Consider the following 55,906-nt stretch of genomic DNA (forward strand, 5'->3'; position numbering starts at 1 on the left):
GGTGAAGATGATCGTCGGCCGCTTCAGCGGCTTGGACAGCAGATAGACGATCGAGCCGTCGTCGATCTCCGGTCCGATCGCGCCGGTCCCGGCGATCACACCGATCAGCGGCACCATCGTGGCGATGGCGAAGCCGCCCAGCACGTCCGACGCGACCTGGTCGTCCGCGCCGTTGAAGGCCCGGACGGCAGCCGCGATGACGATCAGCAGCGCGGGCAGCAGGAAGAGGATCGCGGCCCGCCGCCTGCCGAGCAGGGCCCGGTAGGTGAGCCGGGCGACTGTGGGGTTGTACATGACGTCACAGCTCCTTTCAGGCCGCTCAGGCCGCTACGAGATAGGAGAAGACCGACTCGAGGGACTCGTCCGAGGGCGAGACCGTGAGCAGCCGGATGGAGTGCTCGCGGGCGACCCGCGGCAGCAGTTCGGTGAAGCGGCCGAAGTCGACCGCCTGGATGCGCAGTGCGCCCTCGGCGAGGTCCACCTCGATGCCCGCCGTCGACGGGTCGGCGATCAGCGCGGCGGCGAGCGCGCGGTCGTCGCTGGACCGTACGAGGTAGCGGTGCGGCCGGTCGGTCATGAGCCGGCGGATCTTGCGGAAGTCCCCGGAGGCGGCATGCCGCCCGGCCACGATCACCTCGATGTGGGAGGCGAGTTGCTCGACTTCCTCCAAGATATGGGAGGAGAACAGAACGGTGCGGCCTGTGGCGCCCATACGCCGCAGCAGATCCATCAGCTGCATACGCTGGCGCGGGTCCATACCGTTGAAGGGCTCGTCGAGAAGCAGTACCGACGGGTCGTGGACCAGCGCGGACGCCATCTTCACCCGCTGCCGCATGCCCTTGCTGTACGTCGCGATCTTGCGGTCCTGCGCGTACTCCATCTCGACCGTGGCGAGCGCCGCGCGGGCCGCCTTGGCGCCCAGGCCGTGCAGTTCGGCGTTGGCGACGACGAAGTCGAGACCGGTGAGGAAGTCGTACATCGACTCCCGCTCCGGCACGATGCCGATCTGCCGGTACACCGATTCGTTGCGCCAGATCTGCTGTCCGTCGAGGGTGACGGTGCCGGTGGAGGGAGCCAGGAAGCCGGCCATCATGTTGATGAGGGTGGACTTGCCCGCGCCATTGGGGCCGAGCAGTCCGGTGACACCCGGGCCGATCGTCATGGTGACGTCGTTGACGGCCACGACGTTGCCGAACCAGCGCGAGGTGTGTTCGATGTCGATGGTGGTCACAGCCCGACCTTCCGGTAACGGCGCATGAGGACGGCGTACGAGCCGAAGACGAGCGCGAGGAGGACCAGCAGATAGGCCACGCCCACGCCGGCCGAGGGGCCCGCCTCGCCGGGGAAGGCGGAGGTGGCTCCCAGGAAGGCGGTCTGCACACCGTCGATGATCGTGACCGGCGAGAAGAGGCCGAGCCACTTGACGGCGCCGGTCGAACCCGTCTGCCAGGCGATGGCCTGGACCGTGGAGACAGCGCCGTACGAGATGGTCAGTGTGGCGATCACGGCGGCGACGCCGAAGCCGCGGCGCGGCGTGAGCGCGGCCATGACGAGGCCGATCCCGCCGAAGAGGATGGAGAGCAGCGCCACCGACACCAGCCCCTGGCCGAATCCCTTGGTCTGGTCGGCGAAGTCCATCTTGGCGAGCAGCGAGCCGACGTAGAGGATGACGAGCGGCGCCGCGGTCAGTACGAAGAGGGCCGAGGCCATCGCGCCGTACTTCGCGAGGACGTAGTCGATGCGCTCGATCGGGCGGGAGAAGTAGAGCGGCACGGACTTGAAGCGCAGATCGCGGGAGACCGACTGCGGGGCCTGTGCGGCGAGATAGAGACCGATGACGGCCTGGGTGACGATCGCGTAGCGCGTGTAGTCGAGCGGCAGGTCCTTGAGATTGGTCGCGACGGCGACCGCGACGATGATGGCCGCGGGCAGGCACATCACCGCGAAGAGGATCATCGGCAGGACCTTGGACTTGGCCGAGCGGCCGAGTCCGTACGCGCCGCGCAGGGACTGCGAGTAGAGGGAGCGGCGGGCGTAGGCACGGCCGAGCCGCGGTCCTTCGTAGTTGCGGTACCCGATGTTGTGGATCCGAGTGGTCTCGGTCCCGGTCTCAGTGCTCATCGCGCGCGCCTCCCTTCTGCAGTGCGTACGTGGCCCGGTCGGCGCCGGTGGCTGACCCGCTCGCTGCTTGAGCGGCGCCTTCGGCCGCTCCGGCCTCTTCGGCCGCCGTCGGGCGGAAGACCTCCGCGATGTGGTGGCGGCGCTGTTCCATCCGTACGAGCCCCAGGCCGAGCCCGGCGACGGTGTCGCGGACGACGTCGTACGTCTCCTCGCCGGTGGCCTCGATCAGGAGGATGTGGCCCGCGCCCGGGAGCCCTTCCTCCATGCCGGCGTGGAGCGTGACACCGGCCGCCGTGAGGGCCTCGCGCAGGGCGTGTGTGCCGTCGGGGTGCTTGTCGGAGTCGGTGACCTCGACCGCGAGGGTCGTGGTGGTCTGGGTGAAGTCGCTGGTGGAGCTGGACCGCAGCAGCTTCCCGCCGTCGATGACGACGACATGGTCGCAGGTGCGTTCGAGTTCACCCAGGAGGTGCGAGGTGACCAGGACGGAGATGCCGAAGTCCGTGTAGACGCGGCGGATCAGCCCGAGCATCTCGTCGCGGCCGACCGGGTCGAGTCCGTTGGTCGGCTCGTCGAGGAGGACGAGTTGAGGGTCGTGGACCAGCGCCTGCGCGAGTTTGACGCGCTGCTTCATGCCGGTCGAGTAGCCGCCGATGGGGCGGTACCGCTCTTCGTAGAGGCCGACATGGCGCAGAGTGTCGGCGGTACGCTCGCGGGCCGCGGTCGGCGGGAGTCCGGACATGCGCGCCATATGGACGACGAACTCGGTGGCCGAGACGTCCGGCGGCAGGCAGTCGTGCTCGGGCATGTACCCGACGCGCTCACGGATGGCGCCGCCACTGGTGGCGACGTCGAGCCCGAGCACCGCGGCCCGGCCTTCCGTGGCGGGGGACAGACCCAGCAGGATCTTGATCATGGTGGACTTGCCGGCTCCGTTGGCGCCCACCAGCCCGGTCACACCGGGTCCGATGTCCAAGGAGAGCCGGTCAAGCGCGGTCACCCGGGGGAACCGCTTGCTCAGGCTTTCGGTCGCGATCACAGTCACGGTACGACGGTAGTGGCGCGGGCCACAGTGGGCGTCAGACCAGGCGGCTGTATCCGTGTCCCCCTCCAGATGTACGGACCCGTAGGGGGCCACGGACTCGGCTGGACGCCTTCATGGGGGACCGCCGGCCTCCCCCCGGGCGCCCGACACGGGCCCCGTCGTCCGGTTATCCACAGGTATGGACCGGCCCTTGACGCAGACCGCCGGACATTGTCACATTCATCGGTGTCACGTTACTGACACGTACCGCACATGTGACGCCGGGCGGAGGCCGTATGAGTACGAGTGGAAGCGAAAGCAGCGGTACGAGCACCGGGCTGGAGGGCGCCCGGGAGCGCTGGGTGCGTACGGGCGGAATCGAGCTGTGCGTCGCCGAGCTGGGCGACACGGCGCGGCCGACGGTGCTGCTCGTGCACGGCTATCCGGACAGCAAGGAGGTCTGGTCGGAGGTCGCGGGGCGGCTCGCCGAGCGCTTCCATGTGGTGCTGTACGACGTGCGGGGACACGGCAGGTCGACGGCGCCGGTCCCGCTGCGCGGGGGCTTCACGCTGGAGAAGCTGACGGACGACTTCCTGGCGGTCGCCGACGCGGTGAGCCCGGACCGGCCGGTCCATCTGGTCGGCCACGACTGGGGTTCCGTGCAGTGCTGGGAGTTCGTGACCGTGGCGCGGACCGAGGGCCGCATCGCCTCGTTCACCTCGATGTCGGGACCGTCCCTGGACCACCTGGGGCACTGGATCAAGCGGCGGGCGGCGCGGCCCACCCCGCGCCGGGTCGGACAGCTTCTCGGGCAGGGCGCCAAGTCCTGGTACATCTATCTGCTGCACACGCCCGTGCTGCCGGAGCTGGCCTGGCGAGGCCCCCTCGGCAAGCAGTGGCCCAAGATCCTCCGGCGGGTCGAGAAGCTCCCCGTCGGGGCGTACCCGACGTCCTCCCTGCCACAGGACGCGGCGCACGGCGCCTGGCTCTACCGGGACAATCTCCGGGCCCGGCTGCGCAGGCCGCGCACCGACGCCTATGCGCACGTACCCGTGCAGCTGATCACTCCGACGGACGACGCCTTCCTGTCGGAGCGGCTCTACGACGATCTGGAGCACTGGGCTCCGCGGTTGGTACGGCGCTCACTGCCCGCCAAGCACTGGGTGCCACGTACCCGTCCCGACCAGCTGGCCTCCTGGATCAGGGACTTCGTCGACGCCCAGGAGGGCGGCAAACATCCGGGCATGAGTTCGGCGCCGAGCGGCCCGTACGCGGAGCGCTTCGGCGGACAGCTCGTCCTGGTCACCGGCGCGGCCAGTGGCATCGGCCGGGCCACCGCCCTCGCGTTCGCCGAGGCGGGCGCACGGATCGTGGCGGTCGACCGGGACGAGGAAGGGGCGGCCAGGACCGCGGAGCTGGCCCGGCTGATCGGCGCACCGGACGCGTGGGGCGAGCCGGCCGACGTCGGCGACGAACGGGCGATGGAGAAGCTCGCCGGGCGGGTCGCCACGGAGTACGGCATCGTCGATGTGCTGGTCAACAACGCCGGGATCGGGGTGTCCGGAGCGTTTCTCGACACCACCACGGAGGACTGGAAGAAGGTCCTGGACGTCAATCTGTGGGGCGTCATCCACGGCTGCAGGCTCTTCGGCAAGCAGATGGCGGAGCGTGGCCAGGGCGGCCATATCGTCAATATCGCCTCGGCCGCGGCCTATCAGCCCTCCAAGGCGCTGCCCGCGTACAGCACCTCCAAGGCGGCGGTGCTGATGCTCAGCGAATGCCTGCGGGCCGAACTGGCCGGGCGGGGCATCGGGGTTTCCGCGATCTGCCCCGGCTTCGTCAACACCAACATCACGTCCACGGCGCGCTTCACGGGCGTCTCCGCCGAGGAGGAGGAGCGGCGCAGGAAGAAGACCGCTCGGCTGTACGGGCTGCGCAACTACCCGCCCGAGAAGGTCGCCGCCGCCGTGCTGCGCGCCGTCGTGCGCAATCAGGCGGTCGTGCCGGTCACTCCGGAGGCCCGCGGTGCGCGGCTCCTGTCCCGGATCGCGCCCAGGGCACTGCGCGCGATTGCACGGGTGGAGCCACCGCTGTGAGCCCGGCGAGGATTCCGCATCACTGCGGCCGACGAACGAGGGCTGCGCGCAAGGGCCTTGGACGGACTGGTGCCCCAACACACAGACAAGGCAACCATATGGGCCAAATAGCCCAAATGGTAGGTTCGTTGTCCACAGGATTGCCAAATCCCCTGTGGATAACACGACTTGGCTGTGGATCAAACCTCTGAATCACCATTGCTTCGAAATGAGTAGCGCTGCGCCAGGACAGCCGGGCACCCTGTTCGGATGACCGGATCACCCGACGAACGACGCACCGTGAAGGTGTCGAAGTACCTCTCGAAGCATCTGCGCCACCAGCCCGAACGGATCGGTATCGCTCTCGACGCGAACGGCTGGGTGGCGGTGGACGAGCTGATCCGTGCTGCCGCCGAGCACGGCTTCCGCATCAGCCGTGCCGAACTCGACCATGTCGTCGCCGTCAACGACAAGCGGCGCTTCACGGTCCAGGGCGACCGGATCCGCGCCAACCAGGGCCACACCGTCGAGGTCGACCTGGGGCTGGCCCCCGCCGAACCGCCCGCGTACCTCTACCACGGCACCGTCGCCGGGAACCTGGACGCGATCCGCGCCCAGGGGCTGCGCCCCATGCTCCGCCACCATGTGCATCTCTCGCCCGACCGCGAGACCGCGACCCGGGTCGGCGCCCGCCGCGGCCGGCCCGTCGTGCTGTCGGTGGACGCGGGAGCGATGCACCGCGGCGGGCTGGTCTTCCATGTCAGCGCCAATGGCGTCTGGCTCACCGGCTCCGTACCGCCGGAGTTCCTGCGTTTCCCCGGCTGACCGCGGCCGCTCGCCGGCTGGCCGCGGCCGTTCCCCCGGCTGACCGCGGCGGGCCGTCCTACGGACGGAGCTGTGCGAGCGCTTCCGTGGCGATCTGCTCGAAGACCCGCTGATCCGCGGCGAAGTCCGAGTCCGGGATGGGGGCGTGGACCGCGATCTCGGTGATACCCAGCGCGAAGTGCCTGCCCGCGAAGTCCACGAACGCGTCGAGGGACTCCATCGGACCGCTGCGGTCCGGGGTGAAGCCGGTGAGCAGGATCTTCTCCACACCGGACACATCCCGGCCGATCTCGGCACAGGCCTTGCCGAGCCGTTCGATCTGTCCGCGGATGGCGTCGCGGGACTGCTCCGGCGTACCCGTCTCGAAGATCTTCGGATCGCCCGTCGTCACCCATGCCTGGCCGTGCCGGGCAGCGAGCTTCAGTCCGCGCGGGCCGGTGGCCGCGACCGCGAAGGGCAGCCGGGGCCGCTGCACACACCCCGGGATGCCGCGGGCCTCGACGGCGGAGTAGAAGGTCCCGTCGTACGTCACGGAGTCCTCGGTCAGCAGCCGGTCGAGCAGCGGCACGAACTCGGCGAACCGGTCCGCCCGCTCCCTCGGCGTCCACGCCTCCTGGCCGAGCGCCGTGGCGTCGAAGCCCGTGCCGCCCGCGCCTATGCCCAGGGTGATCCGGCCGCCCGAGACATCGTCCAGCGAGATCAGGTCCTTGGCGAGAGTCACCGGATGCCGGAAGTTCGGCGATGTGACGAGCGTCCCCAGGCGCAGGCGCTCGGTGACCGCCGCGGCTGCCGTGAGGGTCGGTACCGCCCCGAACCACGGACCGTCGCGGAAGGTACGCCACGAAAGGTGGTCGTAGGTGTAGGCGGTGTGGAAACCGAGCCGCTCGGCTCGCCGCCACTCGTCGCGGCCACCGTCGAGCCAGCGACGGACGGGAAGGATCACGGTACTCAGACGCATGACCCCGACCCTACGGGAGCAGCCATGGACGCATCCCCGCCCGACGGTCGCCCTGACGCCGCTCCGCGCATCGTCGGTGCGGCGGGGGCGTCGTCGCCCGCCACGGCCACTCGGCGGCGCGCGCCTTCTCAGATGTGCGCCCCTCCGCACGCCCGTGCACCCCTGTACGTGAGAATGGGGCCGTGACCTCGCCCAGCGATTCCCCGCTCCCCGCCCGGCCCCGGCTGATCGCCACCGACCTGGACGGCACCCTGCTGCACGACGACAAGTCCGTCTCCGACCGTACGATCGCCGCGCTCGCCGCCGCCGAGAAGGCCGGTATCGAGGTCTTCTTCGTCACCGGACGCCCGTCCCGCTGGATGGATGTCGTCAGTGAGCATGTGCACGGCCACGGACTGGCGATCTGTGCCAACGGCGCCGCGGTCGTCGATCTGCACGCGGGCGGAGAGCTGGTGGAGGTCCGTGCGCTGGACCGCGAGACCGCGCTGACTGTCGTACAAGCACTGCGCGACGCCGCTCCGGGAACGACCTACGCGGTCGAGCTGACCACCGGCATCCACTACGAGCCGACGTACCCGCCCTTCCACGAGGATCCGGGCGCGACCGTCGCCACCGCCGAGAAGCTGCTCGGTACGGCGGACCAGGGCCCCGCCGCCCCCGTGGTGAAGCTGCTCGCCCACCACCCCGATCTGACCCCCGACGGCTTCCTCACGCTGGCCCGTACGGCGGTGGGCGACCTCGCCACCATCACCCGCTCGAGCCCGACCGCGCTCCTGGAGGTCAGCGGCCTGGGTGTGAGCAAGGCGAGCACGCTCGCGCTCTGCTGCGCCGAGCGCGGCATCTCATCCGACGAGGTCGTCGCCTTCGGTGACATGCCGAACGATCTGGAGATGCTGACCTGGGCCGGGACGTCGTACGCGATGGGCAACGCCCATCCGGACGTGCTGGCCGCCGCCTCCGGACGTACGGCCACCAACAACGAGGACGGCGTCGCGGTCGTCATCGAAGAGATCCTGGCTCGGCTGTAGGAGCGGCCACGGTTCTCCTGGCCGCGGTCCCCCGGATCACAGCGGGGCCTCCCAGACCACCGTCGTACCGCCCTCGCCCTCCCCGAGTCCCGGCTCGCACGTGCTCGATCCGCCCAACGACTCGGCGCGCCGCCGGAGGTTGCGCAGCCCGCTGCGCCGTCCGCCGCTCGGAATCCCCACCCCGTCGTCGGCGACCGACAGCCGGACCGCGCCCCTGCCGTCGGACAGCCGGAGGGTGGCATCGACGACCACTTCGACACGGGTGGCGTGCGCGTGCCGGAAGACGTTGGAGAGGGCTTCGCGGAGGGCGGCGATCAGGTTCTTCCCGGTGAGTTCCCCGACGCCGGAGTCGACCGCGCCGACGAACCGGTGGGAGGGCTTGAAGCCCAGGGGCACGGCCGCCATGTTGATCTCCCGCAGGACACGGGTGCGCACCCCGGCCGGCGCCTCGGCCGGTCCCTGCTGCAGCGCGAAGATGGCGGTACGGATCTCCTGGATCGTCACATCCAGTTCGTCGACCGCCTTGGCGATGCCCTGATGCACGTCGGGCGCGACCGTTCCGCGCTGGGCGCTCTCCAGCATCATCCCGGTGGTGAACAGCCGCTGGATGACCAGGTCATGGAGGTCGCGGGCGATCCGGTCACGGTCCTCCAGGACGGCCAGCCGCTCCCGGTCGCGCTGCGCCTCGGCCATCATCAGCGCCAGCGCCGCCTGCGAGGCGAACTGGGCGGCCAGCGTGCGTTCCATCTCGCCGAAGCAGGGTGCGCCCTGCTCGCGAGGTGTGGCGAGTGCGCCGAGCACGCGGCCGTCCGTGCGCAGCGGCAGCAGCATGCACGGGCCGAAGCCGGTGCCCAGCTTGGTGATCAGGCGCGGGTCGGTGGCGGAGTCTTCCACGAAGACGGTTTCGCCGGCCAGCAGGGTCGCGGCGACGGGACTCTCGGCCGGGACGACCACGCCCCGCTTGATGATCGGGTGGTCGGCGGAGACGGCCACCACCTCCAGACCGCCGTCGCCCGTCCTCAGCAGCACCACGCCGACGGACGAATCCGCCAGTCTGCGGGCGTGTTCGGCGACGACCGACAGGGCGTCGCCCGCGTCGGCGCCGGAGAGCAGGGCGGTGGTGACGGCGACCGAGCCGTCGATCCACCGCTCGCGCTGCCGGGCCGCCTCGTACAGCCGCGCGTTGCCGATGACGATCCCGGCCTCGGTGGCGAGCACCCGCACCATGTGCAGGTCGTATTCGTTGAATGCGTCCCCGTCGGACTTCTCGGACAGATAGAGGTTGCCGAAGACCTCGCCCTTCACACGGATGGGGAGGCCGAGGAACGTCCGCATCGGCGGATGGCCCGGAGGAAATCCGGCGGCGCGCGGATCGGTGGTCAGATCGGTGAGCCGGAGCGTGCCCGGATGCCGGATCAGCGCGCCGAGCAGCCCGCTGCGTCCGTCGGGCCGGTGCCCGATGCGCCGTTCCACGTCCTCGCCGACTCCGTACGTCACAAAGTCGGAGAGGCCCTCGCCCGCCTCGTTGACGACACCGATCGCGGCATAGCGGGCGCCGGCGAGTTGGGCCGCCGTCTCGCAGATCCGCCTGAGTGTGGCGTGCGGCTCCAGGCCCGCGCCGACGGAACTCATCGCCTCCAGCAGTTGTGGCACCTGCGCCGTGGTTTCGGCGGACAGGCCCTGAAGGCTGCGGGCCGCGCGGGCTGCGGCTTCGAGCGGATCCGTGGGTTCGGGCGCTTTCATATTCTTGAGACTAGTAAGTCCTATTGAGCGGGGAAAGTCGGCTTCCGGCGTCGAGCAGATCGCCGGCACGCTCACGCTCCAGCATCCGCCGCAGTGGCCCTTCGACAGCGGCCAGCTCGTCATAGGGTCCGCGCTGTACGGAACGGCCCTCTTCCAGCACGATCAGCTCGTCCACCGTGTCGAGCCCCCGCAAGCGGTGGGTGATGAGCAGCGTCGTCCTTCCCTCGGTCGCCTCCAGCAGGTCGGCTGTCAGCGCGTCCGCCGTCGCCAGGTCCAGATGCTCGGCGGGCTCGTCCAGGACCAGCACGGGGAAATCGGCGAGGAGCGCACGGGCCAGCGCGAGGCGTTGCCGCTGACCGCCGGAGAGCTGGGCGCCGTGTTCCCCGACGAGGGTGTCCAGGCCGGCCGGCAGTGCGTCGACCCAGTCGAGCAGCCGGGCCCGGCGCAGGGCGTCGCGCAGTTGGTCCTCGGTCGCGTCCGTACGGGCGAGCCTGAGGTTCTCCCGTACGGAGCTGTCGAAGAGATGCGCGTCCTGGGCACACAGCCCGACGAAACGCCGGACGGTGTCCCCGTCGAGGGCGGCCGCGTCGGTCCCGCCGAGGTGGCAACTGCCCTCGCGCGCGTCCAGGAAGCGCAGCAGCACCTGGGCGAGCGTGGTCTTGCCCGATCCCGAGGGTCCGACGACGGCGACCCGTTTCCCGGCGGTCAGCGTCAGATCGAAGCCACTGAGCGCGTCCCGCCGCTGCCCCGCGTACCGCGCGGACACCCCCCGTATCTCCAGCGGGAACGGCGAGAGGGGCGCGGCGGCCGGCTGCTCCGGCTCCTGTACGGGGACGGGGGCGTCCAGCACCTCACACACCCGCTCCGCGCCGCGCCTGGCCCGCTGCCGGTACCGCACGGCGAGCGGCAGGCCGGTGACCGCTTCGAACGCGGCGAGCGGGGTGAGGACGACCACGGCCAGTTCGACACCCTCCAGCCGTCCGTCACGCAGGGCCTGTACGCCGACGACTGCGGCGGCTGCCACGGTCAGACCGCAGGCCAGGGCGGAGAGGCCGGCGCCGAGCGCGGTGGCACTCGCGCCGCGCGAGGCGATGGCCGTCAGCGTCTCGTCGGCCTCGCGCACCTGGCGCATCCGGCTCTTGAGCGCTCCCGCGACGGTCAGTTCCGCAGTGCCCCTGAGCAGATCGGCGATCCGGGTCGCCAGCAGTCCGCGTGCCGGGGCCAGCTGCCGCTCCGTACGGCGGGCGCACGCACCGCTCACCAGCGGTACGCCCACCCCGGCGACCAGCAGCCCGGCGGCCAGTACGGCACCCGCCTCCGGCAGCAGCCACGCGGTGAATCCGGCGGCGCCCAAGCCGACCAGCAGGGCGGTACCGACCGGCAGCAGCCACCGGAGCCAGTAGTCCTGAAGTTCGTCCACATCGGCGACCAGCCGGGACAGCAGGTCTCCGCGCCTCGTCTCGCGCAGCCCGGCGGGCGCGATGCGCTCCAGCCGCCGGTATACGTCGACCCTGAGGTCGGCGAGCATCCTGAGCACCGCGTCGTGCGACACGATCCGCTCGGCGTACCGGAAGACGGCCCGGCCGATACCGAAGGCGCGGGTCGCCGTCACCGCGACCATCAGATAGAGAACGGGCGGCTGCTCGGAGGCGCGTGAGATGAGCCATCCGGACACCGCCATGAGCCCGACGGCGGAGCCGAGGGCGCAGCTCCCGAGCACGAGCGCCAAGACGAACCGCCCTCGCAGCGTCCCGGCGACGGCCCTCATCCGTGCGAGGGGTTCGCGGGGCGACGCGGGCCGGTCGAGTGCCACCCCGTCCGGGCCGGTGCGCCGAGGCCCTGCGCGCTGAGGCCCGATGCGCTGGGACTCGATGCGCCGAGGCACTGCCAAGTCGTCACCGAGGCCAGGCTCCCCCGCGAACCCTGGCCGCTCCGGCTGCTCCCGCCGCTCCGCCAGTGCGATCACCCGGTCCGCCACCGCGAGCAGCGCCGGCCGGTGGACGACCAGCAGCACCGTACGGCCCGTCGCCAGCCGTCGTACGGCGTCGACGATCCCAGCCTCCGTCTCGCCGTCGAGCGCCGCCGTGGGCTCGTCCAGCAGCAACAGCGGCCGGTCGGCGAGGAAAGCCCGGGCCAGCGCGAGCCGTTGGCGCTGGCCGGCCGAGAGTCCCGACCCGTCCTCGCCGAGCATGGTGTCGACGCCCTGGGGGAGCGCCGCCACGAAGTCGTACGCCCCCGCCTCCCGCAGCGCCTCCCCTACCGCTGCGTCGTCCGCGTCCGGGCGGGCCAGGCGTACGTTCTCCGCGATCGTCCCCGCGAAGAGATACGGCTGCTGCGGAACCCACGCGATCCGTTCCCGCCAGCGGTCCAGGTCAAGGGTCGACAGATCCCGGCCGTCCACCCGCACCCGGCCCTCGTCGGGCACGGCAAATCCGAGCAGCACATTGAGCAGGGTGGATTTCCCGACGCCGCTGGGGCCGACCAGAGCGACCGTCTCCCCCGGTTCGACCGTCAGCGTGGCCGCGTTCAGCGACGGCTCCGTACGGCCCTCATGGCGGACCGTCACACCGTCCAGCTCCAGCCTCAGCGCGCCGGGCACCTTCCCCTTGCCGCCCGCCGCAGGCTCGGTCTCCAGGACCGTGAAGATCTCCTCCGCGGCAGAAAGCCCCTCGGCAGCCGCGTGATACTGCGCCCCCACCTGCCGGATCGGCAGATAGGCCTCGGGCGCGAGGACCAGCACCACCAGTCCGGTGTACAGATCGAGGTCCCCATGGACGAGCCGCATCCCGATGCCGACCGCGACCAGCGCCACCGAGAGCGTCGAGAGCAGTTCCAGGGCGAAGGACGACAGGAAGGCGATCCGCAGCGTGCGCAGCGTGGCCTGGCGGTACTCCGAGGTGATCTCGCGGATCGACTCGGCCTGCGCCTTGGCCCGGCCGAAGACCTTGAGCGTCGGCAGTCCGGCGACCACATCCAGGAAGTGACCCGACAGGCGGGACAGCAGCCGCCACTGACGGTCCATCCTGGCCTGCGTGGCCCAGCCGATGAGGACCATGAACAGCGGGATCAACGGCAGGGTCACCACGATGACAGCGGCCGAGACCCAGTCCTCGGTGACGATCCGCGCCAGGACCGCCACCGGCACCACCACCGCGAGCCCCAGCTGCGGCAGATAGCGCGCGAAGTAGTCGTCGAGGGCATCGACGCCGCGAGTGGCGAGCGCGACCAGCGAACCGGTGCGCTGGCCGCTCAGCCATCCAGGACCCAGTTCGGCCGCCCGCGCCAGCAGCCGCCCGCGCAGTTCGGACTTGACCGCCGCGCTCGCCCGGTGGGCCGCCAGCTCGGTCAGCCAGGAGACCAGTGCGCGCCCGAGGGCGACCGCACCCAGCAGAAGCAGGGGAGTGCTCAGCTCGGAGCCGTCGGACCCGCGCTGGAACGCACCCACCACCACGTCGGCGATCAGCATCGCCTGAGCGACGACCAACCCCGCGCCCGCCAGCCCGAGGACCACCACGGCCATCAGGAAGAAGCGGGTGGCGCGGGCGTACCGGAGCAGACGCGGGTCGATCGGTTTCACGTGAAACACCCATTCCTTGTGCTGCGCCCCGTGGGGCGCGTACCGCTCCGGCTACGCATCGGCGATGTGCTGCGTGCCGATCCGCTTGCGGAACACCCAGTACGTCCAGCCCTGGTAGAGCAGCACGACCGGTGTGGCGATACCCGCGCACCAGGTCATGATCTTCAGGGTGTACGGGGTGGACGAGGCGTTCGTCACCGTCAGGTTCCACCCCTCGTTCAGCGAGGAGGGCATGACGTTCGGAAAGAGCGTCAGGAAGAGCATCGCGACGGCGGCCACGATCGTCACCCCGCTGAGCGCGAACGACCAGCCCTCGCGCCCTGCGGCGATGGCCCCGATCGCGGCTGCCAGCGCCGCCACGGCGACGATCATCGCGACCAGACTCACGCCGTCCCCGTGGTCCGCCTGCGTCCAGATCAGGAAACCGAGCGCCAGCACGGCGGTGATCAGTCCCAGGGCGAGCGCCAGTTTCCGGGCCCGTACCCGGATGTCCCCCACCGTCTTGAGCGCGGCGAACACCGTGCCGTGGAAGGTGAAGAGGGCCAGGGTCACCAGCCCGCCCAGGAGCGCGTACGGATTGAGCAGATCCCAGAGGTTGCCGACGTACTCCTTGTGCGCGTCGATCTTCACGCCGCGCACGATGTTGCCGAAGGCGACGCCCCACAGCACTGCGGGCAGCAGTGACGTCCAGAAGATCGCGTGTTCCCAGTTGCGCTGCCAGTTCTCCTCAGGCCGCTTGGCCCGGTATTCGAAAGCGACCCCGCGCACGATCAGACAGACCAGGATCAGCAGCAGCGGCAGATAGAAGCCGGAGAACAGCGTGGCGTACCACTCGGGGAAGGCGGCGAAGGTCGCTCCGCCGGCGCTCAGCAGCCAGACCTCGTTGCCGTCCCAGACCGGTCCGATGGTGTTGATGAGGACCCGTCGTTCCTTGCGGTCGCGGGCCAGCAGCTTGGTCAGGATCCCGATGCCGAAGTCAAAGCCTTCGAGGAAGAAGTAGCCGGTCCAGAGGACGGCTATCAGGACGAACCAGACGTCGTGGAGTTCCATAGCTCCTCAAGTCCTCAGTACGAGAAGGCCATCGGCCGGTCGGCGTCCGTGGGGTCGCCGCCGATCTTTGTGGGCGGGTTGAGGTCGGCGTCCGTGAGTTCCGGCGGTCCGGCCTTGACGTACTTGACCAGCAGCTTGACCTCGATCACCGCGAGGACGGCGTACAGCGAGGTGAAGACGATCATCGAGGTGAGCACCTCGCCCTGGGAGACGCCGGGGGAGACCGCGTCGGCCGTGCGCAGCACTCCGTACACGACCCAGGGCTGGCGTCCCGTCTCGGTGAAGATCCACCCCCAGGCGTTGGCGATCAGCGGGAAGAGCAGGGTCCAGAGAGCGGTGATCCAATAGCAGGCGGCGAGCTTCGGGCTGAGTGGCTTGTTCCTGAAGAGCACCAGATTCGGCACTTCCTCCTCGCCCGTGCGCAGCCGCGCCGGCAGCATGAACTTCTTGCGGGTGAGCCAGAGCCCGGCCAGGCCGAGGGCGAAGGATGCCATGCCGAAGCCGATCATCCAGCGGAAGCTCCAGTAGGCGACGGGGATATTGGGCCGGTAGTCGCCGGGGCCGTACTTCTCCTGCTCGGCCTTGTTGATGTCGTTGATGCCGGGGACGTACGAGCTGAAGTCGTTGTTGGCGAGGAAGGAGAGCATCCCGGGGATCTCGATGGCGACGTCGTTGTGCCCCTTGTCGACGTCTCCGTAGGCGAATACGGAGAACGGCGCGGGCGCCTCGCCCTCCCAGAGAGCCTCAGCCGCGGCCATCTTCATCGGCTGCTGCTTGAACATGACCTTGCCGAGGGTGTCACCGCTGACGGCGGTCATCAGTCCCGCGATCACGACGGTGATCAGGCCGAGCCGCAGCGAGGTCCGCATCACCGGAATGTGCTTTTTGCGGGCCAGGTGGAAGGCCGCGATACCGACCATGAAGGCGCCGCCGACGAGGAAAGCGGCCGTGAGGGTGTGGAAGAACTGGGTAAGCGCGGTGTCCTGGGTGAGCACCGCCCAGAAGTCGGTGAGTTCGGCGCGGCCGGCTTCCTTGTTGATCCGGTAGCCGATCGGGTGCTGCATCCAGGAGTTGGCCGCCAGGATGAAGTACGCGGAGAGAATCGTGCCGATCGAGACCATCCATATACAGGCCAGATGGATCTTCTTCGGCAGCTTGTCCCAGCCGAAGATCCACAGTCCGATGAAGGTGGACTCGAAGAAGAAGGCGATCAGTGCCTCGAAGGCGAGCGGGGCGCCGAAGATGTCGCCGACGAACCGCGAATAGTCGGACCAGTTCATCCCGAACTGGAACTCCTGCACGATTCCGGTGACGACACCCATCGCGATATTGATCAGGAAGAGCTTGCCCCAGAACTTCGTGGCCTTGAGGTACTTGGGATTCTCCGTACGGACCCAGGCGGTCTGCAGCCCCGCGGTCAGCGCGGCGAGCGAGATCGTCAGGGGCACGAAGAGGAAGTGGTAGACGGTGGTGATGCCGAACTGCCATCGCGCCAGGGTCTCCGGCGCCAGAGCGAGGTCCACGTCGTCTCTCCTTACATCGCCGTGGTCGAGCGGCAGCTTGCCCCTTTCGCCCTGGACGTAACGACAGGAACTGGGGCGCGCTTGTGAAAGCGTTCACATTCACAAGCATTATGTCGCACAGCTTTCCGGATCTTCGCGTGGGGGGGTCCTCCAGACATACCGGCCGTACGACGCCAAAGGGCGGCCTCGAAGAGACCGCCCTTGACTGCCGCGTCCCAGCCACAACCCCGGCCGGACGTCTCTCGCCGGACCGCACCGGACGTCTCTCGCCGGACTACAGCTCCTTGCGGAACGTCTCGGCCGCCTGCAAGAAGATCTCGTTGGCCTCGTACTCGCCGATCGTCACCCGTACGCCCTCGCCCGCGAAGGGCCGTACGACCACGCCGGCCGTCTCACAGGCCGCCGCGAAATCGAGCGTGCGCTCCCCGAGCCGCAGCCACACGAAGTTGGCCTGCGTCTCGGCCACGGTCCAGCCCTGGCCGATCAGGCTCCTGTACACCCGTTCACGCTCCGCGACCAGCGTGCCGACCCGCCCCAGCAGCTCGTCCTCCGCCCGCAGCGAGGCAATCGCCGCCTCCTGAGCGATCTGGCTCACGCCGAAGGGGACCGCGGTCTTCCGCAGCGCGGCGGCCACCGGCTCATGGGCGATGGCGAAGCCGACCCGCAGACCGGCCAGTCCGTACGCCTTGGAGAAGGTGCGCAGCACGGCCACATTCGGACGGTCCCGGTAGATCGCGACCCCGTCCGGCACCTCGGCATCGCGGATGAACTCGCGGTACGCCTCGTCCAGCACCACCAGCACATCGCCCGGCACCCGGTCGAGGAACCGTTCCAGCTCGGCCCGGCGCACCACCGTGCCGGTCGGGTTGTTGGGGTTGCAGACGAAGATCAGCCGGGTCCGCTCGGTGATCGCCTCGGCCATCGCGTCCAGATCGTGCACCTCCCCCGAGGTCAGCGGCACCTTTATGGAGGTCGCGCCCGAGATCTGGGTGATGATCGGGTACGCCTCGAAGGAGCGCCAGGCGTAGATGACCTCGTCACCGGGGCCCGCCGTGGCCTGCAGCAACTGCTGGGCGACGCCCACGGAGCCGGTGCCGGTCGCCAGATGCGAGAGCGGCACTCCGAAGCGCTCGGCCAGTTCGTTCATCAGGCCGGTGCAGGCCATGTCGGGGTAGCGGTTGAAGACCCCCGCGGCCGAGATCGCCTGCTCCATCACCCCGGGCAGCGGCGGGTAGGGGTTCTCGTTGGAGGACAGCTTGTACGCGACGGGCCCGCCGGACGCCGCCGGCTTGCCCGGCTTGTACAGGGGAATGCCGTCCAGCTCGGCGCGCAGCTTGGGGCTCGTCTCGCTCACCGCGGGTCCTCCTCGGCCGTTCACGGGTCGGTACAACTTCAATACTGCTCACCATATGAGGATTCGCGGCCCCTGCGAATGGCGGGCGCCCGGAAAGGGGCGCGCTCGCCTCCGAGGCACGCGCCGGTGGCTCACTCCGTGGCGCGCGTCCCTCGTAGAGGTGAGATGAGACCTCTTCGAAACATGGACCCTTCGACAGGTCCATGCCGCTCCACGCATGGCAGAACATAGCTAGACCCACTAACTCCCTTTTCTTCCATGGCCGTTGCCCGTTCTTGATCATGCAGAAACGTGCCTGTCAATGGGTGCATATGCGACCCGCCCAACCGCCCGCCCGCGCCCTACTATCGGCTCGCCATGACAGCAGCAGGGAAACACCAGGTGAGCCGGACGGACACAACCCGGCGGGGAAGCCGGCAGGGTCGGGCGGGCATCCGGGACGTTGCCGCCGCCGCCGGTGTCTCCATCACGACTGTCTCGGACGCGCTCAACGGCAAGGGACGCTTACCCGACGCCACCCGGCGCCATGTCCGAGAAGTCGCAGAGCGCCTCGGCTACCGTCCGTCCGCCGCCGCCCGAACCCTCCGTACCGGCAAATCAGGCCTCATCGGCCTGACCGTGACGACGTACGGGGATGAACCGTTCACCTTCACCGAATTCGCCTATTTCGCCGAGATGGCGAGGGCCGCGACCTCCGCCGCCCTCGCCCGCGGCTACGCCCTCGTCATCCTCCCCGCCACCTCCCGCCATGACGTCTGGTCGAACGTCGCCCTCGACGGCACCGTCGTCATCGACCCCTCCGACCACGATCCGGTCGTCACCGAACTCGTCCGCCAGGGCCTTCCCGTCGTCTCCGACGGCCGGCCCGCGGGCACTCTCCCCGTCACCGCCTGGGTCGACAACGACCATGAGGCGGCCGTTCTCAATCTGCTCGACCATCTCGCCGCCGCCGGGGCACGCCGCATCGGCCTGCTCACCGGCACCACCACGGACACCTACACCCGGCTCTCCACCACCGCGTATCTGCAGTGGTGCGAGCGCGTCGGACAGGATCCGGTCTACGAGTCCTACCCCGCCCACGACCCGTGCGCCGGGGCCGTCGCCGCCGACCGGCTGCTCGCCCGCCCCGACCGCCCCGACGCCGTCTACGGGCTCTTCGACCCCAACGGCACCGATCTGCTCGCCGCCGCCAGGCGGTACGGGCTGCGCGTACCCGACGACCTGCTGCTGGTGTGCTGCAGCGAGTCCACCGTGTACGCCTCCACGGAACCGCCCATCACGACGCTCTCGCTCAAACCGCGCCGTATCGGCACCGCCGTCATCCAGCTCCTCATCGACGCCATCGAAGGGATCGACACCGGCCGGCCGGTGGAGCAGGTGATACCGACCGAACTGATCGTCCGGACGTCCTCCCAGCGGCGCCCGCCACGCACCACGGTCAGTCCGCCCCGGTCCCCCGCCCGCGACTGACCGGGGCCCTTTCGGGGAGTGACAGCGCAGTGGCTGTCCTCCCCCGAAGGCCCGGACCTTTCGCATTTCGGGCGATCAGCGTGAAAACATGCGGGGAACCGGAGGTGCAATCGGATTCATCGCCCCTGGTGCGTCACACAGGAGGACCGGCGTTCCTATGATGGGCGCACGACACCTCGGACCTTCCCCGACCTCCGGTGGGCTCACCCCCATCCGGCCAGGCAGGCCTGAGAGGTGTACGGCGGCGCGACGGTGGTGGAGGGGTCGATGACACAGGGGGCCGGCCAGGGATCCGTGGTGCGGACGGCGACGTTGCGCGACTTCCGCGTCCCGCCGTACGCACAGGTTCCCGTGCAGTCCGGACAGCCCGGCCCCGCGGCCGCCGGCTCGTCCGGGCATCCCGGCAACGCGGTCCCGGCCGACGAGCCGCCGGAGGGCTACACCCCCACCGAACGCGACCTCCCGGTGATCAACCGGGGGGACACCGTCCAGGTGCACGTATCGCCTGCCGAGGCGCCCGCCCCCGACGGCCGCGGCCCGCTCTTCGTGGTCGGCGACGTCCACGGCTATCTCGACGAACTCCTCGCCGCCCTGGCCGAGCAGGGCCTCATCGACGCCGAGGGCCACTGGGCGGCGGGCACGGCCCGCCTCTGGTTCCTCGGTGACTTCACCGACCGCGGCCCCGACGGCATCGGCGTCATCGATCTCGTCATGCGGCTCTCCGCCGAAGCGGCGGCCTCCGGCGGCTACTGCAAGGCCCTGATGGGCAATCACGAACTGCTGCTCATCGGCGCCAAGCGGTTCGGCGACACACCCGTCAACTCCGGCGCCGGCACCGCCACCTTCCAGGCCGCCTGGCTGCTCAACGGCGGCCAGCGGACCGACATGGAGCGCCTCCAGGACGTCCATCTGCAGTGGATGTCCCGGCTCGACGCGGTCGTCGAGGAAGACGCGCATCTGCTGATGCACTCCGACACGACCGCGTATCTCGACTACGGATCCACCATCGAGGACGTCAATGAGACCGTCCACCAAATTCTGACCCGCAATGACGCCGACGAATGCTGGGATTTGTTCCGCAAGCTCACCAAACGCTTCGCGTTCCGTGACGAAGGCGGTCCGCAGGCCGTTCAGGAACTGCTCTCCCAGTACGGCGGTCAGCGCGTCGTCCACGGCCACAGCCCGATTCCCTATCTGCTCGGCGAAGTGGGCACCGAAGACGCCTCTGACGACCAAGGCGCCAGGAGTCCGGTGGTGGAAGGGCCACACGTATATGCCGACGGACTTGCCATCGCCATGGACGGCGGCGTGACCATGGCAGGAAAACTGCTGGTGGTCCAGCTTCCCCTGCATAACTGAATCAACGCCGCGCCGGTGATTTACGTAAACCCCCTGTCACACCGCGCCGAAACAGCTCTACCATCGGCTTATCCGTAGCAGGCTCTCCTCCGTTTCTGCCAACTGCCCGTGCCACGCGGGCGACCCGGCCCTACGGAGCATCGGGGGATGCACATGAAAAGCGCTCCGCACCTGCTGAGCGAGGATCGCGCGGATTTCGAGCGGATCCTCGACGACGCACTGCGCAATGCGCCCGACCGCCCGGATCTCGCCGCGGTCGGCCGGCGGCTCAACGCCGAGCAGCTGCGCACCATGGCCCTGAACCGCACGGCGCTGATCACCACGGCGGCCGCCGCAGAGTACGAGCATTACGCGAAGATCCGCGAGGAGTTCCGGGCGCCGGCCCCTTCCGCCTCCGTCCACGATTCCGTCCTGGCCCCGGCCGAGGACGAAGCCGAGGACGCCGGCGCGGGTTTCACCGCGATCATCACCGTGCTGGTCCCGGTCCTTGGGGGCACCGCGGCCGCGATCTTCCTGCTCGTCGGCTACCTCCTCAAGGCGCTCAGCCCCCCACCCGCCTTCGCCGAAACCCTGCTCGCAGTCGGCTGGTTCTTCGGCGCCGTCACCGCGCTCGGCATACTGGCCGCCGCGATAGGCCTGCTGGTCACGGCCGTGCGCAACGGCGCGACCCAGCTGCCGGCCGAGGAGTCGCGCAACGAGCTGCCGGACGAGGTGGCCCGGGCCAGAGAAGCCTGGCGCCACGCCCTGCTGGAGCGCGGCATTCTGCCTTTCCTGCGGGCCGCCCTGGCCGATCCGAGCGCCGGCCCGGCCACGCCCGGCCCGCCTCGCCCGGTGAGCCAGCTGCCCAAGATCGGCTACAGCCGGCCGGACTTCTCCAGTCCGGGCGAAGGCTCCACCGCGGGCCAGCGCCCGACCTATACCAGCCCGGACTTCACCAGCCCCGACTTCGGTGGCCCCGAGCACCGGCCGGACTGATCTCCCGACCGGCGCCCAGGGCACGCTGGAGGGCGCTCAGTCCGCCAGCGGCAGGTAGACCCGGTTGCCGGCCGCGGCGAACTCCTTGGACTTCTCCGCCATACCGGCCTCGATCTCGGCGCTCTCCATATCTCCGCCGTGCCGGCGCCTGATGTCCTGCGAGATCTTCATCGAGCAGAACTTGGGGCCGCACATCGAGCAGAAGTGCGCGGTCTTCGCCGGTTCGGCCGGGAGGGTCTCATCATGGAACTCCCGGGCCGTGTCAGGGTCGAGGGCCAGATTGAACTGGTCCTCCCAGCGGAATTCGAACCGGGCGTCGGAGAGCGCGTCGTCCCAGTCCTGCGCCCCCGGGTGGCCCTTGGCGAGGTCCGCCGCGTGGGCCGCGATCTTGTAGGTGATGACCCCTGTCTTGACGTCGTCGCGGTCCGGTAGGCCGAGATGTTCCTTCGGGGTGACATAGCAGAGCATCGCCGTGCCCCACCACGCGATCATCGCCGCGCCGATGCCGGAGGTGATGTGGTCGTACGCCGGAGCCACGTCGGTCGTCAGCGGGCCGAGCGTGTAGAACGGCGCCTCCTCGCAGATCTCCTGCTGGAGGTCGATGTTCTCCTTGATCTTGTGCATCGGGACATGGCCCGGGCCTTCGATCATCGTCTGTACGCCCAGCCCCTTGGCGATCGAATTGAGCTCGCCCAGCGTGCGCAGCTCGGCGAACTGCGCCTCGTCGTTGGCATCCGCGATGGACCCGGGCCGCAGGCCGTCACCGAGGGAGTACGTCACGTCGTAGGACGCGAGGATCTCGCAGAGCTCCTCGAAGTTCTCGTACAGGAACGACTCCTTGTGGTGCGCGAGACACCACGCGGCCATGATCGAGCCGCCGCGCGAGACGATGCCGGTCTTCCGGCGGGCCGTGAGCGGCACGTACCGCAGCAGTACACCGGCGTGGACCGTCATGTAGTCGACGCCCTGCTCGGCCTGCTCGATGACCGTGTCCTTGTAGATGTCCCAGGTCAGCTCCTCGGCCTTGCCATCGACCTTTTCGAGCGCCTGATAGAGCGGCACCGTACCGATGGGGACAGGGGAGTTGCGCAGCACCCATTCGCGGGTGGTGTGGATATTGCGGCCGGTGGAGAGGTCCATGACCGTGTCCGCGCCCCAGCGGGTCGCCCAGGTCATCTTCTCGACCTCCTCCTCGATGGAGGAGGTGACCGCGGAGTTGCCGATGTTGGCGTTGACTTTCACCAGGAATCGCTTGCCGATGATCATCGGCTCGATCTCGGGGTGATTGACATTGGCGGGGAGGACGGCGCGACCGGCGGCGATCTCCTCGCGGACGACCTCCGGGGACACGTTCTCCCGGATGGCGACGTACTCCATCTCCGAGGTGATTTCCCCGCGGCGGGCGTAGGCGAGCTGTGTCACCGCCTGTCCGTCCCGGCTCCGCCGCGGCTGGCGCGGCCGGCCGGGGAAGACCGCGTCGAGGCCCCGTAGATCAGTGGTTCCGCTCCGGAGCAGTCCCCCGCGTGGCGAGGTGTGCTTGAGCCCGTCGTCCTCGGGGCGGGCCGGCCGGCCCGCGTACGCCTCGGTATCACCGCGCCCGATGATCCAGTTCTCCCGCAGGGGCGCGAGACCGCGGCGTACATCGGTCTCGACGGTGGGGTCGGTGTACGGCCCCGATGTGTCGTACAGCGTGACGTCCTTGCCGTTGGTGAGGTGCACCTGGCGCACCGGCACCTGAAGATCCGGGCGTGAACCCTGGACATATCCCTTGTGCCAGCCGATGGACCTTCCGGCCTCGCTCGGCTTTTCCGAATCGGAGGCAGGCGTGCGTGCGTCCTGATGGGTCATGAGACCTACTCCCTACGCCGGCATTACCCGGTAACAGGTTCAGCGGTCGGCGCAGCGCAGGTGTCCAGGGAGATCCCCGGGACTACACAGTCAGCGCCCTCTCAGCCCGGTGCTCCGAGCTCCCGCGTGTGCAAAGGTGACTCCACGCTAGCGTCCCGTCGAGCGTGCTGAACAGAGGGCCTCTTACTTCTTGCGATGATCTGGCGGTGACCTCACCCCAGCAGACTCACGAATCGCATGGCCACTCGCACAGTCACGGGCCGGCCGCACCGGTCTCCCGGCACCTTCGCAAGGTCATCGCGGCGGTCCTGATTCCGTTCGCGACCGCGGTGGTCGTCGGGCTGGCCGTGCTCTGGCCCGGCGGTGCACCGGCGGGCGAGCGCACCGGTGTCGGCTTCGACCGGCAGACCGAGCAGGGCCAGGTCGTGCAGATCGAGCGGGTGGACTGCAAGGACGTGAATGGCTCTCAGCTCCCGTCGACCGGTGACACCTCGACGCCTCAGGGTCGCGAGGCACAGCAGGCGGAGACCGGGGAGTGCAAGAAGGCGACGATCGAGGTCACCTCCGGCAAGGAGAAGGGGCGGACCTTCATCGAGGTCGTCCAGCCGGACGCACCGCGGCAGTTTCACGTGAAACAGGGCGTGGTGGTGGCCTACGCACCCGACGCGCCCCGTGATCTCCAGTACTCCGTGACCGATGTGAACCGTACGTTCCCGATGGCTCTGCTGGCCGGGATCTTCGCGCTCGCGGTGGTCGTGGTGGGTCGGATGCGCGGTGTCATGGCGCTGATCGCGCTCGCCGTCTCGTTCGCCGTCCTGACGCTGTTCATCCTGCCCGCGATTTTGCAGGGGTCGAATCCGCTGGTCGTGGCGGTGGTGGGGGCGAGCGCGATCATGCTCGTGGCGCTCTATATGTGCCATGGCCTGACGGCCCGTACCTCCGTGGCGGTCCTCGGCACATTGATATCTCTGCTGCTGATCGGGCTGCTGGGGTCGCTCTTCATCGGCTGGGCGAGCCTGACCGGCAACACGGACGACAACACCGGTCTGATTCACGGTCTCTATCCCGAGATCGATATGAGCGGTCTGCTGCTGGCGGGCGTCATCATCGGTTCGCTCGGTGTCCTCGACGATGTGACGGTGACGCAGACCTCGGCGGTCTGGGAGCTCCGTCAGGCGGATCCGTCGATGGGGCCGCGCGCCCTCTACCGGGCGGCCATACGGATCGGCCGGGACCACATCGCCTCGGTGGTCAATACGCTCGTCCTCGCCTACGCGGGTGCGGCGTTGCCTCTTCTGCTGCTGTTCTCGATCGCGCAGGCGAGCATGGGAACGGTCGCCAACAGTGAGCTGGTGGCGGAGGAGATCGTACGGACCCTGGTGGGCTCCATCGGCCTGGTCGCGTCGGTGCCGGTGACAACGGCGCTGGCGGCGCTGGTGGTCTCCGCCGACCGGCCGGGAGCCTCGGGGCCGGCGACGCCTCCGGGCCCGGCGACACCTCCGGGTCCGGGATCCGTAGGACCACAGACGGCTCCCGCGGTTCCTGGTCAGAGCGCACGGGTGCTCGGCCAGGGCGGTGGGGGACGGCGGCGTAAGAAGTAGGACCTACGGCAGGGACCGGCCGCCCGGAGGATCCGTATCGCTCGGAGGATCCGTACCGCCCGGGCGGCCCCCCGTTCAGCCGGCGTTCTCCTCGGCCAGGATGCGACCGAGCGCCTCCTCAAGATTGCCTTCGAAGTCACCGAGCGTGCGCTCCTGACCGAGCGGAACCAGTCGGTCCGTACGGTCGAGGAAAGCGACGAGCGGCGCGGCGCTCACCCGGAAGAGCGCGTGGTCATCACCGACCTGGAGCCGGATATGGACATCGGAGAGGTCCTCGGGCAGGGTCGGCGCGATATGCACATCGCCGTCCCCGCTGGGCGTATTGATGCCGTCGAGCAGCAGTTCGCGGCCGAAGGTCCAGGTGACAGGGGCGTCGCCGGGCAGATGGAACGTCATCCGGACCGCGTAGGGATCTCCCATCTCATAGTGGAGTTCCACCGGGATCCGGAACGAGAGCTCCTCGGAGACGAGGAAGCTCATCAGGACCTCGGCCTGGACCGACTCGCGCATCGTGTACTCCGGAGTAGATGAAGCAGTGGCTGGGAATGATCCCTGCGGACCCTCTTGACGCAATCGTCCTGTAAGCGCTAGCAGATCACAAGGAGTAATTTTTCAGATACTGATAGAGAAGGTTAGCGAGCTCAACAGCGATTCGATCCCGCTGTGTAACTGTTCGACTCCCGAGGGTAGCCACCCCTGCTGATCGAGTGGTACAGAAATGGCCAATACGGCCGCACTGGGACGGCGATCGAGTGATCGCGGCTCGATTTTTCGTCAAGCCGGCTCAGCGGGCACCGGCCTGTCGCGGGTGCGTGAGCCATGGCCGAGTGAATCGGCGATCTTGCTGCGACGATTCTGCACGGCTTCAGCGCGTGCCAGCCGCTGCACCGCGTCACCGAGCACGAAGACGCCGTTCTCACGGCGCAGATAGCCCTCATGCGTCAGTGTCCGCAGCAGGTGATAGGCGGTGGGGAGTGGTAGCCCGGCCTCGCGTGCGAGCTGTTTCGCGGGGGCTCCGTCCGGATGGGAGCCCGCGGACTCCAGCAGTCGCAGCGCTCGCTGCACCGATCCGATCAGGGTAGGGGCCGCGGTTTTTGTAGCTGTGGCCAAAGGTCACCCCCAGGCGTGCTGACGGGCGAGGGCCCGCGCGCGGGGGCCGCCCCCGCGCGCCCGCCGCACCCCTGGGGGACCGAGGGACCGAGGGACCCTGAGGCCAGGGGTGCGGCAGAGGATTGTCACTCTAGGGGCACGCCGGGGCCGGGGATGGTTTCCCGTTCACCTTTCCCTCGCGCGGGCTAACGACCGCACTGGCTGCCAGCTCTACCGGTCGCCCCTACCAGTCGCCTCGTGAGGACGACGAGGACAGGAACTTCCGTACGACATAGATCAGTCCGCCGACCAGGGCCACAAAGAGCAGCAGCTTGAAGAGCAGTCCGATCACCACCGCGACCACGCTGACGATCAGCCCGCCGAAGACAACAATGGCGATCACGGGCACCGCGATCCACTTCACCCACCAGGGCAGCCCCGTGAAAATCTCCCGAACCGCCATCGTCCTTACCTCGCTTCACCGAGTGCCACAGGTACCTGCCTTACCGCTTCGATGCTAAAGCCGAGGGGGCGCTCCCGGATGGACCGGAGCCCCCGATCTCCCCTGATCCGACCCTGAGGCGACCTGAGGGTCGCGGTCAGCCCTCGGGCGGCGAGAACACGACCATCACCCGCAGATCCTCCGTGATGTGGTGGAACTTGTGCGCGACTCCGGCCGGTACGTACACGACGCTGCCCCGGCCGACCTGTGTTGTCTCCATCCCGACGGTGATCGAGGCCCGGCCGCTCACGACGAAGTACACCTCGTCCTGCCGGTGGGGCTGTTGCGGATCGATCTCACCGGCGTCCAGCGCGTACAGCCCCACGGACATGTTGCGTTCGCGCACGAACTGCAGATACGCACCGTCGTTGGCGGCACGCTCCGCCTCCAGCTCATCCAGTCGGAATGCCTTCATGCCACGATCAGACCATGAAGAATTTTGTAGTCAAGACGATCGCCAACGCGGCAGCGCTCGCGGTGGCCATCTGGCTGATCCCCGATATCATCCTGACCGGTGACAGCACCGGCAAGCAGGCCCTGACACTGGTGCTCGTCGCCCTGCTCTTCGGTCTGGTCAACTTCCTCGTCAAGCCGGTGGTGAAGCTGCTGACGCTGCCGTTGTTCATACTCACGCTCGGGCTGATCACCCTGGTGGTCAACGCCCTGATGCTGCTCCTGACCTCGTGGCTCGCGGACAAGCTGGACCTGAGCTTCCATGTCGAGGGCTTCTGGACGGCCGTGCTCGGCGGACTGGTCATCTCGGTCGTGTCGTGGGCACTGAACGTCGCGCTCCCCGACGACAGGGACTGACCGCTCCATGAGTTCCGCTTATCGCGTCTGCTTCGTCTGCACCGGCAACATCTGCCGCTCGCCCATCGCCGAGTCCGTCTTCCGCGCCCGGCTGACAGAAGCCGGTCTTGACGGCCTGGTGGAGGTGGACAGTGCCGGGACCGGTGGCTGGCACGAAGGAGACGGCGCCGATCCACGCGCCGTCTCCGTACTGGACGCGCACGGCTACAAGAGCGATCACACCGCGCGGCAGTTCCACGCCTCCTGGTTCGCCGGCCTCGATCTGGTGATCGCGCTGGACGAGGGGCATCTGCGGGAGCTGCGGCAGCTGGCGCCGACGCCCGCGGCCGCCGCGAAGGTGCGGCTGCTGCGCGCGTACGACCCCGGCATAAGGTCATCAGATGGTCGGCCCGGCGATCTCGACGTCCCGGATCCGTACTACGGCGACCCGGCAGGCTTCGAGGAATGCCTGGAGATGGTGGAGCGCGCCAGCGCGGGGCTGCTCGCCACCGTACGACACACGATCGAGGAGACGGCTTGAACATCGGGGACGGCACGCGAGCGGTACGGGCCGGGCTTCCCGACCCGGTGAAGTACGAACCGACCCTGCCCGGGCCGGTCTTCGCCGCCCACTTCCATCTGCCGGGAGAGCCGACCGGCCCGTACACCTACGGCCGGGACGAGAACCCGACCTGGACCCATCTGGAACGGGCCATCGGCGAGCTGGAAGCGCCGGGGGAGTCCGTCGAGACCGTCGTCTTCGCCTCCGGGATGGCCGCGATCTCGGCGGTGGCCTTCTCCCAGCTGCGGGCCGGCGACGCGATCGTCCTGCCGGACGACGGCTATCAGGCCCTGCCGCTGCTGCGGGAGCGCCTTGAGGCGTACGGCGTGGAGGTGCGGACCGCGCCGACCGGAGGCGACGCCCAGCTGCGCGTCCTGGACGGGGCCCGGCTGCTCTGGATCGAGACGCCGTCCAACCCCGGGCTCGACGTCTGCGACGTACGGCGGCTGGTGCGGGAGGCGCATACCGCGGGCGCCCTGGTCGCCGTCGACAACACCCTCGCCACGCCGCTCGGCCAGCGGCCGCTGGAGCTGGGAGCGGACTTCTCGGTGGCCAGTGACACCAAGGGCATGACGGGCCACGGCGATATCCTGCTCGGCCATGTGACCACCGCCGATCCGGAACTGGCAGCGGGCGTACGACGCTGGCGCAAGGTCGTCGGGGCGATTCCCGGGCCGATGGAGGCCTGGCTCGCGCACCGTTCGCTGGCCACGCTCCAGCTGCGCGTCGAGCGGCAGTGCGCGAGCGCTCTCGTGCTGGCCCAGGCGCTGGAGCAGCGCGACGAGGTGCACGGGCTGCGCTACCCCGGGCTGCCCGGCGACCCTTCGTACCCCATCGCCTCACAGCAGATGCGGCGCTTCGGATCCGTGGTGTCGTTCGTGCTGCCCGATCTGGACTGGGCCGAACGCTTCCTGGACGGACTGCGGCTGGTGGACGACGCGACGAGCTTCGGCGGCGTACGGTCCACCGCCGAGCGCCGCGGACGATGGGGCGGCGACGCCGTACCGGAAGGCTTCATCCGATTCTCCGTCGGCGCCGAGGACCCCGAGGACCTGATCGCGGATGTCCTGCGCGCCCTGGACGAAGCCGCCCGCTGAGCCCGGACGCGCCACCGTTTCGAACGGACGGTCCGAGCCTCCCCCCTCATGGCTCGGACCGTCCCAGGTTCCACGCTCCGGCGAACCACTTGCTCAAGGCTAGTTGACTCTGCGTCAGTGTCCAATCACAGTAGCGACAGGTACCTATCGACTTATTTATAGTTGTCGGTCCTGAGATGCTGCGGTGGCTCGGGCTCGGGACTGGAGAGCGGGACATGGACCTGGCTCTGCTGCGCACCTTCGTCACCGTGCACCGGGCCGGCTCCTTCACCCGCGCCGCGGCGCTGCTGGGCCTGTCCCAGCCTGCGGTGACCGGCCAGATCAGGACCCTGGAGCGGCAGTTGGGCCGGCCGCTCTTCCTACGCCAGGCCCGTGGTGTGACCGCCACGACGATCGGCGACGAACTCGCGCACCGGGCAGCCCCTCATCTCGACGCGCTGATCGAAATCGCCGAGACCGGGCTGGACGAGGAGTCCGGGGTACGGACGCTCCACCTGGCCGGGCCACCGGAGTTCACCTCCCTGCGCGCGCTTCCCGCGCTCACGCCGCTCATCGCTCAGGGCCTCGCGCTGCGCACCTCGTTCTTCGGCAATGCCGAGGAGACCTTGGAGGGCCTGGCCGCCGGACATCATGATCTGGCCATCGCCACCGCCCGGCCACGCGGCGGACTGCTCACCGCGACTCCGCTGTGGGACGAGGAGCATGTGCTGATCGCGGCGCCGCGCTGGGCGGCACGGCTGGGCCATGACGTCCTGCGCGAGGGGCGGGTGGTGCTGGAGCAGTTGCCGGTGGTGGAGGTGCATGAGTCACTGCCGCTCGTCTCCCGCTACTGGGCGGCCGTCTTCGACTCCCGGCCCGCTGCCGCCGGAACCGTGATCGCACCCGATCTACGGGCCGTCCTGGAGTGCGCGGCGGCGGGCGCCGGACTGGCCGTACTGCCGCGCTATCTCTGTGAAGGGGCGCTGGAACGCGGAGAAGTGGTCGCGCTGCTCGATCCGCCGGTGCCCCCGCTGCGCACGTATTTTCTGGTCGTACGCACCGGCACACTCGCCCTGCCCCCGGTCGCACGGGCGCACGAGTGGTTACTGCGCGCCGCGGTGGACTGGTGACAGCAGGGCCGGAGGGAGTTTCAGAACCGGTATCGCGGGCGAACCTCTTCCCATGACCGAAAGGCCCGTGGTCAAGCGCACCGCACGCGCCATCCTGCTCGACGGCAGCGACCTGATCCTGATCAAACGCACCAAACCCGGGGTGGATCCCTACTGGCTCACCCCGGGCGGCGGCGTCGAGCCGGAGGACGCCACCGTGGTCGACGCGCTCCATCGCGAAGTGGACGAGGAGCTCGGCGCCAAGGTCATCGATGTGGTGCCCTGCTTCGTCGACACGGTCGAGCACATCGCCGATGGCGGGGTGACCGGCGTGAAGGTCCAGCATTTCTTCGTCTGCCGGCTGGAGTCGATGGACCTCTCGCTGCGGCACGGCCCCGAGATCGATGAGCCCTGCGGGGAGTACGAGATCGTCCGGGTACCGTTCAGCCGGGTCGGCATCGCCGCCGTCCATCTCGTACCGCTGTCACTGCGGCACTATCTGGATGGCAATATCGAAGGCGTGCGCGCGATGCACGCCCCCGACCTCGGCTGACCGGTCTCCGTCCCGGCCCAGGAGGACCTAGGTCCTGTACGGCGGATCGGACCTAGTTGGCTGCCGCCACCAGCTCTTCGATGGAGTCGTGGCGGATCCGCTCCGAGGGAATACCGGCGCCCTTGAGCGCGTCGAGACTGCTGCGGATCATCCCGGGCGGGCCGGACAGATACGCGTCGTACTCATTCCAGGGGCCGTAATCGCGTACGGCCTCCGGAAGCTGTCCCGTGAGACCGAAGCTGGGGCCCTCGGCGACCACCGCGCGCACGGCGAGCCAGGGATGCTCGTTCTCGAGCCGCAGCATCGTGTCGATGTCGTACAGGTCCTGATCATTGCGCGCGCCGTAGAAGACCTCGACCGGGCGCCGGTGCCCGTGCTCGGCGACATCCTCGACGAGTGCCTTGATGGGCGCGATGCCGGTGCCGCCGCCCAGGCAGAGCAGGCCGTTGTCCGTGCTGTGGTCGACGGTCATCGAACCGGCCGGGGGCCCGAGGCGGAGGACATCGCCGGGACGGGCGTGGTGGACCAGGGCGTTGGAGACCCAGCCGGCCGGGACGGCCTTGACGTGGAAGGCCAGCAGACCGTCCGGGCGCGGCGCCGAGGCGAAGGAGTAGTGCCGCCAGACCCGGGGCCACCATGGGGTCTCCAGGCTGGTGTACTGCCCGGCGCGGAACGGATACGGCTGGTCGGGGCGGACCGTGACAATGGCGATGTCCGAGGTCCGCAGTTCATGCGAGACCACTTCCGCCTGCCACCAAGCAGGAGCGTGCAACTCGTTCTCCGCCGCCGCGTCGATCATGATCTGCGAGATGGTGGTGTACGTCCTGACCCAGGCGTCCTCTGTCGCGTCGTCCCAGGTGGTGACGGCGTAGCGGGACAGCGCGCCCATGAGGGCCTCGCCGACGGCGGGGTAGTGCGAGGCCTGGGTGCCGTACTTGCGGTGTCCACGGCCGAGTTGCCGGAGATAGCCGGTGAGGACGGCCGGGGAGTCCATGTGCTCGGCCGCGGTGAGCAGTGCCTTGAGGAGCCGGTCACGCTGGGCGTCCATCGCCACGGGGAACAGGTTGCGCAGATCGGGGTGGCGGACGAAGAGCAGCGAATAGAAGTACGAGGTGACCTGGTCGGCGACGGGAGCGATCTCCGCCAGGGTGCGGCGGACGAGGGCCGCGTCGGGGGATGCCTGGGGATCGGCGGCGGAGGCGGCGAGGGTCACGGCCAGCGAGGGAGCCGCGGCTTCGGGGGGCAGCGCGGCCGAGACCGGGACTTCCGGCGGCAGCGCCGCGCCACGCGGCTCGGCGCCAGGCACCGCGGAGGGCTGTGTGGCGGGGGGTTGTACGGGGTCGTGATGTGCGAATTCCGGTCGCGCGTCGGCAGAGCGTACGGCGGCTTCCGCGGCCGCTTCGGAGAGCGGTCCGCCGGCGCTGTCGACGCCGCTGTCGGCCGTGGTGGCCGGGCCGTCATCGACCACTGGATGGGCGGCCGGTGTGTCGCCGCCACGGAGTCCCTGGTTGCGCGGGCGGAAGGCGTCGGGGACGTCGTCCGCCGCTGCCGGCTGCCGGGGGGCGGTCTCCTGCGGGTCCTGCGCTGCGGGGTCCTCGCGCCGGGGCGGCGCGGGACGGGTCGCCCCGGAACCCCTCGGGCGGATGGAGGCAAGGGAGCGGCTCGGGACGGGTATTCGGTCCCGGCCCGCCTCGTCTGCCGCACCGCCCGTCGTCCCGGAGTCCGGTCGGCCTTCGCCGCTCGGGGCCCTGCGAGCGGCGAACCAGCCGCCGCCTCCGCCGTCTCCGGAAGTGCCCTTGTCGGCCGACGTGGTGGTCGGAGCGTCCATGGTGTGCCTCGCCTCGAACATCTTTCGGTCGGTCTGCGCACTTCCGCTGGCCCGGAATACGCTAGCAATTCCCCGCTCTGACTAGGACTGTTGACAGCACACACTAACCTCCGCCATGCCCCCAATTCGGGCAGGAGGCGGAGGAATGTGACATTGTCCGCAGGTCCCGTTGTCGCAGCATGACAGGCCGTACCATCGCGCGGGACAAAGAGCGCGAAGTCCGGTCATCCGCACCGGATTTACCGTTAGGCTTCATTGCTCCCGTGCCCATTCGGCGGCTTCCGGACGCGTTTTCCGCGACACCTCAAGGGTCAGCGTATTACTGCCGGGGGCTCTCCAGTTAGTTTCTGAGGCGTACGAGTTCATAGGCCTCGCGCAGATCGCCTCCCGTGTACGCGTGCGTGGCAAGCCCCGACAGATGGTGATCGGCATTCACCGCCACCGCCCTGGGCACCGCCGCGAAGATCTCCGAGTCCGACATCGAATCACCGTAGGCAACGCAGTCGTCCAGCCTCAACCCGAACTCTGCACACAGCCGGTCCGCGATCTTCACCTTCGCGGCCGGGTTGAGAATGCCCGTCCGGTCGACCGGCTCGGTGAAAGGCAGCACCGGCCAGCGTGAGCCATGGGCGGCGTGCGCTCCCCAGTCCAGCAGTCGTGCCACAAAGAAGTCGGGCGAGAGGGAGATAACGGCACAGTAATCCCCTTGACTCCGAATGTCCGCCCAGACCTCGCGGATGCCGACCAGCCAGGGCGCACCCTCGAAGGCCGCAGACACCTGAGCCGTGGTGAGGTCGGCCCACAACTCCCGGGCCCGCACCGCGAACTCGTCCGGCGCCAGCCCCCGGGCCAGGAAGTCGCGCTCCAGCTCGGCGATTTCGGTGCTCAGCCCCAGCTGCCGGGAGATCTCCACAGCGGCGGCCGAACCGCGGATGAGCGTTCCATCGAGGTCGAAGAGATGCAGTCTGCGTGGGCTCGCCATGTACGCCGAGATTAGTACGTGCGACTACTCCCGTGGGCAGACGCCCTTGCGCGGGCCGGAAGGCACCGTGTTTCACGTGAAACAACTCAAGCGGCCCGCCCGCCGGGCCCTGCTCGTCGTCCATGTCGCCGCCTCCGTGAGCTGGCTCGGGCTCACCCTCGGTCTGCTGACACTCGGCGTCACCGCCTTCATCACACACGACCCCTCCACCACGCAGGCCGCTTACCGCGCCATGAAGATCTTCGCCGACTGGCTGATCGTCCCGGTCGGCCTGCTCGCCCTCGCCAGCGGACTGCCGCTCTCACTCGCCACCCCGTGGGGCCTGGCGCGGCATCGCTGGGTGTGGACCAAGTTCTGGCTCACCCTGGTCACTCTCGCCGCGACGGTCTTCGCGCTGCGTCCGGGCATCAACGACGCTGTGGGCGCCGGAATACCCGACAGCAGCCTGATCGCGGCGCCTTCGGTGGCCACCTCCGCCTATCTCTTCATGACGGCGATCTCGGTGCTCAAGCCCTGGGGCCTCACCCGGCGCGGCCGGCGCCTCCAGGTCTCGGCGACTTCCCGCAAAAGGGTGGACGAACGATCACCGACTCCGACAGCCTGATCTCCATGCCGACACCTTTCTCCGCTCTCCCGATCCGGCCGCTGACCAGGGGTGACCTCATGTCCTGCGCGGACCTCGCCGAGGACCGCGACTGGGCGCGCGAGGAGCACAAGTGGGGCTTGCTGCTGACTGCGGGGACCGGATATGGCATCGATGATCCGGCGGGCAAGGGACTGGCAGCGGTATGCGTCCTCACCTCCTACGGTCCGGATCTCGCCGCCGTCGGCATGATGCTCGTCGCCGGGCGGTATGCCCGGCAGGGTCTCGGACGCCGGCTGATGGCCCATGTGCTGCACGAGGCCGGAGACATCCCGCTCGCGCTCTACGCCACGCGGGACGGCCGTCCGCTCTACCAGCAGCTCGGCTTCACCGACGCGGGCGCGGCGGAGACGGTCCGCGGGCGCTTCCGGTCCCCGCAGAGCGCGCCGCGGGTAATGACCCGTGCTGCGGCCGCCGATGACCTGGCCGCCCTCGTACGCCTGGACACCGAGGTCTTCGGGGTGGACCGCACGCATGTCCTCGCCCGGCTCCCCGCCTTCGCGGACCGGCTGAGGGTCGCTGAGGCCGGCTCCGGGATCATCGGATACGCGGCGGCTTGGCCCACGCGGACAACGGATGTCATCGGCCCGCTGATCGCCCGGGACACCGAGACGGCGAAGGCGCTGATCTCCTCACTGGCCAAGGATTCGGACCGGCCGGTGCGCCTGAACATCGACGTACGCCACGAGGAGCTGCTGACCTGGCTGAAGGAGCATGGCCTGGAGCAGGACATCCTCACGACGGTCATGGCCTACGGCACCCTGGACCTGCCGGGCGACTGGACCCGCCGGTTCGCGCCGCTGAGCCTGGCGACAGGCTGATCACCTCCGCCCACAGGGCTGAGCACCGCAACCCGGATAAAATAATTGCAAGCGCGGTATATTGCGATCGTCCCCTATCCTGGAGTCAAGGCCGCTCCGGACGATGGAGGACAGACGCATGACAGCGACGGACCCCGCACTCACCGCTCTCGCTCAGGGCTGGGTGGCTCTCTCCCTTCTGCACGGGAAGATCGAGGCGCATATCGAGCGCGCACTCCAGTCCGGGCACCATCTGAGCGTCCGCGAGTACTCCCTGCTCGACGTCCTCAGCCGCCAGCACACCGGGCCGGGCGGCCATCTGCAGATGAAGCAGGTCGCCGACGCCGTCGTCCTCAGCCAGAGCGCCACCACGCGGCTGGTCACCCGCCTCGAAGACCGTGGCCTGCTGACCCGCTATCTGTGCGACACCGATCGCCGCGGCATCTATACCGATGTCACGGACGCCGGCCTGGCCCTGCTTGCCGAGGCCCGCCCCACCAATGACACGGCGCTGCGCGAAGCCCTCGACGAAGCGGCGAAGAATCCCGAGCTGGCCCCTCTCGTCAGGACCGTCGAGGAGCTGAGGATCCCCGCCTAATGCCCTCGGGCGTAGTCTGCGGATCATGAGCGATCTGGAGATACGGCCTGCCGCGCCCGATGACATCCCCGCCATCGTCGCGATGCTCGCCGACGATCCGCTGGGCGCGGAGCGCGAGTCCCCCGACGATCTCACCCCGTACATCGCGGCGTATGAGCGGCTGGCTCGCGACCCGAACCAGCATGTGATGGTGGCCGTACGCGACAGCCGGGTGGTCGGGACGCTCCAGCTCACAATCATCCCCGGACTGTCGCGGCGCGGCGCCACGCGCTCGGTTATCGAGGGCGTACGTATCCACGCCGACGAACGCGGCAGCGGGCTCGGCAGTAGGTTCATCGAGTGGGCAGTCGACGAATCCCGCAGCCGCGGCTGCCAATTGGTCCAGCTGACCTCTGACGCCAGCCGCTCCGATGCCCACCGCTTCTACGAGCGGCTCGGCTTCACCGCCTCTCATGTGGGCTTCAAACTGCAGCTCTGAACCGAGGAGTCCGCCGTGCAGCGCATCAGCGACGAACAGCGACGCCGCCGACTCGGACGGCGTCATCTGCTGGCCCCGTCCGTACGGGCGCAGGCACCGGTGGCGGTCGCGGACGCGCTCGTCGCACTGCACGCCACCGATGCGGCGACCGTCTTTCTCTCCGCCTGCGCCCGGCTCGCCGATGCGAGCGTCGAAGCGGTGGAGCGCGCACTGTACGAAGAGGTGGGGCTCGTCAGGCTGCTCTCCATGCGCAACACCCTGTTCGCCGTCTCCGCGGAACTGGCCCCCCATGTCGACGCCTCGACGGCGCGTGCCATCGCCGCCAAGGAACGCAGGACCTTGGTAAAGCATCTGACGGAACCGGTCAACGGGCTGGACGAGCGCTGGCTCGCCGAGACCGAGGCGGCGGCCCTGGCCGTCCTCGGCGCACGCGGTTCCGCCACCGGCAGCGAGCTGTCCGCCGCCGTCCCTGCCCTGCGTACGAAGATCACGGTCTTCCCCGGCAAGAAGTGGGAAGCCGTTCAGGGTGTCGCCAGCCGGGTCATCCGTGTGCTCGCCGCCGATGGACGCATTCGCAGGGACCGGCCACGCGGCTCGTGGACCTCCAGCCAGTTCCGCTGGATCGCCTCCGAACCCTGGCCCTCCGGCTCGGCCGCCGATTCACGTGCGGAGCTGGCCCGGCGCTGGCTGCTCTCGTACGGGCCGGGCACCGAGGCCGATCTGAAGTGGTGGACCGGGTGGACCCTGACCGAGGTCCGCACAGCCCTGGCCGCGATCGGTGCCGAGGAGGTCGCCCTCGACACCGGCACCGGTTTCGTGGCCGCCGGCGACACGGCTCTCGAATCGCCGGTGGAGCCCTGGGCCGCACTGTTGCCCGGCCTCGACCCGAGCGCCATGGGGTGGGCCGACCGAGACTTTCACCTCAACAAGGACCACCGCCTCGCGCTCTTCGACCGGTCGGGGAACATCGGCCCGACCGTGTGGTGGAACGGCTCGATCGTCGGCGGCTGGGCGCAGCGCGCGGACGGCGAGGTGGTGTGGCGCCTGCTGACCGACCCCGGCAGCGACGCCGCCACCGTCATCGAGGCGGAGGCGGCCCGGCTGTCGGCCTGGGTGGGCGAGGCCCGGATCACACCCCGCTTCCGCACCCCGCTGGAGCGGGAACTGATGGCCTGAGAGATCCGGCCTCGCCCGTTTCACGTGAAACATCCGGCCTGTTTCACGACGGCAGGCCGCGCCACCCTTCCTTGTCGACACCGCCGGGCACATCCCCCTCGGGGTCGTACGGCTCCCGGGTAAAGACAAACGATCCAAGATCGAGATGGCTCACGGAGCCGTCCGGCCGCCGCATCACACGCAAGGTCTCCCCTACGTAGTAGCCGTCGAGTCCCTTCCAGCTGCCGTCGGGCTGTACGACGAAGCGGGAACCACGTCCGTTGCCGCGCAACGGATGCAGTTCCAGGCCACGGTCCGCCGCCAGCTTCAGTCCGAAGGTGTTCGCGCCCCAGTACCACGGTCCGGTAAGGCCCAGCAGCGCCTGGTCGATCTCGGGGAGCGGCCTCCATGGCTCGGGGATCCGCGGCTCCGCATCCGCCACGATGGAGACGAGATCGGCGGCGACCGCACCGACGAGTGGCCCCGAGGTGACATTCGCGAGTGCCACCGCGGCCACCCCGTCCTCCACGCACACCCACAGACCGGCGAGAAAGCCCGGCAGCGAACCCGTATGGCCGACCAGCGTCCGCCCGCCCCGGCGGGCCAGTTGCGTGCCGAGACCGTAGCCGCCGTCCCACTGGCCGGCCTCGGGCGGCACGGACGGCGTCCGCAGTTCCTGTACGGACGCCGCGCTCAGGACCTTCTCGTCGCCCTCGGCGAGGAAGACGGCGAAGCGGCAGAGGTCGGCGGCGGTCGACCAGAGCTGGCCGGCCGGGGCCATCAGACCGAGGTCCTCGGCCGGTTCTGGCAGCATCGCATCGGCCCAGGGATGCACGGCCCAGCCGCCGGCGTGCGGGGCGACGGGCTGCGCGCTCGTACGGTCCAGGGACAGCGGCTCAAGGACCTCGCGCCGCAGCACCTCCTCCCAGGAGGCTCCGCGCACCGCCTCGACCAGCGAACCGAGCAGCGTGAAGCCCGGATTGGAGTAGTGGTGCAGCCGCCCGGCAGGGTGCAGTACGGGCCGTTCGCCGAGGACGTCGGCGAGTTCGGGGCGGAGCGTGCCCGGAGTCCGTTCCCACCAGGGCGCCGGGGACTCCGCGGCCAGACCCGCGCTGTGCCCGAGGAGCTGGGCGATGGTGACCTCACCCACCCCGGTGCCCGGAAGGTGCTTCTCCAGCGGGTCATCGAGATCGAGCAGCCCTTCGTCACGCAGGCGCAGCACCAGAACGGCGGTGAAGGTCTTGGTGATCGAGCCGATGCGGTACTGGGTGTCGGTGTCCGGGGCGTGCCCGTCCACACAACTGCGCGAGCCCGTCCACACCATCCGCCCCTCGCGTGCCACCGCCGCGACGAGTGAGGGCGCGCGTCCCTCCGTCTGGGCGCGGGCGATGCGATGGAGCAGGGCGCGTTGCGTACCGGGCAGCAGGTCTTCCGTGCGTGAGGTCATGCCCCAGATCTACCGGTGCCGCCCCGCCGAGTCGACTACTTTTCACCCGCGCCACTGCGGGTACCCGGGCAGGTCGACGCGCGTTGCGCGACGCTTGCGGGCCGCCCCGTATACGTACTCCTACGTACGTCCGAGTCGTATGCCGGGGAAGGCTGACCGTGGATCTTCGCTACTGGCTGCCGCGCGCGGTGGATGTCGCCGAGCAATGGGGCGACCGGTTCGGCCCCTTCGAGGCGCACGCGGCGCACCGGATCGGCGACGAGGCGTTCGCGGACGCGTTCGGCCTTTTCGCCAAGCGGATGGAGGACAACTACCCGTTCTTCCATCCCCGGTACGCGGGGCAGATGGTGAAGCCCCCGCATCCGGCGGCGGTCGTCGGCTATCTCACGGCGATGCTGTTCAACCCCAACAACCACGCGGCCGAGGGTGGTCCCGCGACCACGGAGATGGAACGCGAGTGCGTCGCCGCGCTGGCGGAGATGTTCGGCCTCCCCGCGCATGTCGGGCATCTGACGACCAGCGGGACGATGGCGAACCTGGAGGCGCTCTATGTGGCCCGCCGGCTGCATCCGGACCGGGGAGTGGCCTACAGCTCGGAGTGCCACTACACGCATGAGCGGATGTGCGAGGTGCTGGGCGTCGAGGGCCACCGGGTGCCGGTGGACGCGCACGGCCGGATCGAACTGAACGCCCTGGAAGACCTGCTGAAAACCGGCCGGGTCGGCACGGTGGTGGTGACCACGGGCACCACGGGTCTCGGAGCCGTGGACCCGGTGCACGAGGTGGTCCCGCTGGCCCGGCGCTACGGAGCACGGGTGCACGTGGACGCGGCGTACGGCGGCTTCTACGCGCTGCTCGGCCGGCCCGACGCGCCCGAGGGGATCGATCCGAGGCCGTGGCAGGCCATCGCGGAGTGCGACTCGGTCGTGGTGGACCCGCACAAGCACGGGCTGCAGCCCTACGGCTGCGGGGCGGTCCTGTTCCCCGACCCGCGTGCCGGCCGGCACTTCGCGCACGACTCGCCGTACACCTACTTCACCGATGCCGAGCTGCACCTGGGCGAGATCAGTCTGGAGTGCTCGCGGGCGGGCGCCGCGGCCGCGGGCCTGTGGCTGACCCTTCAGCTCCTCCCGCTGACCCCCCAGGGATTCGGGGCGATCCTCGCGGCCAACCGTCGCGCGGCGCTGCGGTGGGCCGATCTGCTGGAGGCATCGGACGCGCTCGAGCTGTACCAACGGCCCGACCTCGACATCGTCAGCTACTTCCCGACGACCCGGCCCGCTTCGCTGTCCGCCATCGACGCGGCGTCCGGACGTCTGCTGCAAGGCGGCATGACCGCTCCCGAGGAGCCGGTCTTCCTGAGTGTGCTGCGTACGGACGCCGAGGCGTTCGTACGCCGGCATCCGCGGATCATCCGCGACGCCGATGCGGCACGGGTGATGCGCAGTGTCCTGATCAAGCCGGAGGCCGAGCACTATCTCGACCGCCTGCACGCCCGGGTGGAGCAGCTCGCCGTCCGCGGCGAAGGGCGGTAGCGCACGGCCCCCGCACCGCCTTCCGGAGGGAACCGTTGTCCACGACCGAACGTCCGCCGCGTGGTGTCCTGAGCCGTCCTGCCAGGTCCGACACCGACGCCCTCGCCGCGCTGCTGGCAGGAGCCTTCCATGACGATCCGCTGACCCGCTGGATCATTCCGGACGGCCGCCGCCGGGCAGAACTCCTGCCCGGTTTGTTCCGTGTCTTCATCGATGTCTCCCACGACTACGACGGGGTGGCCACCTCGCCCTGCGGAAACGCGGTGTTGCTGTTCCTGCCACCCGGGGCCTCGGAGGAGGTGGACCGGCGCGAGGACGAGCTGGAAGAGCGGTTCACCGCTGTCCTCGGCGAGCACGCCGAAGCGCTGGGGACCATCGTCCGCCTCCAGGCCAAGCACCATCCGACGGAGCCCGCGCACTTCTACGCGTCGTTCGCCGCGGTCAGTCCCGCGCATCAACGCCGAGGCCTGCTGACCGGACTGCTGGCCGGACTGATCGAGCGAACCGACCGTGAAGGCTGCGGCGCGTACGCGGAGGCCAGCTCACCCGGCGGTGCGGCGCTGTGCCGGCACCAGGGCTTCCGCCGGCTGGGCGAAGACATCGTGCTGCCGGACAGCGGTCCTTCGCTCCGGCCGATGTGGCGGGATCCACGGTGAGGGGCGACGAGCAGATCCACTTCTGGTCCGCGGGCGAAGTGGCGCGCGGCGAGGTCCCGGAGCAGCATCTGCCGTATCTGCGCGAGGTGCTGGAGTGGAGCGGCGACTTCCTCGTGTCCGCCCACCCGGAGCTGGGCCGCAGCGGCCCCGTGTGCCCGTACACCCAGCCTTCGCTGCGCAAGGAACTGTTCCATCTGGCGGTGCCGGCCGACACGGAGGACGCGGACCTGTCCTCGGCCGTCGGCTCGTTGCGGGCCTGGTACGAGAAGCTGTCGACCGACTTGGACGAGGCGGACCAGGAGCTGCTGACGCTGCTGCTGGTACTGCCCCGGTTCGACCGGTCGGACTCGGCCGAACTGGACGAGCTCCAGCGCAAGGCCAAGGACGAGTTCGTGGCCGACGGGCTGATGATCGGCCAGTTCCATCCGGTGTGCGAGGAACCGGGCCTGTGGAACGCCGTGTTCCGACCGCTCCGGGCGCCGCTGCCGTTGCTGGCGGTGCGTAAGCTCCTCGTCTTCGACCTGCCGTTCCTGCTCGGCGACGATGTGCACATGGACCACTATCTGCGCCGATTCGCCCCGGACATACCGGCCAGGGTCCGCGGCCAGCTGGTCAGCCGGGTGGTGTCCTGACCTACTGGTACCAGAACACCGCCCACGCACGGAAAGCCGGTGCCCGCCTCCTGTCCCCAGGACCCCGGGCACCGGCTTTTCGCACCCCGAACCACCCGGTAGCCCCCCAGGAGATCACGATGGCACCCGACCGCACGAGCACCGCGACGGGACCGGTCCCGGCATGCCACAGGCAACGGGCAGCGGACGGATCGCCTGGGAGGCACTGCCTGACGAGGTGACAGCTCCGATCGAGCGACTGCTCGGCAGCAAGGTGGTCAGGGCGGTCAGCCAGCCGGGCGGATTCTCCGAAGGCCTCGCCGCGCGCGTGCGTCTCGCGAACGGCCGGCGGGCGTTCGTCAAGGCGGCGAGCTCGCTGACGGCGCCAGCGGTGGCGGAGCACCATCGCAGGGAAATCGCGATCTCACAGCGGCTTCCCCGGGAGGTACCGGCGCCGCGGTTGCTGGAGGCGTACGACGACGGGGTCTGGGTCGCGCTGGTGTTTGAGGAGATTCCGGGGCACCTGCCCGCCCAGCCGTGGCAGCGGGACGAACTCGACAGGGTGCTCGCGGCAGTCACCGATGTGGCAAGGGTCCTGACACCGTCCCCGGTCGACGCGGCGTTCCTGGGCAAGCCGCGGCTCGGAGGCTGGCTGGCGCTGGCGAACGAAGGCGGCGTCAAGCAGGCAGAAGCGCTGTCGCCTTGGGCGGCTGACCATTTCGACGAACTCGCCTCACTCGAGGAGAACGCTTCACTGGCCGGCGACACCCTCCTGCACGGAGACCTGTACCCCTTCAACATCATGCTGACCGCGGAGCGCGTCTTCGTCATCGACTGGCCTCACGCGTGGATCGGGGCCCCTCACTGCGATGTGGTGACGCTGCTCTCGAGCGCCTCACTCAGCGGCGTGGACCCACAGCCGATCGCCGACAGCCACCCGTTGACCCGCGACCTCGACCCGGTCCGGATCAATGAGGTGCTCGCGATGCACGCCGGATTCCTCCTCCGAACCGCAGGGTTGTTCGGACCGGCGGCCGATCCCCACATCGTCAACATGATGGTCGCGTTGGGCCTCGCCTCGCTGCGCTGGCTGCGAGAACGCCTCTGATCTCGCGACCCATGGCACAGGGCGCCGTGCCGGCCAGCGGGTTCTCGGGCAGTGTGTGCAGGCATGACGACGTTTTCCGACGAGAGCATCCACCCGTTCCGTGTCGATATCCACCAGGACGAGCTGGACGATCTCCACGAGCGCCTCGACCGCACCCGCTGGCCGGACGAACTGCCCGGAGTGGGCTGGGCATACGGCGTTCCGCGGGACTACCTCAAGGACCTCGTGAGGTACTGGCGGCACACGTACGACTGGCGTGCCGCGGAAGCCCGGTTGAACCAGTGGCCGCAGTTCACCACCACGATCGACGGGGCGAATATTCACTTCGCCCATATCCGGTCGCCGGAGCCGGCTGCGACCCCGCTGGTCATGACACACGGCTGGCCGGGCTCGATCGTCGAGTTCACCGAGGTCGCCGGTCCGCTCACCGACCCGCGAGCCCACGGCGGCGACCCCGCCGGCGCGTTCCACCTGGTGCTGCCGAGCATTCCCGGGTTCGGGCTGTCCGGGCCCACGAGGGACAAGGGCTGGGAGTTCAAGCGGGTCGCCGGCGCGTTCGCCGAGCTGATGGAACGCCTCGGCTACGAGCGGTACGGAGTACAGGGAGGTGACTGGGGGGCCGGCATTTCCCGCGAGCTCGGCCGGACCCGGCCCGACCGGGTCATCGGCGTACACCTGAACCTGCTGCCGAACTCAGCCGCGACCCAGGACCCCGGTGCGGACGAACTGGACGCACTGGACCCCGCCGAGCGCCGGCGCACGCTCGCCTCCTGGGAACGCATGCGGGAATGGAGCCGTGACCGCCAGGGCTACGCCGACATCCAGTCCACCCGGCCGCAGACCCTGGCCTACGGCCTCACCGACTCGCCAGTGGGCCAACTGGCCTGGATCGCGGAAAAGTTCAAGGAGTGGACCGACTCCCGCGACCGCCTCGAAGACGCCGTCAACCGCGACCAGATGCTCACCAACGTGATGCTGTACTGGCTGACCGGCACGGCCGGCTCGTCCGCCCGCATCTACTACGAGCGCGCGCACGCAGACTACTGGGGCACGCCTCCTGAGCCCTCGGCAACGCCGACCGCGCTGGCCGACTTCCCGCACGACAACTTCATTCCGCTGCGGCACATCGCGGAGCGGACGAACAACATCGTGCAATGGACGAGTTACGACCGGGGCGGCCACTTCGCGGCCATGGAACAGCCGGACCTGCTGGTAGGCGACGTAAGGACGTTCTTCCGATACGTGCGCGACCTCTGACGGAGCCACCCCGGGTAACCCAGGTTCGCCGGCCGCCCAGCACCCTGCTCACCACTGGACCAGTTACCGGCCGAATGCCTGGGCCGCTTCTTGATCGACAGTGGTGTCGTGCTCTGACAGGGTCAGTGGATGCGGATACCCAGACAGGCAGCCAGAGTCGCGGTGCTGGACCCGGCAGGGTCGGTCTTCATGCTCCGGTATGACAACGAGGAAGTCGGTGTCCACTGGGCGATGCCGGGCGGTGGCATGGACCCAGGTGAGACTCCGCAGCAGGCGGCCGAGCGTGAGCTCCGCGAGGAGACGGGGTGGACCGACATCAAGCTCGGCCGCACCGTGTTGTGTCTTTGGGAACACGACTTCACCAGGGCCGGCGTCCCAGTTCGACAGCGCGAACATATCTTCCTCGCACATGGCCCCTATCGTGACCCTGTCGGTGACCTTGCTGCCTCGCATGCCGCAGACAAGATCCTCCATTGGCGGTGGTGGTCGCCGGACGAACTGTCCGGTGATACGGAGCCGTTGTGGCCGCCGCAGCTGCCGGAACTACTCGCCGGCGTGAGGAGGAGCGGTCCGCCAACAACACCGATCGACCTTGGATACGTCCGGAACGGGGCGGTCGGCTAGGGCTGACCGTCGCGTATGTAGGGTCTCAAATCGCACGACATGTAGCATTTATTTGGTTTCTGCGCGTTTAGGTGAGGTTGCGTCGTCCCAACGCGTCAGCGCCGACCTGGTGCGTGGGCGGTACCGGTCCGGCCGTTCGGCCGCGCGTCACCTGGAGATGCGGGCTTCGATGCCGTCAAGCAGGAAGTCGAGGCCGATCCGGAAGGTGTGGTCGGCGTCCAGGTGGGCGGCATCGCGCACCACCGTGGCCAGCGCGGGGAATCGGCCGGTGGCGAAGGTCCGCTCCAGATAGGGCCCGAGTGAGGCCTGCCAACGCTTCTCGTCCATCCCGGTAGCCCGCTCGGCACGCCGCTCGGCGATCTCCCGACGCACCGCGCCGATCACGTACGCGTCGACCGCGGTGACCACCGGCATGATGGCGTCCACATCAACGCCGCCCAGCGCGGCCACGACGGCCTCCCCCCTGGTCAGCGCGTGCGGCCCGAGCTGCGGTCGTCCACCGAGCAGATCGGCGAGCCATTCGTGCTCGTGAGCGGCGCGCCGGGTGGTTTCGGCAAGAGACCGCAGCACCTCCCGCCAGTCGTCTCCGACCGGCCGGATCTCGGCGTGGACCGCGTCGACCATCAGGTCGAGCAACTCTTCCTTGCTGGCGATGTAGCTGTACAGCCGCATCGGCCCGACGTCCAGCGCGGTGGCGACCTTGCGCAGCGACACCGCCTCCAGGCCGTCCGCGTCGGCCAACTGGATCGCCGCTCGCACGATCCGCTCTCGGTTCAACGCGGCCGGCACGGGTCGATTCGGTGGCTCCGGCCTCTCCCACACCAACATGCCGCTTACAGTACATCGCATCGGGCGATACAGTGTATCGATCTGTACGGCGTATCGAGGAGAGGCAACCATGACCATCGCCATCGTCGGAGCCGGCCTCGGCGGCCTGGCTCTCGCCCGTGTGCTGCATGTGAACGGCATCGACGCCGTCATGTATGAACGTGAATCGTCACGCGGTGCGCGCGGTCAGGGCGGCATGCTCGACATCCACTCCGGCCAGCGGGCGCTGCACGAGGCCGGTCTGATCGACCAGTTCTACGCGATTGCCCGTGGCGAAGGCCAGGACATGCGTCTTCTCGAGCCGGATGGCACCCTGCTGCTCCAGGAGGACACACCCGACGACGCCCCACTCGATCGACCCGAGGTCGACCGCGCCGATCTGCGCAACCTGCTGCTGGATTCCCTCCCCGAAGACATGGTGCGCTGGGGGCACACGTTCAAATCCGCCGACAACGGCCTGCTGCACTTCGCCGACGGCAGCAGTGCGACGTACGAGCTGCTGGTCGGCGCAGACGGCGCGCAGTCCCGGGTCCGCGCGCTGCTCACCGACGCCCGCCCGGCGCATATCGGCCAGAACATCGTCGAGGTCGGCATTCCCGACATCGACCGCACGCACCCCGACCTCGCGGCGATGGTCGGGCGCGGCAACTACTGGGTGCTCGGCAACGGACTGTCCCTGGCGGCGCAGCGCAACGGCGACGGCCGCGTTCGCATCGGCCTCAGCTTCTACAACACCGCCGAGGACTGGTTCGCCACCAGCGGGATCCCGTTCGACGACCCGGCCGCCGCCCGGGCGCGGCTGATCGACCTGCTCCCCGGCTGGGACTCACGGTTCACCGCGCTGATCGCGGCCTGCGACGACACGGTCGTGCCGCGGTCGATCACCACTCTCCCGGTCGGCCTGACCTGGCCGTCGACGCCAGGTATCACGCTGCTCGGCGATGCCGCGCACCTGATGCCGCCGGTGGGAGAGGGCGCCAACATGGCGTTGCTCGACGGCGCCCTGCTCGGTCTCGCGCTGGCCGCGCACCCGGACGACTTTCCCGCCGCCGTCAAAGAATACGAACGCGAGATGTTCGAACGCACCAGCGCTGCCGCCCGGATGTCCGCGGACATGCAGGAATTGCTGACGGCGCCGGACGCCGCCCAGAAAATGCTCGCATTCTTCCAACCTGGCCTACTGGGCCTTCCGACCAGCAGATGATGATGCACCTCGAAGCTGGATTGATCGATGCCATTTCCTCGGCGGAACGATGAGTCTGCGGCTGAGCCACCGAGCACGAGGACTACATGCGAGCTCAGATCGCGCACCGATGAGTTTCCCGCGCCGCGCCGGTCTGTACGCGTGAGACCGACTCACGGAAGGCTGGCGCCATGCGGAAACTGATCTACGGCATGAACCTGACCCTGGACGGCTACATCGCCGCGCCCGGCGACGACATCGGCTGGGGCGTGCCGAGCGACGAGCTGTTCCAGTTTTGGTCCGACCAGTTGCAGGCGACCGACCTGTCGCTGTACGGGTGCAAGCTGTGGCAGACGATGAGCTCCCACTGGCCGACCGGCGACCAGCAGCCCAACGCCACCCCGGCGGAGATCGAGTTCGCGCGCCGCTGGCGGGACATGTCGAAGGTGGTGTTCTCCTCGACGATCGACAAGGTCGACTGGAACACCCGCCTGGTCACCGGCGACGCGGTCGCCGAGATCACCCGGCTCAAGGCCGAGGACGGCGGCCCGATGGACATCGGCGGCGCGACGCTCGCCGGGGCGGCCATGCGGGCCGGGCTGATTGACGAGTACGTGCTGGCCACCGCGCCGGTCCTGGTGGGCGGCGGCACGCCGTTCTTCACCGCGCTGGACAACTGGGTGAACCTGAACCTGGTGGAGACGCGGACGCTTCCCGGCGGCGTGATCCTGACCAGGTACGAGACGAGGCGCTGAGCAGCAGCACCCACGCGCCAGTCTCACGGTGATGTCTTATACGACATCGGTACGACACGGCCCGTGAGATTACGACATCAGCCGCGAGACCCTACACGGCGGGATCAGGTCTGGGCCATGTCCACGAAGCGTGAGTAGTGGCCCTGGAACGCCACCGTGATCGTTGCTGTCGGACCGTTACGGTGCTTGGCCACGATGAGGTCGGCTTCGCCGGCGCGGGGTGACTCCTTCTCGTACGCGTCCTCGCGGTGCAGCAGGATCACCATGTCCGCGTCCTGCTCGATGGAACCCGACTCACGCAGGTCGGAGACCATCGGCTTCTTGTCCGTGCGCTGCTCGGGGCCACGGTTCAGCTGGGAGAGCGCGATGACCGGCAGCTCCAGTTCCTTGGCCAGGAGCTTGAGGTTTCGCGACATGTCCGAGACCTCCTGCTGGCGGCTCTCGGCCCGCTTCGAGCCACCGGACTGCATCAGCTGCAGATAGTCGATGATCACGAGCTTGAGCTCGTTCCGCTGCTTGAGGCGGCGGCACTTCGCCCGGATCTCCATCATCGAGAGATTCGGCGAGTCGTCGATGTAGAGCGGGGCCTGCGAGATGTCCGGCATACGACGGGCCAGCCGTGTCCAGTCCTCGTCCGTCATCGTGCCGGAGCGCATATGGTGCAGCGCCACCCGCGCCTCCGCGGACAGCAGACGCATGGCGATCTCGTTCCGCCCCATTTCCAGGGAGAAGATCACGCTGGGCAGATTGTTCTTGATGGACGCGGCACGGGCGAAGTCCAGGGCGAGCGTGGACTTACCCATGGCGGGGCGGGCCGCGATGACGATCATCTGGCCGGGGTGCAGACCGTTGGTGAGGGAGTCGAAGTCCGTGAAGCCCGTCGGCACGCCGGTCATCTCGCCGCTGCGCGAACCGATCGCCTCGATCTCGTCGAGCGCGCCCTCCATGATGTCGCCGAGCGGCAGATAGTCCTCGCTGGTCCGTTGCTCGGTGACGGCGTAGATCTCGGCCTGGGCGGAGTTGACGATCTCGTCGACGTCGCCGTCCGCCGCATAACCCATCTGCGTGATTTTCGTACCGGCCTCGACGAGCCTCCGCAGCACCGCCCGCTCATGGACGATCTCCGCGTAGTACGACGCGTTGGCCGCGGTCGGCACCGACTGGACGAGTGTGTGCAGATACGAGGCCCCGCCGACGCGCGTGATCTCCCCGCGCTTGGTCAGCTCGGCCGCCACGGTGATCGGGTCGGCCGGCTCCCCCTTGGCGTAGAGGTCGAGAATCGCCTGAAAGACGGTCTCGTGCGCCGGGCGGTAGAAGTCGTGCCCCTTGATGATCTCCACGACGTCGGCGATGGCGTCCTTGGACAGCAGCATGCCGCCGAGGACCGACTGCTCGGCATCGAGATCCTGCGGGGGCACCCGCTCGAAACCGGAGGATCCGCCGTCCCACGCGCCATTGTCACGGCCGCGGTCGTGCTGCTCCTCGCGGCCCCTTCCCTCACCGCGACGCTGCCGGGAGACAGGCAGACGGTCACTGGGTCCGGTGTCGGTCCAAGGGTCGTCCAATGGCTCGGGAATGCTCACCGGCCACCTCCTCACGTCCGCTCCGCGGACCTCGCCGTGCCAATCTTTCTACGGCACGACACTGACAAAACGAGAGGGCTGACTCCGGTTCCGGCGCGTCGGACGCCGGTCCACGGTAGGCCCGTAGGCACCGTCAGCCAATCTGGTTATCCACAGGCCATGTGGACGACCGACCAGATGCTGTGGAGAACTCACACGAACCTGTGCACGGACCGGGGGACAGCACTGTGGACAAACTCATAGCGACCCCGAGCCGACCGCTCTGACCTGCCCTTTTTCCGTCCACTGGCTGTGGGGAAGAAAAACTTTCCCGACTGGACCAAGATCAGAACAAACACCGCACAGCAGAGCCCCCACCACCGGGCCAAGTAAGGACCAGAGGCGCATTGCGTCACTTACCTGTGGAAGATTAGATTGAGCGCATGACCCAGGCCCCCGCGCCATCCAGGACAGGACGCCGACGGCACGATCGTGAGATCGTCGCCCTCGCCGTTCCCGCCTTCGGCGCCCTCGTCGCCGAGCCGCTTTTCGTGATGGTCGACAGTGCGATCGTCGGCCATCTCGGCACCCCGCAACTCGCCGGGCTGGGGATCGCGGCGGCCCTGCTGACCACCGCGGTGAGCGTCTTCGTCTTCCTCGCCTACGCCACCACCGCGGCTGTCGCCCGGCGGGTCGGCGCGGGCGATCTCCCGGCCGCCATCCGTCAGGGCATGGACGGCATCTGGCTCGCGCTGCTGCTCGGTGCCGCCGTCATCGCCGTCACGCTCCCTACCGCACCCTGGCTCATCGAACTGTTCGGAGCGTCGGACACCGCGGCCCCGTACGCCATCACGTATCTGCGTATCTCCAGCCTCGGAATCCCCGCCATGCTGGTCGTGCTGGCCGCCACCGGTGTCCTACGCGGGCTCCAGGACACCCGGACACCGCTGTATGTCGCCATCGGCGGGTTCGGCGCCAACGCGGCGCTCAATGCCGTGTTCGTCTACGGCGCCGGACTCGGCATCGCCGGCTCCGCCTGGGGCACGGTGATCGCCCAGTGCGCCATGGCCGCCGTCTATCTGGTGGTCGTCGTACGGGGCGCACGCCGGCACGGCGCCTCACTGCGCCCCGATGCCGCGGGGATACGGGCGAGCGCACAGGCCGGCGTACCGCTGCTGGTCCGTACGCTCTCGCTACGCGCGGTCCTGATGATCGCCACCGCGGTCGCCGCGCGGCTCGGTGACGCGGATGTCGCCGCCCACCAGATCATTCTGTCGCTGTGGAGCCTGATGGCCTTCGCGCTCGACGCAATCGCCATCGCAGGACAGGCGATCATCGGCCGCTACCTCGGAGCCGGCGACACGAAGGGCGCCCGGGAAGCCTGCCGCCGCATGGTGGAGTGGGGGATTGTGTCCGGTGTGCTGCTCGGCGTCGCGATCGTGCTCGCGCGCCCGCTCTTCATCCCGCTGTTCACCGGTGACCAGACGGTACGGGACACCCTGCTCCCGGCCCTGCTCGTCGTGGCCATCTCCCAGCCGATCGCAGGAATCGTCTTCGTACTGGACGGCGTGCTGATGGGAGCGGGGGACGGCCGGTATCTCGCGGGAGCCATGTTGGCGACACTGGCGGTCTTCGCACCGGTGGCGCTCCTTGTCCCCACCCTCGGCGGCGGGCTGACTGCCCTGTGGTGGGCCATGGGCCTCATGATGGCGGTCCGCATGCTCACCCTCTGGCTGCGCACCCGCTCCGGCCACTGGCTGGTCACCGGCGCCACCCGCTGACCGGGAGCGTGCACCGCCCCTTCAGGCGAAACATTCCGAGTGTCCGTTTCACGTGAAACATGGCCCCACCCAGAATGGCGAGAGGGCCGCACCCCCTGCGGGATGCGGCCCTCTCCATGCTCTGCCGAGCGCAGCGCTTACGCGGCGATGACCTCGATGCCGAGCTTCGCGGCGACCTCGGGGTGCAGACGCACGGACACCTGGTGCGAGCCCAGGGTCTTGATCGGCGCACCGAGCTCGATGCGGCGCTTGTCGACGTCCGGGCCACCGGCAGACTTGATCGCCGAAGCGAGGTCGGCCGGGGTGACGGAGCCGAAGAGACGGCCGGCGTCGCCGGAGCGAACAGCCAGACGCACCTTCACGCCTTCGAGGCGGGCCTTGATCTCATTGGCCTGCTCGATGGTCGCGATCTCGTGGATCTTGCGGGCGCGGCGGATCTGCGCCACGTCCTTCTCGCCACCCTTGGTCCAGCGGATCGCGAAACCACGCGGGACCAGGTAGTTGCGAGCGTAGCCGTCCTTGACGTCAACGACGTCGCCAGCGGCACCGAGGCCAGAGACCTCGTGGGTGAGGATGATCTTCATGATTCGGTCACCCTCCCTTATCGCGCGGTGGACGTGTAGGGCAGCAGCGCCATCTCACGGCTGTTCTTGACAGCCGTGGCGACGTCACGCTGGTGCTGCGTGCAGTTGCCGGTAACGCGGCGGGCACGGATCTTGCCACGGTCGGAAATGAACTTCCGCAGCATGTTCGTGTCCTTGTAGTCCACGTACTGGGTCTTGTCCTTGCAGAATGCGCAGACCTTCTTCTTAGGCTTGCGCACCGGCGGCTTCGCCATGGTGTTTCTCCTGTGTGATCAAGAAGTGGGGTACGAGCCCGCCCTTAGAAGGGAGGCTCGTCCGAGTAGCCGCCGCCGGAGCTTCCGCCCCAGCCGCCTCCATTGCCCCCGCCGCTCTGCGGCTGCTGCTGGCCGCCACTGGCCGGCGCGCTGGTGGCCCACGGGTCGTCGGCGGGAGCACCGCCACCGCCCTGCTGGCCACCACCACCGGGGCCGCCGCCCCAGCTGCCGCCGCCGCCCTGCTGGCCGCCGCCGTAACCGCCCTGGCCACTGCGACCGGTGGTCTTGGTGACCTTGGCCGTGGCGTTCTTGAGACTGGGGCCGACTTCCTCGACATCCAGCTCGTAGACCGTGCGCTTGACGCCCTCGCGGTCCTCGTAGGACCGCTGCTTCAGCCGGCCCTGCACGACAACGCGCATGCCTCGCTGAAGCGACTCGGCGACGTTCTCCGCCGCCTGACGCCAGACCGAGCAGGTGAGGAACAGGCTGTCGCCGTCCTTCCACTCATTGGTCTGACGGTCGAAGGTGCGGGGAGTGGACGCGACGCGGAACTTCGCGACCGCCGCACCGGACGGGGTGAAGCGCAGCTCGGGGTCGTCGACGAGATTGCCGACGACCGTGATGACGGTCTCGCCTGCCATGGGTGAACCTCTCGGCGGGGATTGCTTCTGGCTGCTTGCTGCTACTCGAACCCGATGACCTCTGAGCTAGGAGCTCAGTGGGTCTCGGGACGGAGGACCTTGGTCCGGAGGACCGACTCGTTCAGGTTCATCTGTCGGTCGAGCTCCTTGACGACCGCAGGCTCGGCCTGCAGGTCGATGACCGAGTAGATGCCCTCGGGCTTCTTCTTGATCTCGTAAGAGAGACGACGACGGCCCCAGGTGTCGACCTTCTCGACCTTTCCGCTGCCCTCACGGACAACGGAGAGGAAGTTCTCGATCAGCGGGGAGACTGCTCGCTCCTCGAGATCGGGGTCGAGGATGACCATCACCTCGTAGTGACGCATGTGGAACCCACCTCCTTTGGACTCAGCGGCCACGGTCGTTCCGTGGCAGGAGGGTCGTGATGCGTAAGCAACGGTATCGGCCGCCACTGACAATCCCGCTCGACGTGCGAGGGATCGTGTTCTGGCCTGGGCAGACACCGGTGCAGACCGTACAGACTACCCGCTCACTGCCTTCCGCTTGAAATCCGGCCGCCCTCGGACGCAATCTGTACACATCGGGTGTGTGCGGCGCTACGATGCGCCGCCTTCCGGCAAAGCCAGGAGGTGCCACATGGCACAGGCAATGCGACCGAACTCCGCGACCTCTCTCTTCGCCACGGACGGCAAGCGTCATCCGCTTCAGGACACTCTGATGGCGGTGACGCTGGCACTGGGACTTCTCGCCCTCATCACGGCGGGCTTCTACAACCTCCACCTGATCAGCTCGTGGGCCGGGCTGGTGGGGATCCTGACCGGCGCGTACGCACAGTTCATCTCCGTGACGACCCGTGAACGCTTCCTGACCATCGTCGGTCTGGGGGCCTCAGCGGTCGGCTTCTTCCTCGGAATGGCGCACGGCGGACTGTTCGGAGGGATCATCGGCTAGCCCCTGTCCGGTCAGGACCTGGCCGTCCGGGCAGACGGGGCGCTCCATCGGCGCAGTAGGCTTCGGCGCGAGAGCCGGAGCCCCTGTATCCATGGGGACACACCTGCCGAGGAGCGCCCCGCATGAGCCTGACCCTGAGGACCATCAGCCGCGAGCAGCATCTGGCGTACATCCAGAGCCTGCCCGCGGCGAGTCATTGCCAGGTCCCGGCATGGGCTGACGTCAAGACGGAGTGGCGCTCCGAGAACCTGGGCTGGTTCGACAAGAACGACCAGCTCGTCGGGGCCGGACTGGTGCTCTACCGGCAGCTGCCCAAGATCAAGCGGTATCTGGCGTATCTGCCGGAGGGCCCGGTGATCAATTGGTACGCCCCCAATCTGGACGACTGGCTCCAGCCCATGCTGGCGCATCTCAAGCACCAGGGCGCCTTCTCGGTCAAGATGGGGCCGCCGGTCGTCATCCGCCGCTGGGACTCGACCGCGATCAAATCCGGTATCCAGGACCAGGACGTCAAGCGCCTGCGCGATGTCGAGGCCACGCACATCGAGCCGCGCGCCTTCGAGGTGTCCGACCGGCTGCGCAAGATGGGCTGGCAGCAGGGCGAGGACGGCGGCGCCGGCTTCGGTGACGTACAGCCGCGCTATGTCTTCCAGGTGCCCCTGGCGAACCGCTCGCTGGACGATGTCCTCAAGGGCTTCAACCAGCTGTGGCGGCGCAATATCAAGAAGGCCGAGAAGGCCGGCGTCGACGTCGTCCAGGGGGGCTACGAGGACCTGGCCGAGTGGCAGCGGCTGTACGAGATCACCGCCGAGCGCGATCACTTCCGGCCGCGCCCTCTGTCGTACTTCCAGCGCATGTGGACCGTCCTGAACACCGAGGACCCCAACCGCATGCGTCTCTACTTCGCGCGTCACGAGGGCGAGAACGTCGCGGCCGCGACCATGCTGATCGTCGGCGGCCATGTCTGGTACTCCTACGGCGCCTCCGCCAACCACAAGCGTGAGGTCCGGCCCTCGAACGCGATGCAGTGGCGGATGCTGCGCGATGCCTACGCGATGGGCGCCACCGTCTACGACCTGCGCGGCATCTCCGATTCGCTCGACGAGACCGACCACCTCTTCGGACTGATCCAGTTCAAGGTGGGCACCGGCGGCGAGGCCGTCGAGTACATCGGCGAGTGGGACTTCCCGCTCAACAAACTGCTCCACAAGGCGCTCGACATCTACATGTCGCGCCGCTGACCGCGATGACGGGCCGGCGGACATTTCCGTAAGCCCCGCGACTTTCCCCAGACCACTCATAACCTTCATACACCGCAGCCACGAGAAAGGTTCCGGACCGGCATGGCGCTCTCCCTCTACGTCGACACCGCGCGCTGGCGGGCGCACCAGAAGTCGGTCATCGAGCAGTTCCCCGGGCTCGTCCCGGTCTGCAAGGGCAATGGCTACGGCTTCAGTCATGAGCGTCTCGCCGACGAGACCACCCGCTTCGGCTCCGACACGCTCGCCGTCGGCACCATCTACGAGGCCGCCCGGATCAAGGACTGGTTCAGCGGCGACCTTCTCGTCCTCACGCCCTTCAGGCGCGGCGAGGAGCCGGTACCGCTGCCCGACCGCGTCATCCGTTCCGTCTCGTCCGTCGACGGTGTGTTCGCGCTGGTGGGCGCACGTGTCGTCATCGAGTGCATGAGCTCCATGAAGCGCCACGGCGTCAAGGAGGAGGAGCTCGGCCAGCTGCACGCGGCCATAGAGGACGTACGGCTCGAAGGCTTCGCCCTGCACCTCCCGCTCGACCGTACGGACGGCTCCGACGCGGTCGAGGAAGTCATCAGCTGGATGGACCGGCTGCGCGCCGCGCGCCTCCCCCTGCACACCATGTTCGTCAGCCACCTGCGCGCCGAGGAGCTGGCCCGGCTGCAGCAGCAGTTCCCGCAGACCCGCTTCCGCGCCCGCATCGGTACGCGGCTGTGGCTCGGTGACCATGAGGCGACCGAGTACCGCGGCTCCGTCCTGGACGTCACCAGGGTCACCAAGGGCGACCGGTTCGGCTACCGCCAGCAGAAGGCCGCCTCGGACGGCTGGCTGGTGGTCGTCGCCGGGGGCACGTCCCACGGCGTCGGTCTGGAGGCCCCCAAGGCCCTGCACGGCGTGATGCCGCGTGCCAAGGGCGTCGCCCGGGCCGGCCTGGCCACGGTCAACCGCAACCTCTCGCCGTTCGTCTGGGACGGCAAGCAGCGCTGGTTCGCCGAGCCGCCGCACATGCAGGTGTCGATCCTGTTCGTGCCCGCGGAGGCTCAGGAGCCCAAGGTGGGCGACGAGCTGGTGGCCCATCTGCGGCATACGACGACCCAGTTCGACCGCCTCGTCGACCGCTGACGCTCCCAGCTCCCAGCTCCCCAGCCGGCCCGCGAGGGCCGCTGACAGCCCCGCGGACCGCTCGGGCGGCCTCAGAAGCGGCTCAGGCGGCCCCCGGCGGCCGTACCCCCCACTCGACCCGCGGTCCCTCCACCGCCTGGGCCGTGTGCTGCGCCGGACGGGTCGCCTGTCCCAGTACAAACACGTCCGCCGCGCCGTCCAGCACGCCGCCCGAGGGGTCGTCCGAGCCGTCGCTCCGTACGCCGTCCCGTTCCGGCTTCAGGATGTCCCGGACGATCAGCGCGCACAGATACAGCGTCCCCAGGAGATGTACGGCGATGGCGAGCTGATACCCCTCGGTCGGCAGTCCCCGGTGGTCGTCGCCGCTCGTCGTGTACGCGAGGTACATCCAGATCCCCAGGTAGTACATGACCTCGCAGGCCTGCCAGATCAGGAAGTCCCGCCAGCGCGGCCGGGCCAGGGCGGCCAGCGGAACCAGCCAGAGTACGTACTGCGGCGAATAGACCTTGTTGGTGAGGATGAAGGCCGCGACCACGAGGAAGGCGAGCTGCGCGAAGCGCGGCCGGCGCGGCGCCGACAGGGCGAGCGCCCCGATACCCGCGCATGCCAGCAGCATCAGCAGCATCGCGTAGGTGTTGACGGTTCCGACATCCAGGGACTTGCCCGTGCGCTGTGTGATGATCAGCCAGAAGGAGCCGAAGTCGACCGACCGCTCCTGGCTGAAGGTGTAGAACTTCTTCCACCCCTCGGGCGCGAGCACCATCACCGGCAGATTCACCACCAGCCACGCCCCCGCGGTTCCCAGCAACGCCGTTCCGAACTCCCGGAGCTTCCCGGCCCGCCAGCACAGGACGAGCAGCGGCCCCAGGAGCAGTACGGGATAGAGCTTGGCGGCTGTCGCGAGCCCGATGAGGATGCCGAAGGCCAGGGCCCGGCCGCGTGACCACATGAGCATCGCGGCGGCCGTGAGAGCCACGGCGAACAGATCCCAGTTGATGGTGGCGGTGAGCGCGAAGGCGGGCGCCAGAGCGACCAGCAGGGCGTCCCAGGGGCGACGGCGAT

At 68.9% G+C, this 55,906-nt stretch carries 54 protein-coding genes (2 of these 54 running past the window's edge); 29 read left to right on the forward strand and 25 right to left on the reverse strand.

What is annotated here, in order from left to right; translation table 11 throughout:
- The 4 genes in view from ACZ6MZ_RS00965 to ACZ6MZ_RS00980 are tightly spaced (at most 25 nt apart) and all read right to left on the reverse strand, a layout consistent with a single transcriptional unit that may run on beyond the window.
- Positions 1–294 carry the 5' portion of an ABC transporter permease gene (locus ACZ6MZ_RS00965; RefSeq protein ID WP_384178124.1) on the reverse strand. Its footprint begins 426 nt before the window's first position, so 294 of the gene's 720 nt are visible here — the first part of the coding sequence; its start codon is at positions 292–294; its stop codon lies off the left edge, out of view.
- Between the two features lie 25 nt (positions 295–319).
- Entirely contained in the window at positions 320–1,231 is a 912-nt protein-coding gene (locus tag ACZ6MZ_RS00970; protein WP_384178127.1) for an ABC transporter ATP-binding protein, read from the reverse strand.
- Positions 1,228–2,121, reverse strand: coding sequence for an ABC transporter permease (locus ACZ6MZ_RS00975; RefSeq protein WP_384178130.1), 894 nt, complete (start codon positions 2,119–2,121; stop codon positions 1,228–1,230). The genes ACZ6MZ_RS00970 and ACZ6MZ_RS00975 overlap by 4 nt, the downstream gene beginning before the upstream one ends.
- A complete protein-coding gene (locus ACZ6MZ_RS00980) occupies positions 2,111–3,157 on the reverse strand; it encodes an ABC transporter ATP-binding protein (RefSeq protein ID WP_384178605.1) in 1,047 nt (348 codons plus the stop codon). Before ACZ6MZ_RS00980 ends, ACZ6MZ_RS00975 begins: the two co-directional genes overlap by 11 nt.
- Positions 3,158–3,438: 281 nt before the next feature.
- Here ACZ6MZ_RS00980 and ACZ6MZ_RS00985 point away from each other — a divergent pair, with 281 nt between their 5' ends.
- Both ACZ6MZ_RS00985 and ACZ6MZ_RS00990 read left to right on the forward strand, forming a co-directional pair.
- Positions 3,439–5,238 (forward strand): SDR family oxidoreductase, encoded by a 1,800-nt coding sequence (locus tag ACZ6MZ_RS00985; RefSeq protein WP_469349014.1) that lies wholly within the window; start codon positions 3,439–3,441, stop codon positions 5,236–5,238.
- Positions 5,239–5,487: 249 nt separating this feature from the next.
- Positions 5,488–6,042 carry an RNA 2'-phosphotransferase gene (locus tag ACZ6MZ_RS00990; RefSeq protein ID WP_469349016.1) on the forward strand — a complete coding sequence of 185 codons (555 nt, stop codon included), beginning with the start codon at positions 5,488–5,490 and terminating at the stop codon, positions 6,040–6,042.
- 58 nt (positions 6,043–6,100) lie between these two features.
- On the opposite strand, the gene ACZ6MZ_RS00995 is transcribed toward ACZ6MZ_RS00990, so the two are convergent.
- Positions 6,101–7,000, reverse strand: coding sequence for an LLM class flavin-dependent oxidoreductase (locus tag ACZ6MZ_RS00995; protein ID WP_469349018.1), 900 nt, complete (start codon positions 6,998–7,000; stop codon positions 6,101–6,103).
- Positions 7,001–7,182: 182 nt separating this feature from the next.
- Here ACZ6MZ_RS00995 and ACZ6MZ_RS01000 point away from each other — a divergent pair, with 182 nt between their 5' ends.
- A complete protein-coding gene (locus tag ACZ6MZ_RS01000) occupies positions 7,183–8,028 on the forward strand; it encodes an HAD-IIB family hydrolase (RefSeq protein ID WP_384178143.1) in 846 nt (281 codons plus the stop codon).
- Between the two features lie 36 nt (positions 8,029–8,064).
- On the opposite strand, the gene ACZ6MZ_RS01005 is transcribed toward ACZ6MZ_RS01000, so the two are convergent.
- From ACZ6MZ_RS01005 to hisC, 5 genes are all read right to left on the reverse strand, one after another.
- Positions 8,065–9,771 (reverse strand): GAF domain-containing sensor histidine kinase, encoded by a 1,707-nt coding sequence (locus ACZ6MZ_RS01005; protein ID WP_389675084.1) that lies wholly within the window; start codon positions 9,769–9,771, stop codon positions 8,065–8,067.
- 10 nt (positions 9,772–9,781) lie between these two features.
- Complete coding sequence (cydD, locus tag ACZ6MZ_RS01010) at positions 9,782–13,348, reverse strand: thiol reductant ABC exporter subunit CydD (RefSeq protein ID WP_469349020.1); 3,567 nt, start codon at positions 13,346–13,348, stop codon at positions 9,782–9,784.
- A 51-nt stretch (positions 13,349–13,399) separates the two neighbouring features.
- On the reverse strand, positions 13,400–14,398 hold the full coding sequence (cydB, locus tag ACZ6MZ_RS01015) for a cytochrome d ubiquinol oxidase subunit II (protein ID WP_469349022.1): 999 nt from the start codon (positions 14,396–14,398) through the stop codon (positions 13,400–13,402).
- 14 nt (positions 14,399–14,412) lie between these two features.
- Entirely contained in the window at positions 14,413–15,921 is a 1,509-nt protein-coding gene (locus tag ACZ6MZ_RS01020) for a cytochrome ubiquinol oxidase subunit I (RefSeq protein ID WP_384178154.1), read from the reverse strand.
- A 274-nt stretch (positions 15,922–16,195) separates the two neighbouring features.
- Positions 16,196–17,275 (reverse strand): histidinol-phosphate transaminase, encoded by a 1,080-nt coding sequence (gene hisC, locus ACZ6MZ_RS01025; RefSeq protein WP_389675090.1) that lies wholly within the window; start codon positions 17,273–17,275, stop codon positions 16,196–16,198.
- Between the two features lie 357 nt (positions 17,276–17,632).
- Here hisC and ACZ6MZ_RS01030 point away from each other — a divergent pair, with 357 nt between their 5' ends.
- The 3 genes from ACZ6MZ_RS01030 (at position 17,633) to ACZ6MZ_RS01040 (ending at position 21,079) form a co-directional block, all read left to right on the forward strand.
- Positions 17,633–18,745 carry a LacI family DNA-binding transcriptional regulator gene (locus ACZ6MZ_RS01030; RefSeq protein WP_384178160.1) on the forward strand — a complete coding sequence of 371 codons (1,113 nt, stop codon included), beginning with the start codon at positions 17,633–17,635 and terminating at the stop codon, positions 18,743–18,745.
- Positions 18,746–19,012: 267 nt separating this feature from the next.
- The gene (locus ACZ6MZ_RS01035) at positions 19,013–20,104 is read left to right on the forward strand and encodes a metallophosphoesterase (RefSeq protein ID WP_384328945.1); all 1,092 of its coding nucleotides are present in this window, start codon (positions 19,013–19,015) and stop codon (positions 20,102–20,104) included.
- A 147-nt stretch (positions 20,105–20,251) separates the two neighbouring features.
- On the forward strand, positions 20,252–21,079 hold the full coding sequence (locus ACZ6MZ_RS01040; RefSeq protein WP_389787751.1) for a hypothetical protein: 828 nt from the start codon (positions 20,252–20,254) through the stop codon (positions 21,077–21,079).
- A gap of 36 nt (positions 21,080–21,115) precedes the next feature.
- Here the strand turns inward: ACZ6MZ_RS01040 and thiC are convergent, their stop codons facing one another.
- The gene (gene thiC, locus ACZ6MZ_RS01045; protein WP_384328940.1) at positions 21,116–22,927 is read right to left on the reverse strand and encodes a phosphomethylpyrimidine synthase ThiC; all 1,812 of its coding nucleotides are present in this window, start codon (positions 22,925–22,927) and stop codon (positions 21,116–21,118) included.
- 206 nt (positions 22,928–23,133) lie between these two features.
- Here thiC and ACZ6MZ_RS01050 point away from each other — a divergent pair, with 206 nt between their 5' ends.
- Entirely contained in the window at positions 23,134–24,528 is a 1,395-nt protein-coding gene (locus ACZ6MZ_RS01050; RefSeq protein WP_469349024.1) for a YibE/F family protein, read from the forward strand.
- A 75-nt stretch (positions 24,529–24,603) separates the two neighbouring features.
- Here the strand turns inward: ACZ6MZ_RS01050 and ACZ6MZ_RS01055 are convergent, their stop codons facing one another.
- The 4 genes from ACZ6MZ_RS01055 to ACZ6MZ_RS01070 all read right to left on the reverse strand — a co-directional run bounded on the left by ACZ6MZ_RS01055 (position 24,604) and on the right by ACZ6MZ_RS01070 (position 26,534).
- Complete coding sequence (locus ACZ6MZ_RS01055) at positions 24,604–25,038, reverse strand: SsgA family sporulation/cell division regulator (protein WP_383914695.1); 435 nt, start codon at positions 25,036–25,038, stop codon at positions 24,604–24,606.
- A gap of 264 nt (positions 25,039–25,302) precedes the next feature.
- Positions 25,303–25,593 carry a helix-turn-helix domain-containing protein gene (locus ACZ6MZ_RS01060; RefSeq protein ID WP_469349026.1) on the reverse strand — a complete coding sequence of 97 codons (291 nt, stop codon included), beginning with the start codon at positions 25,591–25,593 and terminating at the stop codon, positions 25,303–25,305.
- A gap of 268 nt (positions 25,594–25,861) precedes the next feature.
- Positions 25,862–26,080 (reverse strand): DUF5326 family protein, encoded by a 219-nt coding sequence (locus tag ACZ6MZ_RS01065; RefSeq protein ID WP_384178176.1) that lies wholly within the window; start codon positions 26,078–26,080, stop codon positions 25,862–25,864.
- 136 nt (positions 26,081–26,216) lie between these two features.
- Positions 26,217–26,534, reverse strand: coding sequence for a cupin domain-containing protein (locus tag ACZ6MZ_RS01070; protein ID WP_384178179.1), 318 nt, complete (start codon positions 26,532–26,534; stop codon positions 26,217–26,219).
- A gap of 14 nt (positions 26,535–26,548) precedes the next feature.
- Between ACZ6MZ_RS01070 and ACZ6MZ_RS01075 the strand changes: the two genes are divergently transcribed.
- The 5 genes from ACZ6MZ_RS01075 to ACZ6MZ_RS01095 all read left to right on the forward strand — a co-directional run bounded on the left by ACZ6MZ_RS01075 (position 26,549) and on the right by ACZ6MZ_RS01095 (position 30,208).
- Positions 26,549–26,929 carry a phage holin family protein gene (locus ACZ6MZ_RS01075; RefSeq protein WP_384178182.1) on the forward strand — a complete coding sequence of 127 codons (381 nt, stop codon included), beginning with the start codon at positions 26,549–26,551 and terminating at the stop codon, positions 26,927–26,929.
- Positions 26,930–26,936: 7 nt separating this feature from the next.
- The gene (locus ACZ6MZ_RS01080; RefSeq protein WP_469349028.1) at positions 26,937–27,449 is read left to right on the forward strand and encodes a low molecular weight protein-tyrosine-phosphatase; all 513 of its coding nucleotides are present in this window, start codon (positions 26,937–26,939) and stop codon (positions 27,447–27,449) included.
- Positions 27,446–28,567 carry a cystathionine gamma-lyase gene (locus ACZ6MZ_RS01085; protein WP_469349029.1) on the forward strand — a complete coding sequence of 374 codons (1,122 nt, stop codon included), beginning with the start codon at positions 27,446–27,448 and terminating at the stop codon, positions 28,565–28,567. Before ACZ6MZ_RS01080 ends, ACZ6MZ_RS01085 begins: the two co-directional genes overlap by 4 nt.
- Positions 28,568–28,782: 215 nt before the next feature.
- A complete protein-coding gene (locus ACZ6MZ_RS01090; protein WP_384178191.1) occupies positions 28,783–29,676 on the forward strand; it encodes a LysR family transcriptional regulator in 894 nt (297 codons plus the stop codon).
- A gap of 52 nt (positions 29,677–29,728) precedes the next feature.
- Positions 29,729–30,208, forward strand: coding sequence for an NUDIX domain-containing protein (locus tag ACZ6MZ_RS01095; RefSeq protein ID WP_384178194.1), 480 nt, complete (start codon positions 29,729–29,731; stop codon positions 30,206–30,208).
- 52 nt (positions 30,209–30,260) lie between these two features.
- Here ACZ6MZ_RS01095 and ACZ6MZ_RS01100 read toward each other — a convergent pair whose 3' ends face one another.
- A complete protein-coding gene (locus tag ACZ6MZ_RS01100) occupies positions 30,261–32,036 on the reverse strand; it encodes a globin domain-containing protein (RefSeq protein WP_469349031.1) in 1,776 nt (591 codons plus the stop codon).
- 340 nt (positions 32,037–32,376) lie between these two features.
- Entirely contained in the window at positions 32,377–33,018 is a 642-nt protein-coding gene (locus tag ACZ6MZ_RS01105) for an HAD family hydrolase (RefSeq protein ID WP_469349033.1), read from the reverse strand.
- Between the two features lie 76 nt (positions 33,019–33,094).
- On the opposite strand from ACZ6MZ_RS01105, the gene ACZ6MZ_RS01110 reads away from it, so the two are divergent.
- From ACZ6MZ_RS01110 to ACZ6MZ_RS01130, 5 genes are all read left to right on the forward strand, one after another.
- Positions 33,095–33,622, forward strand: a complete 528-nt coding sequence (locus ACZ6MZ_RS01110) for a DUF2269 domain-containing protein (protein WP_469349035.1) — start codon at positions 33,095–33,097, stop codon at positions 33,620–33,622.
- Between the two features lie 5 nt (positions 33,623–33,627).
- Positions 33,628–34,482: a GNAT family N-acetyltransferase gene (locus ACZ6MZ_RS01115; RefSeq protein ID WP_469349037.1), complete on the forward strand. Its 855-nt coding sequence runs from the start codon at positions 33,628–33,630 to the stop codon at positions 34,480–34,482.
- A gap of 118 nt (positions 34,483–34,600) precedes the next feature.
- Positions 34,601–35,059 carry a MarR family winged helix-turn-helix transcriptional regulator gene (locus ACZ6MZ_RS01120; RefSeq protein ID WP_384178209.1) on the forward strand — a complete coding sequence of 153 codons (459 nt, stop codon included), beginning with the start codon at positions 34,601–34,603 and terminating at the stop codon, positions 35,057–35,059.
- Between the two features lie 25 nt (positions 35,060–35,084).
- Positions 35,085–35,537, forward strand: a complete 453-nt coding sequence (locus ACZ6MZ_RS01125) for a GNAT family N-acetyltransferase (protein WP_469349039.1) — start codon at positions 35,085–35,087, stop codon at positions 35,535–35,537.
- Between the two features lie 15 nt (positions 35,538–35,552).
- Entirely contained in the window at positions 35,553–36,713 is a 1,161-nt protein-coding gene (locus ACZ6MZ_RS01130) for a winged helix DNA-binding domain-containing protein (protein ID WP_469349041.1), read from the forward strand.
- Between the two features lie 43 nt (positions 36,714–36,756).
- Here ACZ6MZ_RS01130 and ACZ6MZ_RS01135 read toward each other — a convergent pair whose 3' ends face one another.
- Positions 36,757–38,139 (reverse strand): serine hydrolase domain-containing protein, encoded by a 1,383-nt coding sequence (locus ACZ6MZ_RS01135; RefSeq protein ID WP_469349042.1) that lies wholly within the window; start codon positions 38,137–38,139, stop codon positions 36,757–36,759.
- A gap of 158 nt (positions 38,140–38,297) precedes the next feature.
- On the opposite strand from ACZ6MZ_RS01135, the gene ACZ6MZ_RS01140 reads away from it, so the two are divergent.
- The 6 genes from ACZ6MZ_RS01140 (at position 38,298) to ACZ6MZ_RS01165 (ending at position 43,930) form a co-directional block, all read left to right on the forward strand.
- The gene (locus tag ACZ6MZ_RS01140) at positions 38,298–39,674 is read left to right on the forward strand and encodes a pyridoxal phosphate-dependent decarboxylase family protein (RefSeq protein WP_389787726.1); all 1,377 of its coding nucleotides are present in this window, start codon (positions 38,298–38,300) and stop codon (positions 39,672–39,674) included.
- Between the two features lie 35 nt (positions 39,675–39,709).
- The gene (locus tag ACZ6MZ_RS01145) at positions 39,710–40,330 is read left to right on the forward strand and encodes a GNAT family N-acetyltransferase (RefSeq protein ID WP_469349045.1); all 621 of its coding nucleotides are present in this window, start codon (positions 39,710–39,712) and stop codon (positions 40,328–40,330) included.
- Positions 40,327–40,962, forward strand: a complete 636-nt coding sequence (locus tag ACZ6MZ_RS01150; RefSeq protein WP_389787725.1) for a DUF6875 domain-containing protein — start codon at positions 40,327–40,329, stop codon at positions 40,960–40,962. Before ACZ6MZ_RS01145 ends, ACZ6MZ_RS01150 begins: the two co-directional genes overlap by 4 nt.
- Positions 40,963–41,125: 163 nt before the next feature.
- Positions 41,126–42,049, forward strand: coding sequence for an aminoglycoside phosphotransferase family protein (locus ACZ6MZ_RS01155; RefSeq protein ID WP_469349046.1), 924 nt, complete (start codon positions 41,126–41,128; stop codon positions 42,047–42,049).
- A gap of 63 nt (positions 42,050–42,112) precedes the next feature.
- Positions 42,113–43,306, forward strand: coding sequence for an epoxide hydrolase family protein (locus ACZ6MZ_RS01160; RefSeq protein WP_469349048.1), 1,194 nt, complete (start codon positions 42,113–42,115; stop codon positions 43,304–43,306).
- A gap of 129 nt (positions 43,307–43,435) precedes the next feature.
- On the forward strand, positions 43,436–43,930 hold the full coding sequence (locus ACZ6MZ_RS01165; protein WP_469349049.1) for an NUDIX hydrolase: 495 nt from the start codon (positions 43,436–43,438) through the stop codon (positions 43,928–43,930).
- Positions 43,931–44,077: 147 nt separating this feature from the next.
- Here ACZ6MZ_RS01165 and ACZ6MZ_RS01170 read toward each other — a convergent pair whose 3' ends face one another.
- The gene (locus ACZ6MZ_RS01170; protein ID WP_469349051.1) at positions 44,078–44,758 is read right to left on the reverse strand and encodes a TetR/AcrR family transcriptional regulator; all 681 of its coding nucleotides are present in this window, start codon (positions 44,756–44,758) and stop codon (positions 44,078–44,080) included.
- 70 nt (positions 44,759–44,828) lie between these two features.
- Here ACZ6MZ_RS01170 and ACZ6MZ_RS01175 point away from each other — a divergent pair, with 70 nt between their 5' ends.
- Entirely contained in the window at positions 44,829–45,962 is a 1,134-nt protein-coding gene (locus ACZ6MZ_RS01175) for an FAD-dependent oxidoreductase (RefSeq protein ID WP_469349052.1), read from the forward strand.
- Between the two features lie 170 nt (positions 45,963–46,132).
- On the forward strand, positions 46,133–46,696 hold the full coding sequence (locus ACZ6MZ_RS01180) for a dihydrofolate reductase family protein (protein ID WP_469349053.1): 564 nt from the start codon (positions 46,133–46,135) through the stop codon (positions 46,694–46,696).
- A gap of 104 nt (positions 46,697–46,800) precedes the next feature.
- On the opposite strand, the gene dnaB is transcribed toward ACZ6MZ_RS01180, so the two are convergent.
- Entirely contained in the window at positions 46,801–48,261 is a 1,461-nt protein-coding gene (gene dnaB, locus ACZ6MZ_RS01185; RefSeq protein WP_389782924.1) for a replicative DNA helicase, read from the reverse strand.
- A 440-nt stretch (positions 48,262–48,701) separates the two neighbouring features.
- Between dnaB and ACZ6MZ_RS01190 the strand changes: the two genes are divergently transcribed.
- Positions 48,702–50,039, forward strand: a complete 1,338-nt coding sequence (locus ACZ6MZ_RS01190; RefSeq protein ID WP_469349055.1) for an MATE family efflux transporter — start codon at positions 48,702–48,704, stop codon at positions 50,037–50,039.
- A gap of 137 nt (positions 50,040–50,176) precedes the next feature.
- On the opposite strand, the gene rplI is transcribed toward ACZ6MZ_RS01190, so the two are convergent.
- From rplI to rpsF, 4 genes are all read right to left on the reverse strand, one after another.
- Complete coding sequence (gene rplI / locus ACZ6MZ_RS01195) at positions 50,177–50,623, reverse strand: 50S ribosomal protein L9 (protein WP_384178249.1); 447 nt, start codon at positions 50,621–50,623, stop codon at positions 50,177–50,179.
- A 17-nt stretch (positions 50,624–50,640) separates the two neighbouring features.
- On the reverse strand, positions 50,641–50,877 hold the full coding sequence (rpsR, locus tag ACZ6MZ_RS01200; RefSeq protein ID WP_003967857.1) for a 30S ribosomal protein S18: 237 nt from the start codon (positions 50,875–50,877) through the stop codon (positions 50,641–50,643).
- Between the two features lie 44 nt (positions 50,878–50,921).
- Entirely contained in the window at positions 50,922–51,518 is a 597-nt protein-coding gene (locus ACZ6MZ_RS01205; protein ID WP_384178252.1) for a single-stranded DNA-binding protein, read from the reverse strand.
- Positions 51,519–51,592: 74 nt separating this feature from the next.
- The gene (rpsF, locus tag ACZ6MZ_RS01210; protein WP_280887590.1) at positions 51,593–51,883 is read right to left on the reverse strand and encodes a 30S ribosomal protein S6; all 291 of its coding nucleotides are present in this window, start codon (positions 51,881–51,883) and stop codon (positions 51,593–51,595) included.
- Positions 51,884–52,154: 271 nt separating this feature from the next.
- On the opposite strand from rpsF, the gene ACZ6MZ_RS01215 reads away from it, so the two are divergent.
- The 3 genes from ACZ6MZ_RS01215 (at position 52,155) to ACZ6MZ_RS01225 (ending at position 54,844) form a co-directional block, all read left to right on the forward strand.
- Entirely contained in the window at positions 52,155–52,469 is a 315-nt protein-coding gene (locus tag ACZ6MZ_RS01215) for a hypothetical protein (RefSeq protein ID WP_384178256.1), read from the forward strand.
- Positions 52,470–52,591: 122 nt separating this feature from the next.
- The gene (locus ACZ6MZ_RS01220; protein ID WP_384178259.1) at positions 52,592–53,710 is read left to right on the forward strand and encodes a lipid II:glycine glycyltransferase FemX; all 1,119 of its coding nucleotides are present in this window, start codon (positions 52,592–52,594) and stop codon (positions 53,708–53,710) included.
- Between the two features lie 102 nt (positions 53,711–53,812).
- Positions 53,813–54,844 carry an alanine racemase gene (locus ACZ6MZ_RS01225; protein ID WP_384178262.1) on the forward strand — a complete coding sequence of 344 codons (1,032 nt, stop codon included), beginning with the start codon at positions 53,813–53,815 and terminating at the stop codon, positions 54,842–54,844.
- Positions 54,845–54,926: 82 nt separating this feature from the next.
- Here ACZ6MZ_RS01225 and ACZ6MZ_RS01230 read toward each other — a convergent pair whose 3' ends face one another.
- A protein-coding gene (locus ACZ6MZ_RS01230; RefSeq protein ID WP_469349058.1) for a glycosyltransferase family 87 protein crosses the window boundary here: on the reverse strand, positions 54,927–55,906 show its 3' portion. 511 nt of this gene lie beyond the right edge of the window; the window shows 980 of its 1,491 coding nt (coding positions 512–1,491); its start codon lies beyond the right edge, outside the window; its stop codon occupies positions 54,927–54,929.

Source organism: Streptomyces sp. NPDC042201 (assembly GCF_055582185.1).

Bases quoted from the DNA above. Each gene is read 5' to 3' on its own strand.
- ACZ6MZ_RS01155 (WP_469349046.1), top strand. From the start codon at position 41,126: ATGCCACAGGCAACGGGCAGCGGACGGATCGCCTGGGAGGCACTGCCT.
- ACZ6MZ_RS00995 (WP_469349018.1), bottom strand. From the start codon at position 7,000: ATGCGTCTGAGTACCGTGATCCTTCCCGTCCGTCGCTGGCTCGACGGT.
- ACZ6MZ_RS01065 (WP_384178176.1), bottom strand. From the start codon at position 26,080: ATGGCGGTTCGGGAGATTTTCACGGGGCTGCCCTGGTGGGTGAAGTGG.
- ACZ6MZ_RS01095 (WP_384178194.1), top strand. From the start codon at position 29,729: ATGACCGAAAGGCCCGTGGTCAAGCGCACCGCACGCGCCATCCTGCTC.
- ACZ6MZ_RS00990 (WP_469349016.1), top strand. From the start codon at position 5,488: ATGACCGGATCACCCGACGAACGACGCACCGTGAAGGTGTCGAAGTAC.
- rpsF (WP_280887590.1), bottom strand. From the start codon at position 51,883: ATGCGTCACTACGAGGTGATGGTCATCCTCGACCCCGATCTCGAGGAG.
- ACZ6MZ_RS01080 (WP_469349028.1), top strand. From the start codon at position 26,937: ATGAGTTCCGCTTATCGCGTCTGCTTCGTCTGCACCGGCAACATCTGC.
- ACZ6MZ_RS01205 (WP_384178252.1), bottom strand. From the start codon at position 51,518: ATGGCAGGCGAGACCGTCATCACGGTCGTCGGCAATCTCGTCGACGAC.
- ACZ6MZ_RS01035 (WP_384328945.1), top strand. From the start codon at position 19,013: ATGACACAGGGGGCCGGCCAGGGATCCGTGGTGCGGACGGCGACGTTG.
- ACZ6MZ_RS01070 (WP_384178179.1), bottom strand. From the start codon at position 26,534: ATGAAGGCATTCCGACTGGATGAGCTGGAGGCGGAGCGTGCCGCCAAC.
- ACZ6MZ_RS01160 (WP_469349048.1), top strand. From the start codon at position 42,113: ATGACGACGTTTTCCGACGAGAGCATCCACCCGTTCCGTGTCGATATC.
- ACZ6MZ_RS01125 (WP_469349039.1), top strand. From the start codon at position 35,085: ATGAGCGATCTGGAGATACGGCCTGCCGCGCCCGATGACATCCCCGCC.
- ACZ6MZ_RS01100 (WP_469349031.1), bottom strand. From the start codon at position 32,036: ATGGACGCTCCGACCACCACGTCGGCCGACAAGGGCACTTCCGGAGAC.
- ACZ6MZ_RS01180 (WP_469349053.1), top strand. From the start codon at position 46,133: ATGCGGAAACTGATCTACGGCATGAACCTGACCCTGGACGGCTACATC.
- ACZ6MZ_RS01175 (WP_469349052.1), top strand. From the start codon at position 44,829: ATGACCATCGCCATCGTCGGAGCCGGCCTCGGCGGCCTGGCTCTCGCC.
- ACZ6MZ_RS01115 (WP_469349037.1), top strand. From the start codon at position 33,628: ATGCCGACACCTTTCTCCGCTCTCCCGATCCGGCCGCTGACCAGGGGT.
- ACZ6MZ_RS01055 (WP_383914695.1), bottom strand. From the start codon at position 25,038: ATGCGCGAGTCGGTCCAGGCCGAGGTCCTGATGAGCTTCCTCGTCTCC.
- ACZ6MZ_RS01090 (WP_384178191.1), top strand. From the start codon at position 28,783: ATGGACCTGGCTCTGCTGCGCACCTTCGTCACCGTGCACCGGGCCGGC.
- ACZ6MZ_RS01215 (WP_384178256.1), top strand. From the start codon at position 52,155: ATGGCACAGGCAATGCGACCGAACTCCGCGACCTCTCTCTTCGCCACG.
- ACZ6MZ_RS00975 (WP_384178130.1), bottom strand. From the start codon at position 2,121: ATGAGCACTGAGACCGGGACCGAGACCACTCGGATCCACAACATCGGG.
- ACZ6MZ_RS01170 (WP_469349051.1), bottom strand. From the start codon at position 44,758: ATGTTGGTGTGGGAGAGGCCGGAGCCACCGAATCGACCCGTGCCGGCC.
- ACZ6MZ_RS01030 (WP_384178160.1), top strand. From the start codon at position 17,633: ATGACAGCAGCAGGGAAACACCAGGTGAGCCGGACGGACACAACCCGG.
- rpsR (WP_003967857.1), bottom strand. From the start codon at position 50,877: ATGGCGAAGCCGCCGGTGCGCAAGCCTAAGAAGAAGGTCTGCGCATTC.
- ACZ6MZ_RS01005 (WP_389675084.1), bottom strand. From the start codon at position 9,771: ATGAAAGCGCCCGAACCCACGGATCCGCTCGAAGCCGCAGCCCGCGCG.
- ACZ6MZ_RS01120 (WP_384178209.1), top strand. From the start codon at position 34,601: ATGACAGCGACGGACCCCGCACTCACCGCTCTCGCTCAGGGCTGGGTG.
- ACZ6MZ_RS01220 (WP_384178259.1), top strand. From the start codon at position 52,592: ATGAGCCTGACCCTGAGGACCATCAGCCGCGAGCAGCATCTGGCGTAC.
- ACZ6MZ_RS01135 (WP_469349042.1), bottom strand. From the start codon at position 38,139: ATGACCTCACGCACGGAAGACCTGCTGCCCGGTACGCAACGCGCCCTG.
- ACZ6MZ_RS01040 (WP_389787751.1), top strand. From the start codon at position 20,252: ATGCACATGAAAAGCGCTCCGCACCTGCTGAGCGAGGATCGCGCGGAT.
- ACZ6MZ_RS00985 (WP_469349014.1), top strand. From the start codon at position 3,439: ATGAGTACGAGTGGAAGCGAAAGCAGCGGTACGAGCACCGGGCTGGAG.
- rplI (WP_384178249.1), bottom strand. From the start codon at position 50,623: ATGAAGATCATCCTCACCCACGAGGTCTCTGGCCTCGGTGCCGCTGGC.
- ACZ6MZ_RS01190 (WP_469349055.1), top strand. From the start codon at position 48,702: ATGACCCAGGCCCCCGCGCCATCCAGGACAGGACGCCGACGGCACGAT.
- ACZ6MZ_RS01105 (WP_469349033.1), bottom strand. From the start codon at position 33,018: ATGGCGAGCCCACGCAGACTGCATCTCTTCGACCTCGATGGAACGCTC.
- ACZ6MZ_RS01225 (WP_384178262.1), top strand. From the start codon at position 53,813: ATGGCGCTCTCCCTCTACGTCGACACCGCGCGCTGGCGGGCGCACCAG.
- ACZ6MZ_RS01075 (WP_384178182.1), top strand. From the start codon at position 26,549: ATGAAGAATTTTGTAGTCAAGACGATCGCCAACGCGGCAGCGCTCGCG.
- ACZ6MZ_RS01165 (WP_469349049.1), top strand. From the start codon at position 43,436: ATGCGGATACCCAGACAGGCAGCCAGAGTCGCGGTGCTGGACCCGGCA.
- cydB (WP_469349022.1), bottom strand. From the start codon at position 14,398: ATGGAACTCCACGACGTCTGGTTCGTCCTGATAGCCGTCCTCTGGACC.
- thiC (WP_384328940.1), bottom strand. From the start codon at position 22,927: ATGACCCATCAGGACGCACGCACGCCTGCCTCCGATTCGGAAAAGCCG.